This is a genomic window from Streptomyces sp. NPDC048436 (genome assembly GCF_043200355.1).
Lineage (GTDB): Bacteria > Actinomycetota > Actinomycetes > Streptomycetales > Streptomycetaceae > Streptomyces.
Map to the genome: position 1 here is coordinate 115174 of NZ_JBICXP010000011.1, position 56252 is coordinate 171425.

At 69.5% G+C, this 56252-nt stretch carries 52 protein-coding genes and 3 pseudogenes (2 of these 55 only partly in view); 25 read left to right on the forward strand and 30 right to left on the reverse strand.

Annotated features, from left to right (window positions below):
- From ACGFX9_RS30830 to ACGFX9_RS30870, 9 genes are all read right to left on the reverse strand, one after another.
- Nucleotides 1-1043, reverse strand: partial view of a nucleotide sugar dehydrogenase gene (locus ACGFX9_RS30830; protein ID WP_393479987.1) — the 5' portion only. The gene continues 274 nt to the left of window position 1, outside the view; the window shows 1043 of its 1317 coding nt (coding positions 1-1043); its start codon is at nucleotides 1041-1043; its stop codon lies beyond the left edge, outside the window.
- 89 nt (nucleotides 1044-1132) lie between these two features.
- A complete protein-coding gene (locus tag ACGFX9_RS30835) occupies nucleotides 1133-2611 on the reverse strand; it encodes a sugar transferase (RefSeq protein WP_393479991.1) in 1479 nt (492 codons plus the stop codon).
- 543 nt (nucleotides 2612-3154) lie between these two features.
- The gene (locus tag ACGFX9_RS30840) at nucleotides 3155-4381 is read right to left on the reverse strand and encodes a cytochrome P450 (protein ID WP_393479995.1); all 1227 of its coding nucleotides are present in this window, start codon (nucleotides 4379-4381) and stop codon (nucleotides 3155-3157) included.
- A gap of 165 nt (nucleotides 4382-4546) precedes the next feature.
- The gene (locus ACGFX9_RS30845) at nucleotides 4547-5734 is read right to left on the reverse strand and encodes a cytochrome P450 (protein WP_393480001.1); all 1188 of its coding nucleotides are present in this window, start codon (nucleotides 5732-5734) and stop codon (nucleotides 4547-4549) included.
- 351 nt (nucleotides 5735-6085) lie between these two features.
- Nucleotides 6086-7738: a methyltransferase domain-containing protein gene (locus tag ACGFX9_RS30850; protein ID WP_393480006.1), complete on the reverse strand. Its 1653-nt coding sequence runs from the start codon at nucleotides 7736-7738 to the stop codon at nucleotides 6086-6088.
- A gap of 147 nt (nucleotides 7739-7885) precedes the next feature.
- Nucleotides 7886-9283 (reverse strand): GH1 family beta-glucosidase, encoded by a 1398-nt coding sequence (locus ACGFX9_RS30855; protein ID WP_393480011.1) that lies wholly within the window; start codon nucleotides 9281-9283, stop codon nucleotides 7886-7888.
- An 8-nt stretch (nucleotides 9284-9291) separates the two neighbouring features.
- Nucleotides 9292-10122 carry a carbohydrate ABC transporter permease gene (locus ACGFX9_RS30860; protein ID WP_393480016.1) on the reverse strand — a complete coding sequence of 277 codons (831 nt, stop codon included), beginning with the start codon at nucleotides 10120-10122 and terminating at the stop codon, nucleotides 9292-9294.
- Nucleotides 10123-10127: 5 nt separating this feature from the next.
- Nucleotides 10128-11084: a carbohydrate ABC transporter permease gene (locus tag ACGFX9_RS30865; protein ID WP_393480019.1), complete on the reverse strand. Its 957-nt coding sequence runs from the start codon at nucleotides 11082-11084 to the stop codon at nucleotides 10128-10130.
- Between the two features lie 14 nt (nucleotides 11085-11098).
- A complete protein-coding gene (locus tag ACGFX9_RS30870; protein ID WP_393480437.1) occupies nucleotides 11099-12301 on the reverse strand; it encodes an ABC transporter substrate-binding protein in 1203 nt (400 codons plus the stop codon).
- 395 nt (nucleotides 12302-12696) lie between these two features.
- Between ACGFX9_RS30870 and yicI the strand changes: the two genes are divergently transcribed.
- A complete protein-coding gene (yicI, locus tag ACGFX9_RS30875; protein WP_393480024.1) occupies nucleotides 12697-14925 on the forward strand; it encodes an alpha-xylosidase in 2229 nt (742 codons plus the stop codon).
- A gap of 66 nt (nucleotides 14926-14991) precedes the next feature.
- Here yicI and ACGFX9_RS30880 read toward each other — a convergent pair.
- Both ACGFX9_RS30880 and ACGFX9_RS30885 read right to left on the reverse strand, forming a co-directional pair.
- Nucleotides 14992-16110, reverse strand: a pseudogene (locus ACGFX9_RS30880) (polysaccharide lyase family 1 protein); the annotation flags it as partial.
- An 89-nt stretch (nucleotides 16111-16199) separates the two neighbouring features.
- Complete coding sequence (locus ACGFX9_RS30885; protein WP_393480029.1) at nucleotides 16200-17741, reverse strand: MFS transporter; 1542 nt, start codon at nucleotides 17739-17741, stop codon at nucleotides 16200-16202.
- Nucleotides 17742-17879: 138 nt separating this feature from the next.
- Between ACGFX9_RS30885 and ACGFX9_RS30890 the strand changes: the two genes are divergently transcribed.
- Complete coding sequence (locus ACGFX9_RS30890; protein ID WP_393480032.1) at nucleotides 17880-18386, forward strand: anthrone oxygenase family protein; 507 nt, start codon at nucleotides 17880-17882, stop codon at nucleotides 18384-18386.
- 73 nt (nucleotides 18387-18459) lie between these two features.
- On the opposite strand, the gene ACGFX9_RS30895 is transcribed toward ACGFX9_RS30890, so the two are convergent.
- Genes ACGFX9_RS30895 through ACGFX9_RS30915 form a run of 5 tightly spaced genes read right to left on the reverse strand, consistent with a single transcriptional unit; the run spans nucleotide 18460 to nucleotide 22201 of the window.
- Entirely contained in the window at nucleotides 18460-18651 is a 192-nt protein-coding gene (locus ACGFX9_RS30895) for a DUF6059 family protein (protein WP_393480036.1), read from the reverse strand.
- 46 nt (nucleotides 18652-18697) lie between these two features.
- Nucleotides 18698-20293 carry a multicopper oxidase family protein gene (locus ACGFX9_RS30900; RefSeq protein ID WP_393480041.1) on the reverse strand — a complete coding sequence of 532 codons (1596 nt, stop codon included), beginning with the start codon at nucleotides 20291-20293 and terminating at the stop codon, nucleotides 18698-18700.
- Nucleotides 20290-20784: a hypothetical protein gene (locus ACGFX9_RS30905; RefSeq protein WP_393480046.1), complete on the reverse strand. Its 495-nt coding sequence runs from the start codon at nucleotides 20782-20784 to the stop codon at nucleotides 20290-20292. The genes ACGFX9_RS30900 and ACGFX9_RS30905 overlap by 4 nt, the downstream gene beginning before the upstream one ends.
- A gap of 56 nt (nucleotides 20785-20840) precedes the next feature.
- Nucleotides 20841-21677 carry a BTAD domain-containing putative transcriptional regulator gene (locus tag ACGFX9_RS30910; protein ID WP_393480050.1) on the reverse strand — a complete coding sequence of 279 codons (837 nt, stop codon included), beginning with the start codon at nucleotides 21675-21677 and terminating at the stop codon, nucleotides 20841-20843.
- The gene (locus ACGFX9_RS30915) at nucleotides 21674-22201 is read right to left on the reverse strand and encodes a flavin reductase family protein (protein ID WP_393480441.1); all 528 of its coding nucleotides are present in this window, start codon (nucleotides 22199-22201) and stop codon (nucleotides 21674-21676) included. The genes ACGFX9_RS30910 and ACGFX9_RS30915 overlap by 4 nt, the downstream gene beginning before the upstream one ends.
- A gap of 382 nt (nucleotides 22202-22583) precedes the next feature.
- On the opposite strand from ACGFX9_RS30915, the gene ACGFX9_RS30920 reads away from it, so the two are divergent.
- The 14 genes and pseudogenes from ACGFX9_RS30920 (at nucleotide 22584) to ACGFX9_RS30985 (ending at nucleotide 33149) form a co-directional block, all read left to right on the forward strand.
- The gene (locus ACGFX9_RS30920) at nucleotides 22584-22910 is read left to right on the forward strand and encodes a TcmI family type II polyketide cyclase (protein WP_393480054.1); all 327 of its coding nucleotides are present in this window, start codon (nucleotides 22584-22586) and stop codon (nucleotides 22908-22910) included.
- Between the two features lie 46 nt (nucleotides 22911-22956).
- A complete protein-coding gene (locus ACGFX9_RS30925) occupies nucleotides 22957-23346 on the forward strand; it encodes a cupin domain-containing protein (RefSeq protein WP_393480444.1) in 390 nt (129 codons plus the stop codon).
- On the forward strand, nucleotides 23343-24620 hold the full coding sequence (locus ACGFX9_RS30930; protein WP_393480059.1) for a beta-ketoacyl-[acyl-carrier-protein] synthase family protein: 1278 nt from the start codon (nucleotides 23343-23345) through the stop codon (nucleotides 24618-24620). Before ACGFX9_RS30925 ends, ACGFX9_RS30930 begins: the two co-directional genes overlap by 4 nt.
- A complete protein-coding gene (locus ACGFX9_RS30935) occupies nucleotides 24613-25857 on the forward strand; it encodes a ketosynthase chain-length factor (RefSeq protein WP_393480064.1) in 1245 nt (414 codons plus the stop codon). Before ACGFX9_RS30930 ends, ACGFX9_RS30935 begins: the two co-directional genes overlap by 8 nt.
- 45 nt (nucleotides 25858-25902) lie before the next feature.
- Nucleotides 25903-26079, forward strand: a pseudogene (locus ACGFX9_RS30940) (phosphopantetheine-binding protein); the annotation flags it as partial.
- A gap of 45 nt (nucleotides 26080-26124) precedes the next feature.
- Complete coding sequence (locus ACGFX9_RS30945) at nucleotides 26125-26622, forward strand: SRPBCC family protein (RefSeq protein ID WP_393480447.1); 498 nt, start codon at nucleotides 26125-26127, stop codon at nucleotides 26620-26622.
- Nucleotides 26619-27365: an SDR family oxidoreductase gene (locus ACGFX9_RS30950; RefSeq protein WP_393480068.1), complete on the forward strand. Its 747-nt coding sequence runs from the start codon at nucleotides 26619-26621 to the stop codon at nucleotides 27363-27365. Before ACGFX9_RS30945 ends, ACGFX9_RS30950 begins: the two co-directional genes overlap by 4 nt.
- Nucleotides 27366-27411: 46 nt before the next feature.
- Nucleotides 27412-27726 (forward strand): antibiotic biosynthesis monooxygenase family protein, encoded by a 315-nt coding sequence (locus tag ACGFX9_RS30955; RefSeq protein WP_393480073.1) that lies wholly within the window; start codon nucleotides 27412-27414, stop codon nucleotides 27724-27726.
- A 6-nt stretch (nucleotides 27727-27732) separates the two neighbouring features.
- Nucleotides 27733-28053, forward strand: a complete 321-nt coding sequence (locus ACGFX9_RS30960) for an antibiotic biosynthesis monooxygenase family protein (RefSeq protein WP_393480076.1) — start codon at nucleotides 27733-27735, stop codon at nucleotides 28051-28053.
- A 13-nt stretch (nucleotides 28054-28066) separates the two neighbouring features.
- Nucleotides 28067-29305 carry an FAD-dependent monooxygenase gene (locus ACGFX9_RS30965; protein WP_393480079.1) on the forward strand — a complete coding sequence of 413 codons (1239 nt, stop codon included), beginning with the start codon at nucleotides 28067-28069 and terminating at the stop codon, nucleotides 29303-29305.
- A 9-nt stretch (nucleotides 29306-29314) separates the two neighbouring features.
- On the forward strand, nucleotides 29315-29779 hold the full coding sequence (locus ACGFX9_RS30970) for a DUF1772 domain-containing protein (RefSeq protein WP_393480083.1): 465 nt from the start codon (nucleotides 29315-29317) through the stop codon (nucleotides 29777-29779).
- Nucleotides 29780-29842: 63 nt separating this feature from the next.
- Entirely contained in the window at nucleotides 29843-30604 is a 762-nt protein-coding gene (locus tag ACGFX9_RS30975; protein ID WP_393480086.1) for an SDR family NAD(P)-dependent oxidoreductase, read from the forward strand.
- A gap of 157 nt (nucleotides 30605-30761) precedes the next feature.
- The gene (locus ACGFX9_RS30980) at nucleotides 30762-31307 is read left to right on the forward strand and encodes a cupin domain-containing protein (protein ID WP_393480088.1); all 546 of its coding nucleotides are present in this window, start codon (nucleotides 30762-30764) and stop codon (nucleotides 31305-31307) included.
- A gap of 138 nt (nucleotides 31308-31445) precedes the next feature.
- On the forward strand, nucleotides 31446-33149 hold the full coding sequence (locus ACGFX9_RS30985) for an NAD(P)/FAD-dependent oxidoreductase (RefSeq protein WP_393480090.1): 1704 nt from the start codon (nucleotides 31446-31448) through the stop codon (nucleotides 33147-33149).
- 78 nt (nucleotides 33150-33227) lie between these two features.
- Here the strand turns inward: ACGFX9_RS30985 and ACGFX9_RS30990 are convergent, their stop codons facing one another.
- Entirely contained in the window at nucleotides 33228-33686 is a 459-nt protein-coding gene (locus ACGFX9_RS30990; RefSeq protein ID WP_393480093.1) for a nitroreductase family deazaflavin-dependent oxidoreductase, read from the reverse strand.
- Between the two features lie 16 nt (nucleotides 33687-33702).
- A complete protein-coding gene (locus ACGFX9_RS30995; protein ID WP_393480096.1) occupies nucleotides 33703-34488 on the reverse strand; it encodes an SDR family NAD(P)-dependent oxidoreductase in 786 nt (261 codons plus the stop codon).
- A gap of 205 nt (nucleotides 34489-34693) precedes the next feature.
- On the opposite strand from ACGFX9_RS30995, the gene ACGFX9_RS31000 reads away from it, so the two are divergent.
- The 3 genes from ACGFX9_RS31000 to ACGFX9_RS31010 all read left to right on the forward strand — a co-directional run bounded on the left by ACGFX9_RS31000 (nucleotide 34694) and on the right by ACGFX9_RS31010 (nucleotide 37796).
- Nucleotides 34694-35941 (forward strand): acyltransferase family protein, encoded by a 1248-nt coding sequence (locus ACGFX9_RS31000; protein ID WP_393480099.1) that lies wholly within the window; start codon nucleotides 34694-34696, stop codon nucleotides 35939-35941.
- Nucleotides 35941-36966 carry a methyltransferase gene (locus ACGFX9_RS31005; RefSeq protein WP_393480102.1) on the forward strand — a complete coding sequence of 342 codons (1026 nt, stop codon included), beginning with the start codon at nucleotides 35941-35943 and terminating at the stop codon, nucleotides 36964-36966. Before ACGFX9_RS31000 ends, ACGFX9_RS31005 begins: the two co-directional genes overlap by 1 nt.
- A 191-nt stretch (nucleotides 36967-37157) precedes the next feature.
- Nucleotides 37158-37796 carry a response regulator transcription factor gene (locus ACGFX9_RS31010; RefSeq protein ID WP_393480105.1) on the forward strand — a complete coding sequence of 213 codons (639 nt, stop codon included), beginning with the start codon at nucleotides 37158-37160 and terminating at the stop codon, nucleotides 37794-37796.
- Between the two features lie 49 nt (nucleotides 37797-37845).
- On the opposite strand, the gene ACGFX9_RS31015 is transcribed toward ACGFX9_RS31010, so the two are convergent.
- The 8 genes from ACGFX9_RS31015 to ACGFX9_RS31050 form a co-directional block, all read right to left on the reverse strand.
- Nucleotides 37846-38271 carry an ester cyclase gene (locus ACGFX9_RS31015; protein ID WP_393480108.1) on the reverse strand — a complete coding sequence of 142 codons (426 nt, stop codon included), beginning with the start codon at nucleotides 38269-38271 and terminating at the stop codon, nucleotides 37846-37848.
- Entirely contained in the window at nucleotides 38268-39941 is a 1674-nt protein-coding gene (locus tag ACGFX9_RS31020; protein ID WP_393480111.1) for an NAD(P)/FAD-dependent oxidoreductase, read from the reverse strand. Before ACGFX9_RS31020 ends, ACGFX9_RS31015 begins: the two co-directional genes overlap by 4 nt.
- Nucleotides 39942-40093: 152 nt before the next feature.
- A complete protein-coding gene (locus ACGFX9_RS31025) occupies nucleotides 40094-42343 on the reverse strand; it encodes an MMPL family transporter (protein WP_393480451.1) in 2250 nt (749 codons plus the stop codon).
- A 203-nt stretch (nucleotides 42344-42546) separates the two neighbouring features.
- On the reverse strand, nucleotides 42547-43224 hold the full coding sequence (locus tag ACGFX9_RS31030) for a hypothetical protein (protein WP_393480113.1): 678 nt from the start codon (nucleotides 43222-43224) through the stop codon (nucleotides 42547-42549).
- A complete protein-coding gene (locus tag ACGFX9_RS31035) occupies nucleotides 43224-43511 on the reverse strand; it encodes a PadR family transcriptional regulator (protein ID WP_393480116.1) in 288 nt (95 codons plus the stop codon). The genes ACGFX9_RS31030 and ACGFX9_RS31035 overlap by 1 nt, the downstream gene beginning before the upstream one ends.
- Before the next feature lie 342 nt (nucleotides 43512-43853).
- Nucleotides 43854-45290, reverse strand: coding sequence for a carboxyl transferase domain-containing protein (locus ACGFX9_RS31040; RefSeq protein ID WP_393480119.1), 1437 nt, complete (start codon nucleotides 45288-45290; stop codon nucleotides 43854-43856).
- Nucleotides 45283-46743 (reverse strand): acyl-CoA synthetase, encoded by a 1461-nt coding sequence (locus ACGFX9_RS31045; protein WP_393480123.1) that lies wholly within the window; start codon nucleotides 46741-46743, stop codon nucleotides 45283-45285. Before ACGFX9_RS31045 ends, ACGFX9_RS31040 begins: the two co-directional genes overlap by 8 nt.
- An 80-nt stretch (nucleotides 46744-46823) precedes the next feature.
- A complete protein-coding gene (locus ACGFX9_RS31050; RefSeq protein ID WP_393480455.1) occupies nucleotides 46824-48107 on the reverse strand; it encodes an SLC13 family permease in 1284 nt (427 codons plus the stop codon).
- A 268-nt stretch (nucleotides 48108-48375) separates the two neighbouring features.
- Here ACGFX9_RS31050 and ACGFX9_RS31055 point away from each other — a divergent pair, with 268 nt between their 5' ends.
- The gene (locus tag ACGFX9_RS31055; RefSeq protein ID WP_393480127.1) at nucleotides 48376-49110 is read left to right on the forward strand and encodes a FadR/GntR family transcriptional regulator; all 735 of its coding nucleotides are present in this window, start codon (nucleotides 48376-48378) and stop codon (nucleotides 49108-49110) included.
- Nucleotides 49111-49121: 11 nt separating this feature from the next.
- On the opposite strand, the gene ACGFX9_RS31060 is transcribed toward ACGFX9_RS31055, so the two are convergent.
- Entirely contained in the window at nucleotides 49122-50267 is a 1146-nt protein-coding gene (locus tag ACGFX9_RS31060) for an FAD-dependent oxidoreductase (protein WP_393480132.1), read from the reverse strand.
- A gap of 108 nt (nucleotides 50268-50375) precedes the next feature.
- On the opposite strand from ACGFX9_RS31060, the gene ACGFX9_RS31065 reads away from it, so the two are divergent.
- Together ACGFX9_RS31065 and ACGFX9_RS31070 are read left to right on the forward strand one after the other, a co-directional pair.
- Nucleotides 50376-51068: a TetR/AcrR family transcriptional regulator gene (locus ACGFX9_RS31065; RefSeq protein ID WP_393480135.1), complete on the forward strand. Its 693-nt coding sequence runs from the start codon at nucleotides 50376-50378 to the stop codon at nucleotides 51066-51068.
- Nucleotides 51069-51237: 169 nt separating this feature from the next.
- Nucleotides 51238-52527, forward strand: a complete 1290-nt coding sequence (locus ACGFX9_RS31070) for a YhgE/Pip domain-containing protein (RefSeq protein WP_393480137.1) — start codon at nucleotides 51238-51240, stop codon at nucleotides 52525-52527.
- Here ACGFX9_RS31070 and ACGFX9_RS31075 read toward each other — a convergent pair.
- From ACGFX9_RS31075 to ACGFX9_RS31085, 3 genes and pseudogenes are all read right to left on the reverse strand, one after another.
- The gene (locus ACGFX9_RS31075; protein WP_393480141.1) at nucleotides 52512-53585 is read right to left on the reverse strand and encodes a YncE family protein; all 1074 of its coding nucleotides are present in this window, start codon (nucleotides 53583-53585) and stop codon (nucleotides 52512-52514) included. The genes ACGFX9_RS31070 and ACGFX9_RS31075 overlap by 16 nt on opposite strands.
- Before the next feature lie 79 nt (nucleotides 53586-53664).
- Entirely contained in the window at nucleotides 53665-54201 is a 537-nt protein-coding gene (locus tag ACGFX9_RS31080) for an NUDIX hydrolase family protein (protein ID WP_393480146.1), read from the reverse strand.
- 193 nt (nucleotides 54202-54394) lie between these two features.
- Nucleotides 54395-54505, reverse strand: a pseudogene (locus ACGFX9_RS31085) (iron-siderophore ABC transporter substrate-binding protein); the annotation flags it as partial.
- A gap of 135 nt (nucleotides 54506-54640) precedes the next feature.
- On the opposite strand from ACGFX9_RS31085, the gene ACGFX9_RS31090 reads away from it, so the two are divergent.
- The 3 genes from ACGFX9_RS31090 to ACGFX9_RS31100 form a co-directional block, all read left to right on the forward strand.
- The gene (locus ACGFX9_RS31090; RefSeq protein ID WP_393480150.1) at nucleotides 54641-55186 is read left to right on the forward strand and encodes an FABP family protein; all 546 of its coding nucleotides are present in this window, start codon (nucleotides 54641-54643) and stop codon (nucleotides 55184-55186) included.
- A 133-nt stretch (nucleotides 55187-55319) separates the two neighbouring features.
- Nucleotides 55320-55835, forward strand: a complete 516-nt coding sequence (locus ACGFX9_RS31095; protein ID WP_393480154.1) for a lytic polysaccharide monooxygenase auxiliary activity family 9 protein — start codon at nucleotides 55320-55322, stop codon at nucleotides 55833-55835.
- Nucleotides 55836-55910: 75 nt separating this feature from the next.
- Nucleotides 55911-56252: the 5' portion of a dihydrodipicolinate reductase gene (locus tag ACGFX9_RS31100; protein ID WP_393480159.1), read on the forward strand. Its footprint extends 738 nt past the window's final position; 342 of the gene's 1080 nt are visible here — the first part of the coding sequence; the start codon lies at nucleotides 55911-55913; the stop codon falls past the right edge of the window.

Genomic DNA, 56252 nt, shown 5'->3' on the forward strand with positions numbered 1-56252 from the left:
TCGTATCCCTTGCCGAGGAGTCTCTCCGCCAGCTCGACGAGCGGGCTCTCGCGGAGGTCGTCGGTGCCGGGTTTGAAGGAAAGCCCGAACAGACCCACCCGGCGCTTGCCGGTGCGTTCGACCAGCCGCACCGCGCGCTGCAGATGGTCGGAGTTGGAGGGCAGTACGTGGGCGAGGATGGGCACGGAGACGTCGGCCCGCTGCGCCGCGTACACCAGGCTGCGCAAGTCCTTGGGCAGGCAGGAGCCACCGAAGGCGAAGCCGGGCCGCAGATAGGCGGAGCTGATGTTCAGCTTGCGGTCGGCCAGGAACACGTCCATCACCTGGTGCGAGTCCACCCCGAGCGCCTGGCACACCGCGCCCAGTTCGTTGGCGAAGCCGATCTTGAGACCGTGGAAGGCGTTGTCCGCGTACTTGATCGCCTCGGCCGTCGGGATCGGCACCCGGAACACCTCGCCGGGCAAGCCGCCGTACAGCGATGCCACCACGTCGCCGCTCGCCGGGTCGAGTTCGCCGATGACGGTCTTCGGCGGGTCGAAGAAGTCCCGCACGCTCGTGCCCTCGCGCAGGAACTCCGGGTTGACCGCGACCCCGAAGTCCACCCCGGCTATGCCGCCGACGTGCTTCTCCAGGATCGGTACCAGCAGGTTCAGACAGGTGCCCGGCAGCATGGTGCTGCGGAACACGACGGTGTGCCGCCCACCCCGCTCGGCGAGCGCGGCGCCGATCTGCTCGGCGACCCGCTCCAAGTACGTGGTGGACAGACTGCCGTTGGGCTCCGACGGCGTGCCCACGCAGACGAGCGACACGTCGCTGCCCATGATCGCCTCGTGGACGTCGTCGGTGGCGCGCAAGGCTCCGCTCCGCACGACCTCGGCGATGAGCTCGCCGATCCGCTCCTCGACCACCGGGGTCTTGCCGTCGTTGACCAGGTCGACCTTCGCCTGGTTCACGTCCACCCCGATGACCTCGTGACCCGAGCCGGCCAGACACGCGGCCGATACACAGCCCACGTAGCCGAGCCCTAAGACGCTTATCCTCATAACCCGTTCCTCCCCCCAGGCAAGCCCTGTCGGCCTGCCTTCCGTGCTGCTCCGTGCTCCGTGCGCCGACCGTCGACGACCCCCGCGCGTCAGTAGGCCCCCTGCCCGTGCAGCACCGCACGCAGCGTCTTCCACAAGATCACCGTGTCCAGGGCGAGCGACCAGTCCTCCACGTACCGCAGGTCGAGGCGGACCGCCTCGTCCCACGGCAGGTCGCTGCGCCCGCTGATCTGCCACAGGCCGGTGAGGCCGGGCTTGACCAGCAGCCGCCGCCGGATGTCCGGGCCGTACGCGGCGGATTCCTCCGGCAGCGGGGGCCGCGGGCCGACGAGCGACATCGAGCCGGTAAGTACGTTGAAAAGCTGGGGGAGTTCGTCGAGCGAGTACCGCCGAAGGACCGCTCCCACCCGGGTGACCCGCGGGTCCCGGCGCAGCTTGAACAGCAGGCCCGCGCCTTCGTTGAGCTCGGTCAGCTCGGCACGTGCCCTGTCGGCCCCGGCGACCATGGTGCGGAACTTGAAGATGGTGAACTCACGGCCGTCCTTGCCGACCCTGCGCTGGCGGTATACCGCCCCGCCCCGGCTGTCCACGAGGACGAGCAGCGCGACGAGCACCATCAGCGGCGCGAACAGAAGCAGCAAGGCCGCCGCGCCCATCCGGTCGACGACCCCTTTGACCGCCCGACGGCCCCCGGTGAAGGTCGGCATGCTGACCCGCAGCAGCGGGATCCCGAGCACCGCGTCGACGTGCAGCCGCGGGCCCGCCACCTCCATGAGGACGGGGGCCACGACCATCTCGGCGTCGCTGCCTTCGAGGTTCCAGGCCAGCCGTTGCAGCCGGTCCGGTGACCAGTGCGGGTCGGGTGTGACCGCGACGACACGGTAGCCGTCGCGGCGGACGTGGCCCGCGACGTCCGCCAGTTGACCGACGACCGGCACGCCGTCCAGTTGGTCACCGTCGAGCCCGAGACCGTCCGTCGTGCATACGGCGTCCACTCGCCAGCCGAGGTGCGGGGACTTGCGGGCTCGGGTGATCAGGTCGTGCACAGTGGCCAGGCTTCCGGCAGCGAGCACCGGTCGCAGGCACCGTCCTTCCCTGCGCTGTTTGTGCAGCCAGAGGCGGAGCAAGTACCGCGCGGTCATGGTGACGAGCGCGATCGCGGGGACTGCGACGAATATCCAGAGTTTGATGTTGCGCGAGGTGAGAGCGATTCCGCCGAGCGCCAGTACGACGACCGCCGCGAACAGTGAACGTCCGAGCCGGCGGAATTCCTCGGCACCCTGGCCGAGTACGGCCGGAGCCCATGACCGGTTCACCGCAAGGGCACCCACCACAAGGATTTCGGTGCCGAATGCGAGAATTCCCCATTTCTCGTGCCAGTTGGCTGCGTCCCGGGCGCCGAAGAAGACACCGATCGACGCCACCACAAAGGCGGTGGCCACGGTATCGCTGGTGATCACGGTACGTCGGTACCGCTGTTCCCAGTCGGTCGCGGGCTGGCTGGTTGGCCCGTTCGCCAGACGCCCGGGCGCTGACGGAAACGGGCTGACTAATCCCCCCTGCTGCACAAAACCCCCCAAGGTCGCCAGTGGTCCGGCGTGTTCGCCTCGCACTGTTTTTCCCCTCGGGGGACCCCCGCCCCCCGCGCCGCGCTGTTCCTCACCCGCGGAGGGTCCCCGCCCCCCGCGCACATCCCCGCTATTTGGCGCTACTTGAGAAAATCCCGCCCTGGCGACAGCGGACTCGCATGTCGCATGTCCTTGTCAGACTCTCGAAATGCGCGGGAATTCCTCAAAACCTCGGGTGCTCCCCGCACCCAAGGCCCCCTCTCGGACTCCAAGAATGATCACGTCCGTAGCGACGAACCTATAGATCATTATTTGTCGCCTCATGTCCAAACAGCTGAAGCACGGTCAATCTAGACCATCGAGACCGGTATGGAGAGGGGATGTGTGCAACTTGTGCTGAACCTTTGATGCCGGGGCCACATATCGGCGACCGCCCGCGGGTGCCTCGGCGACGAGGGTACGCCTGATGACCTGCGATGACGGTGGATCTGGGGGCTGCGGGCGCCGGTAACGCCGTGGCGTACCGGAACCGGATCGTGACCCTCAGCGCAGGGTGAGTTCGCCCTTGAAGCTCTGCGGTACGGGCGCGAAGCGGTACGCCATGGTGACCTGCTCGGCGGCGGGCACGACCAGGCGGTAGCGCGTGCACATCAGGTAGCACAGCGCCATCAGTTGGACCGTGCCGATATCGGCACCGACGCACTTCTTGGGAGCCCAGCCGAAGGGGACGTAGCAGCCCCGGCCGACGGGGCCGTGCGGGGCTCCGGGCAGGAAGCGGTCCGGGTCGAAGACGTCAGCGTCGCGCCAGAACCGGGGATCGCGATGGATCATGTGCGGGCTCAGCACATAGCCGCGCCCCTCCTCCAGCGTGGTGGAGCCGACGTCGAACGAGGTCCGGGCCTCCCGCATGAGCAGCAGCGGCGGACTCCACATGCGCAGTACTTCCTTGACGAACCGGTGCGTGAGCGGCGCCGCCTTCACCGGGGAGGCGTGGAAGTCGTCCGGATCGGCGTCCCCCAGTTCGACGGTCAGCCGTCGCGCCCACCGTGGCTGGCGGGCGAGTTCGTACAGCACGCTCGCGGCCGCCGCGCCGGGCGGTCCCGCGATCGCCGTGAGCACCGCGGTGACCACGTCGAGCGCGCGGTCCATGCCGAGCTCCGGCAGCAGGTCTACGAACGGATCGGCGAGGTCGCACTCCCGTACGCGGCGCCCGGCGGCACGTTCGCGCAGCACGCGCCGTACGACGAGTCCCGCCCGGAACTGCACGGCGGCGAAGTGGAGTTGATGCCGCGGGCCGGTCCCGGGCGGTCGGTCGATCAGCCGCATCAGCTTCTGGTCGAGGTCCTGGACGATCCACGCGCTCTCGCGTCCGGTGAGACCCGCGAGGGCGACGGGCAGCAGGGCCCGCACGGCGGCGTCCTGTGCGAGCAGGACCAGATCGATGTCGTCGCCGAGACGCGCGTCGATGGCCCGTTCCATCCGGGTGATCAGGTTGGCGTGGTGCTCGGCGGTGGCGAGCGTGTGGAGCTGGGTGCGCCACTCGGTGCGTACGCGGGCCCATGGAATTTGCGTGCTGCGGCGCCGCCGGAGCATGTCGACGAAGCGGTCGCTCATGAGGAGGCCCTGCCAATTCGCACCGCTGACCCTGCGTGCCGCGTCCGGATCGAAGACGGCGAGGAGGTCGTCGTTGATCCAGAAGACGCCGCCCTCGGCCGCGCTGCGGGTGCGCAGGTCGTGCAGGAAGTCAGTGGGATGGTGCGGAGTGGTCATGGTTTCGCCTCTCGCGCCGCGCGGGAAGCCGCCCGTCACAGGCGACTCCCCGCACCCGGATGGATCAGATGTGGTGGTAGAGGTACCAGAAGTGCGAGACCCCGCCGTAGCCGGACCGGATGTTGAGGGCCGACTTGGCAGAGCGGTAGAGCTTCCTCATGCTGTTCACCTCCCCCCAGGCGCGTCGATGTGGTCGCTCAGCCGCGCGGTGAACCGCGGCGGAGCCAGCGCGGGGCCCAGTTGGGGACCACTCCCCGCGGCTGTGACCGACAGGCGCCAGTCGTGGGTGATGACGCGGACCAGGTCCTCGAGGAGAGCCATCGTCACTGTCGCGCCGGCGCAACTGTGCGGCCCGTATCCGAAGGGCATGAACGCCGGATCCGGCGGGGGCGCCGCCCACCGGCACGGCACGAACTCGTCGGGACGGTCCCAGTGCAGCGGGTGGCGGTGCACCAAGTAGGAGCACACGTCCACGTCGTCGTGCGGGCCGACCGTGACGTTGCCCAGGTCGTGCGCATCACTCGGCTTACGGGTGAACAGCCAGGCCACCGGCCACAGCCGCATCGCCTCCCGGACGATCCACTCCGGTTGAGCCCTTTCGGTGCCGGGATGCGTGCCGACGAGATAGACCGCCCAGCCCAGCGCGAAGCCGAGCGATCCCACCGTGGCGAACAGGAACGACAGATAGACCTCCGCGAGATCGTCCGGCCGCGCCGACGGGCCGCCCCCGGTGACGACCACATCCAGCAGGTCGCGTGGATCGTCCGCGCGGGCCGCCCGGCGCGTCCGGATCTCCGCGGCAAGGACGCGCATGACCCTGCGGCGGAACAGGAGCCGCGACACCGCCGAATGGCGTCCGCGCGCGCCCGCGAGCACCGCACGGTCCACCACACCGTCGACCGCCTGCCGCAGCGGCGCCGCCGCGTCCGGCCGCAGCAGCACATCCGCCAGGTGCTCGCGGACCAGCAGGTTGCCCGCGTCCGGCCAGTCGCTGACCGGCACAAGACGGTCCCTGACCAGCCGGGGCAGTCCGGCCCGACCGGCGTCGAGCCGACGGCGCATCAGCGCGCGGGCGCCACGGCCGATGTCGACCTGCGCGGCTCGCGGGCCGAAGACACCGGAACGGGTGTGGAAGAAGTCCGAGGTCTCCACGAACATGCCCCGCCGGTTACCCATCACCTCGCGTGCGGCTTCCGGTCCCGCCACGCACAGGCGCCCGGACGCGGAGCGCCACACGTCCCGGGTTCCGTCGAACTCCGCACTCAGATACGCCAGCGGGTCACGGCGCCACCAGGCCGCACCGCGGCGCTCGGGGACCGGCTGATCCTCCATCGCGCCGGCCGACGGCTCCATGCCCTCCCCCTCCAGGGTGCAGGGGGGGAGGTGGGACGCGACAGGACCGCGTCCCACCGACGTATCCGCTACCCCGATGCAGGACGGCAAGCGTGCTCCGGCGAAGGCCGTCTGTCACTCCCCTTACCGCCCCCGCGGCGTCCCGGCCGCCGAATGCTCACGACGCGGGCCACGCCCCGGCACCGGCCCACGCCCCTTGAGCTGCACAGCTCGCGGAAACGCGATGAACGGCACATCGCCCCTGCCGTCCGCCCGCCCTCCCGCACGGGATGACTCGCCTTCGGCCCGGCTATGTAGAGCACCCGACCACGGAGTGACTACGCGGGGGCGCCCGCTGTCCCGCCGTCTCGCTCAGCCATCGGCGCCGAGCCTGAAGTGGAAGATGCCCCAAGTGAGGTGATTCTCGCGGCCACCGTCGATCCAGTGGCCGAGCCCCTTCTTCATCTGGACGAGATAGTCGTGGCTGATCCTTCTGGCGAGACCTTCGGTCTCCTGGCGCTCGGTCTCCTCAAGGACCCGCGTGTAATGGTTCACCAACTGCTCGCGGTGCTCTTCGAAGCCACCGTCGACGGCGGTGAATCCGAGCCGGTTCAGCTCGCGTGTGTAGAAGCCGGGCGAGCCCATGTCGTCCAGATGGATCCGGTCGAGAATCGGCTGCAGCACATCGGTGGAGCCGCCGTCCGCCGCCGCCATCGGGTCGGTGAAGATGAGGTGGCCGCCGGGCCGCAGCACCCGCGCGATCTCTTCGAGGACCCGGACCCGGTTCCCGCTGTGCAAGAAGGCGTCCTGGGACCAGATGACGTCGACCTGGCCGTCCAGGTACGGGATGTCCTCGAAGGACCCGTCCACGACCTCGATCCTGTCGGTGAGCCCGCGGGCCGAGTTCAGCTCCTTGTGGCGCTGGTTCTCCACCTCGCTGAGGTTGAGGGCGAGGACCCGGCAGCCGTACGTCTCGGCCAGATACCGCGCCGAGCCGCCGAACCCGGAACCGAGATCGAGCACCACGGAATCCCGGCTCAGCTCCAGCTTCGAAGCCATCCGCTCGACGGTCCGCCGACTGGCGCCCGCGATGGGCTCCACGGGGCTTTCGTAGAGGCCGATATGAATGTCCTCGCCGCCCCACACCGCGGCATAGAAGGTGTCGGCGTCAGGTGAGTTGTAGTAGCTGCGGGCGGTGCTGACCGCGCCTTTGTACTGCCCCTCGCCCTCCATCCGGTACTCCTTCTCCGCCACGTGCACGAAGAAGTCCGGCTGCTCACCCCGGTAGGTGTGCTGGAAGTCGCCATAGGTCTCGATGCGCTGGAAACCCACGTCGGACATCAGCCGCCGGGTGTAGTCCTTTCGCAGCGGGAACATGTTGAGGTGGTAGATGGAGCTGTCCGGGAAGCTGTACCGCATTCGGCACAGGCCCTCGTCGACATACTCCGGCTCTACGATGACGTCCTCACCGCAGTAGTAGTACCTGTGCTTACTGGTGTACCCGTCGTCCAGGATCGCGTCGTAATTGCGCTGGTCCAGTATGAGAATTCCGTCGTGCTTGAGCATCGCGTAGAACTCCGCGAGCGCCTTGCGCCGGTCACGCTCCGAGAAGAGATGCGTGAAGGAGTTGCCGAGGCAGACGATGGCGTCGTACTCCCCGTGGACGTCTCTGTTGAGCCATCGCCAGTCCGCCTGTACGACGCGCAGGATGTTCCCGCCCTGCTTTGTGCCGTTCTCGAAGGCCCTCGCCAGCATCTCCGCGCTGCCGTCCGCGCTGACGGTCTCGAATCCGGCGGCCAGCAGCCGTACGGAGTGGAATCCCGTGCCCGTCGCGACATCGAGCACGCTCCTCACCCCCCACTTCCGCAGCAGGTCGATGAAGAAGTTGCCTTCGCTCTCCGCTCTCTTGTCCCAATCTATGAGGGAGTCCCATTTCTCGACAAAGCTGGGGACGTACTCCTCCGTATAGTGCCCGGTTTCGCGTACTTCGACAGGGTTGTCGCCGAACTCTTGGGCCGGTTGCACGATGATGGGAAACCCTTCAGCTATGAGGAATCTTGCCCTTGGAGTCGTGCGGTCTGAGCGGATCGCTATCCAAGAACGGGCGGTCTCATGCCTCCAACGTTCGTATACGGGGAAGGGGTTGGCCGTTTCCCGCGGCTCGGGGCGTGACTACCGCCGATGCGCGGCGATCAGCTTCCGGTACCAGTGGTAGCTGTCCTTGGGCGTGCGCCGCTGCGTGTCGTAGTCGACGCGGACGATGCCGAACCGCTTCGCGTAGCCCAGCGCCCACTCGAAGTTGTCCAGGAGCGACCAGACGTAATAGCCGCGTACGTCGACGCCCGCGTCCATGGCCGCGCGCAGTGCCGTGAGGTGGCCGTGCAGGTAGGCGACCCGGTCGGCGTCATGGACGGCACCGTCCTCGGCCACCACGTCGTCCTCGGCGGAGCCGTTCTCGGTGATGTGGACCGGCGGCAGCGCCTCCCCGTACGCGGCCTTCAGCGCGGTCAGCAGGTCCGTGAAGGACTCGGGGACGACCGGCCAGCCCATCGCCGTGCGCCGCACATCCGGGTAGCCGGTCTCCGCGTACCGGTTGTCGGTGGCGACGCGCAGCGCCGGGTCGGGCTCGCGGTACGGGGCGTCGGCGACGACGATCGGCCGGTAGTAGTTGACGCCGAGGAAGTCCAGCGGCTGCGCGATCAGTTCGAGGTCGCCCTCGCGCCGGAAGTCCTGGCGCGTGATCAGTTCGCCCCAGGTGTCCTCGTCCGATGCCGGGTAGCGGCCCGCGAGGATCGGCTCGGTCCACACCAGATTGTGCTGGGTGTCCGCGCGTACGACGGCGGCGCGGTCGGCGGCCGATTCGGTGGCGGGGAGGTTCCGGTCGAGGTTGAGGGTGATGCCCGCCTCCCGCACCCCCGCGGCGCGCAGCGCCTTCATCGCCAGGCCGTGGCCGACCAGCAGGTGATGTGCCGCGGCGAGGGCGCCGGTGCCTTCCTTCGCGCCGGGCGCGTGGCGGCCCACCGAGTAGCCGAGGAACGCGCTGCACCACGGCTCGTTGAGGGTGATCCAGCGCGGCACCCGGTCGGCGAGGTGCTCGGCGACGATCCCCGCGTACTCGCCGAAGCGTTCGGCTGTCTCGCGTACCCGCCAGCCGCCACGGTCTTCCAAGGCCTGCGGCAGGTCCCAGTGGTAGAGCGTGGCGGCCGGTTCGATGCCCGCCTCCAACAGCTCGTCCACCAGACGGGAGTAGAAGTCCAGGCCCTTCTGGTTCGCGGGCCCCTGGCCGGTGGGCTGGATGCGCGGCCAGGCGATCGAGAAGCGGTAGGAGTCGACACCGAGGTCACGCAGGAGCGCCACGTCCTCGGGATAGCGGTGGAAGTGGTCGCAGGCCACGTCACCGGTGTCACCGCCGTCCGTGCGGCCGGGGGTATGGCTGTAGGTGTCCCAGATGGAGGGGCCGCGGCCGCCCTCGGTGACGCCGCCCTCGATCTGGTACGAGGCGGTCGCCGCCCCGAAGACGAAGCCCTCGGGGAACTGGGGGAACTCGGGGAAAGGGTTCAAGTCGCTCATGGACAGCCTTACTTGACGGACCCGCCGGTGATGCCGGCGGCGATGTACTTCTGGGCGAGGACGAGCAGTACGGCGGCCGGGATCGCCGAGAGGACGGACGCGGCCATGACGGATCCCCAGTCACCGACGTGGGCGCCGATGTACTGGTAGATGCCGAGCGTGACGGGCTTGACGTCGTCGGTGGTGTTGAGCGTGAGCGCGAACATGAAGTCGCTCCACGCGTACAGGAAGGAGAAGAGCCCCGCCGTGATCAGCGAGTTGCGGCTCATCGGCAGCACGATCTGGACGAAGGTGCGCAGCTTGCTCGCGCCGTCGACCTCGGCCGCCTCGATGACCTCCTTCGGGATGGACACCATGAACGAGCGCATCAGGACGATGGCGAAGGGGATGCCCAGCGAGGCGTCCGCGAGCATCAGGCCGAAGTAGGAGTTGACCAGGCCGAGATCGACGTACGCGCTGTAGAGGGCGTTGGCGATGACGATGCCCGGCACCATCTGCGTGATCAGGGTGCCGAAGACGATGGTGCGGGTGCCGGGAAGCCGGAACTGGGCGAGTCCGTACGCCGCCGGCGCGGCGATCGCGAGACAGATGGCGACGGCGCCGAGCGCGACGGCGAGCGAGGTCAGCAGATGGCCGCCCTGTTCGCTGATCGCCGATGTGAAGCCGGACAGGTCCAACGAGCCCGGCACGGGCGCGACTTCGAGGAGCCCCGACTCGGGCTGCAGCGCCGTGTTGATCATCCAGTACAGCGGGAACAGCATCACGCACAGGAAGACCACGCCGACCGCGGTGGCACCCCAGCGGCGCTTCGACTTGTGCACGACAGATGTGGTCGCCATGCCGGTCACTTCCCCTCGGAGCGGTTGGCCCGCAGGTAGAACACCGCGAAGACGGCGGATATCAGGATCAGGACGTTGCCGACGACGGCGCCCGCGCCGAAGTCGAGCTGTACGAAGGAGTTCTGGTACGTCAGGGTGCCGAGTGTCTGCGTGGAGTCGGCGGGGCCGCCGTCGGTCAGGGCGAGGATCAGGTCGAGGATCTTCACCGTCGACATGAAGCCGAGTACGAGCACGACGGTGATGACGGGCTTGAGCAGCGGCAGCGTGATGGACCGGAAGGTGCGCCAGGCGGAAGCACCGTCCAGGGACGCCGCCTCGTACAGCTCCTTGGGGATCTCCTGCAGTCCGCCGTAGAGGATCACCATGTTGAACGGGATGCCGATCCAGATGTTCACCATGATCACGGAGAACAGGGCCATGCCCGGGCTGGTCAGCCACGGAGTGGAGCCGTCGAAGCCGAGCGTGTCGACGAACGAGTTGAGTACGCCCGTGTCCTGGTCGAGTATGCGGCGCCACACGATGCCGGAGACGACCATCGGGACGAGCCAGGGGAGCAGGATCAGCGAGCGCAGGAATCCGTTGAGCGGGAACCTCTTCGTGAAGAAGACGGCGAGCGCGAGGCCGATCCCGAACTGGCCGATCAGGGAGCCGATCGTGAAGACGATGGTGTGCCACAGCGCCTTGCCGAACAGGTCGTCCTTGAAGACCTTGCTCCAGTTGTCGGTGCCGTTGAACGGGGACTTGCCGTCGAAGAACGTGGACGGCGAGAAGTCCTGGAAGCTCATCACGACGTTGCGGACGAGCGGGTAGCCGAAGAACAGCAGCATGAAGACGACGGCGGGCGCGATGAAGCCCCACTGGGAGAGCCTGCGGCGGCGCCGGGCGCGCAGAGGGTCCGTCTTTTTCGTGGTGGTCCCGGGCAGTTGCCGGGCGGCGGTGGCGGAGGCCGTGGTGGTCGACATGTTCGTGAGTCCCCTCAGTTCCCGCTCGTGGCGCGGGCCTGCGCCTTTTTCAGCGCGGCCTCGCTGGACTGCCCGGTGAGCGCGGACTGGAAGGCGCTCTGCAGGGCCAGCGACACGGACGACCAGCGGGCCCCGACCTTCGCGGTGCGGGAGCGGGCGGTGGCCACCTGATCGGCCAGCGCGTCGAGTTCGGGCACTTCCTCGCGCCAGATCGTCGCGGCCTTCTCGTTGGCCGGGACCATCCAGCTGTTGCGCGCGTAGGAGATCTGCTCCTTCTCGGAGGACATACAGCCGATGATCTTCGCGGCGGTCTTCTCGCGTGCCGTGTCACCGGTCTTGGGGACGGTGAGGACGGCACCGCCCAGCGGGCCCACCGACTTGTCCCCCTGCTTCGGGACCGGGATCTGCGCGATGCCCCAGTGCAGGCTCTTCTTGGTGTTGAGGGTCTCCACCTGCCAGGGGCCGTTGATCATCATCGCGGCGTTGCCGGCCATGAACTGATCGTTGACGTCTGCCTGCGTCCAGTTGACGGTCGACTTGGACAGGGAGCCGTCCTTGATGAGGCTCTTCCAGTAGTCGAGGGCGGTGGCGACCTTCGGGGTGGCGAGGTCCGTCTCGTCGCCGCCGTTGGACCACATGAACGGGGTGAACTGGAAGACACCGTCCTCCGCGCCGCCCGCGCTCAGCGCCATGCCGTACTGCTTGCCCTGGGTGAGCTTCTTCGCGCTCTCCCGCATCTGATCCCACGTGGTGGGGACGGGGAGACCGGCCTTCTTCAGGATGTCCTTGTTGTAGAAGAGGGCGAGGGTGTTCACCGTGCGCGCGGCCCCGTAGTACGTCCCCTTGAACGAGCCGAACTCGATGATGCCCTCGGGGACGTCCTTGCTGGACAGGCCCAGACTGCGCAGGTCGACGAGTCCGCCCGCCTCGGCGAAGGTCGGCATCTCGGAGGCGTCGAACTGGATGACGTCAGGGAGCGACTTCGACGACGCCATGCGCAGCGACTTCGTCATGACCTGCGCGGCCGGGACACTCTGCTGCTCGATGGTGATGCCCAGTTTCTTGCTGCAGCGCGAGAGCGTGGCGGCGTCCCAGCCGTGGTACGAGTCGTCGGTCGAGGAGTTGAGGACCGTGTATACGTCGTCGTCGCGCTGCTGGCCGCAGCCGGCGAGTGCCGCGGTGGCGACGAGTGCGGAGACAACGGTGAGCGGGGCCATGGCCCGTCGCCCGGTTCGGCGGCGCCCGGCGCGCGTCGCCTCCGGTGAGGTTACTGCTGTCACGGTGGTTGCCCTTGCCTGAGAGGGGTGGCCGGCCGCGGCGGAACGCCCGTGTCCCGCCGGGGTGTTCGCGTAGCCCGTACGGCTCCGGCCGGCGCCGTTTGTTTTCTGCCATGACTAATACGCCATGGCTCGTCGAAGCGCTAGACCTGAGATACGAAACTCACCACCAGCAAGGCCGCAATTACCTGCTGTTAGCCGTGTCGTAGCCGTGTCGAAGCGCTTCGACGATTCTGCGTCCGCACCCCTTGATCTTTTGTTTTCCGTGCGATCAAATGGCGCCGACAGACCGCTTGCCCCGCAAGGTCGACCCCCTCTGCTCACCTGGGAAGAACATGAAGTTCACCGACGGTTTCTGGCTGATGCGCGACGGGGTCAGGGCCTCGTACGCCACCGAGGTCCGCGACGTCCGCGCGGGCGCCGACCGCTTCACCGCGTACGCCGCGGTCCAGCGCGTCGAGCGCCGCGGCGACACCCTCAACTCCGCGCTGCTGACCACCGATTGCTTCTCCCCGGCCGAGGGCGTCATCGGCGTCCGCGTCACCCACCTGGCCGGCAAGCGCCACCCGGGCCCCGACTTCGCACTGGCCGGCGCGGACACCCCGGCCGGGCAGGTTCGCCGCGACGGCAACGTTGTCGAGCTGGCCAGCGGCGCCCTGTCGGTGCGCCTGGACACCTCCGCGCCATGGACGTTGTCCTTCCACGACGCGGACGGACGCGAGGTGACATCAGCGGGCCGCAAGGGCACGGCCTTCTTCACCACCGCCGACGGCGCGCACCACATGGCAGGCCGGCTGAGCCTCGGCGTCGGCGAGCAGGTCTACGGTCTCGGCGAGCGCTTCACACCGTTCGTCAAGAACGGCCAGGTCGTCGACATGTGGCAGGCCGACGGCGGCACCAGCAGCGAACAGGCCTACAAGAACGTCCCGTTCAGCCTCCACCTCTCTCCGGCGGGCGCGTACGGCGTGTTCGTCAACCACCCCGGCAAGGTCGGCTACGAGATCGGCTCCGAATCGGTCGGCCAGATGCAGTTCAGCGTCGAGGACCAGACCCTGGAGTACTACGTCATCGCGGGCCCGACCCCCAAGGACGTACTGCGCCGCTACACGGCGCTCACCGGCCGCCCCGCGCTGCCGCCCGCCTGGTCGTTCGGCCTGTGGCTGACGACGTCGTTCACCACGCAGTACGACGAGGAGACGGTGACGTCGTTCGTCGACGGCATGGCCGAGCGTGAACTGCCGCTGAGCGTCTTCCACTTCGACTGCTTCTGGATGCGCGAGTACCAGTGGTCGGACTTCACCTGGGACCCGGACGTCTTCCCGGACCCGGCGGGCATGCTGGCCCGGCTCAAGGAGCGCGGCCTTCGCATCTCCGTCTGGATCAACCCGTACATCGCCCAGAAATCCGCCCTGTTCGACGAGGCCGCTGACCTCGGCTATCTCGTCACGAAGCGTGACGGCGACATCTGGCAGTGGGACCTGTGGCAGGCCGGCATGGGCCTGGTCGACTTCACGAACCCCGACGCCTGCGCCTGGTTCCAGACGAAGCTGAAGGTACTGCTCGACCAGGGCGTCGACTGCTTCAAGACGGACTTCGGCGAGCGCGTCCCCACGGACGTGGTCTGGTACGACGGCTCCGACCCGGAGCGGATGCACAACTACTACACGCACCTCTACAACCAGGTCGTCTTCGAACTGCTGCAGAAGGAGCGGGGCATCGGCGAGGCGGTCCTGTTCGCGCGCTCGGCGACGGCGGGCGGGCAGCAGTTCCCGGTGCACTGGGGCGGTGACTGCTGGTCGTCCTTCGGCGCGATGACGGAGTCCTTGCGCGGCGGCCTTTCCCTGTCGCTCTCGGGCTTCGGTTTCTGGTCGCACGACATCGGCGGCTTCGAGGGCACGCCCGATCCGGCGGTCTTCAAGCGCTGGCTCGCCTTCGGCCTGCTCTCCTCGCACAGCCGCCTGCACGGTTCGAGCTCGTACCGGGTGCCGTGGGAGTTCGGCGACGAAGCGGTCGACGTGACACGGAAGTTCACCCGGCTCAAGCACCGCCTCATGCCATATCTGTACGGGGCCGCGACCGAGGCCCACCGCGACGGCGTGCCGCTGATGCGGCCCATGCTCCTGGAGTTCCCCGAGGACCCGACGACGCGCGTCCTCGACCGCCAGTACATGCTCGGCCCGGACCTGCTCGTGGCCCCCGTCTTCTCCGCCGACGGAGACGTCGAGTTCTATCTCCCCGAGGGCACCTGGACCCATCTGCTCACCGGAGAGCGGGTGCAGGGCCCGGCCTGGCGCCGCGAGACCCATGGCTTCGACAGCCTGCCGCTGTACGTCCGGCCCGGTGCGGTGCTCCCGCTCGGCGCCGACGAACTGCGCCCCGACGGCGACTGGACCGACGGCCTCACGCTGCTCGTCACCCCCGACGCGCACGACGTGACCGTCACGGTCCCCGACCACGAGGGCGGAACGGCCGCCGCGTACCGGGTGGCGCGGGACGCGGACACCGGCGCGGTGAGCGTGACGGCACCGGACAATAGCGCGGCTCCCGTGATCTCGGAGCTGTGAGCTGTGAGCGAGGGCCCTTCTCCGTGCAGGGAAGGGCCCTCGCTCACGAACAGCGGTACTGCCCTAGCAACTGCCGTCCGACACCTTGAGGCCGGTGCCCGCGCCCGCCGTCCTGCCCACGATGGCCGGCACACAGGCGGCGCTGTCGAGGGTGTACGAGTAGGGGATGCTCACCGTGGTGTTGGACGTCGGATTCGGGCCCGCCGGCTTGTACTCGCTGCCGGCGGGGGACCAGGTCACCTTGTCGAAGGTGTTGCCGCTGACCTGCCAGTAGCCGGCCGCGCTGGTGTAGAAGGTGCCGAGGACGTCCTTGGAGTCCTTGAAGTAGTTGTTGTCCACCTTGGCCTTGGCTCCGGCGCGGGAGTTGATGCCGGACTCGTTCAGGCCCACGTAGTAGTTGTTGTAGATGTGGGCCGTGCCGCCGCGCAGCAGGGGCGTACGGGAGTCGATGTTCTCGTACTTGTTGTGGGCGTACGTGATGTAGCTGTTCGATACGTCGCTCTCGCTCGACCCCACGAGACCGCCGCGCCCGGAGTTGCGCAGGATGCTGTACGACAAGGTCACGTACTGCGTGTTGTCCTTCATGTCGAAGAGACCGTCGAAGCCCTCCGACTCCCCGCCCGACGCCTCCAGGGTCGTGTGGTCGACCCAGACGTTGCGGACGTCGCTCTCCATGCCGATGGCGTCGCCGCCGTTGGACGTGGGCGAGCCGGACTTCTTGACGTTCCTGACGGTCACGTTCTGGATGACGATGTTGCTGGAATCCCTTATGTGGATGCCCAGTTGATCGAATACGGCACCGCTGCCGACGCCGACGAGCGTCACGTTGCTGATCTGCTTGAGCTCGATGACGCCGGCCGCGGTGTTGCAGCTCTCGCCCGACACCTTCGCGGTGTTGGCGTGGTTGATCTTCCCCTCGACCTCAATGGTGATCGGGGTGTCGTCGGCTGCGCGGCTGCACAGGGCCGCGTGGATCGCGGTGCCCGTCGTGGCCCGCACCGTCTTCCCGCCCGCGCCGCCGGTGGTCCCGCCGTTCTGCGTCGCGTATCCGGTGGCGCCGCCGGCCGCGGCCGATGCCACCGGTTGCGCCGACGCCTGCGGCAGCGTCAGCACCGCACCGGTCGCGGCCGTGACGGCCAGCGCGGCCAGCGTGGCGTGCAGTCTCCGTGAACGTACTCGGCTCATGGTCGGCTCCCTGTTTCATCGTTGAATTCCGGGTGTCGCTGTCCCACAAGCCGTAGTCGCCACGGTGGCCCCCGAAGTTGCCGCCCCTGTCAGCCGGCGTCCACGGACGGCTCGGCCCCGTCCGGCTCCTGCTTGCCCGCGTTGATCGCCAGTGCCGCGATCGCCATGGCCACCAGGAAGACCAGCGCCGAGCCGATGAACGCCCTGGTGTATCCGTGGGTCATGGCCTCAGCCGCCCGCTCGACCAGCGCGAAGTCATGCCGGCGCAGCCCCGCGAAGTAGGCGTCGCTCGCGCGGGGGAGCCGGTCGTCGGCCACCGCGTTGGAGAGCGTGGCCAACGCGGCGAGACCCAGCGCCCCACCGAGCTGCTGCGCGGTGTTGAGCGTCGCCGACGCGCTGCCCGCCTCGTTGTCGGCGACTCCCCGTACGGCGCCGAGTGTCATCGGTACGAAGGTCGCGCCGAGCCCCAGCGCGGTGACGAACATGCCGGGCAGCAACCCGGTCACGTACGACGAATCCGGGGTCAGACGGCTGAGCCAGAACATCCCGAGCGCCGCGACCATCAGGCCGGGCGCGGCCATCACCCGTGGAGCCACCTTCACCATCATCCGGGAGCCGATTCCGGCCATGATGCCGACCCCGGCGCTGAACGGCAGATACGCGAGACCGGCCCGGACGGCGCTGTATTGGAGCACCTGCTGCATGTACAGCGTCAGGAAGTAGAAGGTGGCGAACATCCCGATGCCGACGAGGAACATGGTGGCGTAGGACCCCGCACGGCTGCGGTCCCGCAGCACGCTCAGCGGCAGCATCGGGTGCTTCCCCCTGGCCTGGGAGATGACGAAGACCACGAGCAGCACCGCGGCGGCGGCGAAACAGGCGAGGCTGAGGCGATCGTCCCAGCCGTCCTCGCCGCCGCGTGTGATCGCGTACACGAGTGAGAGCAGCCCCGCGGTCCCGGTGACGGCTCCGGGGATGTCGAGCCTGCCGTTGGTGCGCTCGGCCTCGCCGAGCACGACGGTGCCGGCGAGCACGCCTATCCCGATGGGAATGTTGACCAGCAGCACCCAGCGCCAGTTGAGGTACTCGGTGAGCAGGCCGCCGAGGATGAGGCCGACCGTCGAGCCGACCCCGGCCATGGCGGCGTACACCCCCATGGCCCGATTGCGGGCCTTGCCCTCGGCGAAGGTCGTGGCGATCAACGAGAGGGCGGTGGGCGCCGCGACGGCGGCGGACATGCCCTGCATGACGCGTGCCGCGATGAGCAATCCCGAGTTCGGGGCGATGCCGCCGAGCAGTGAGGCGAGCGAGAAGACGACGATGCCGGCCCGGAAGACGCGGCGGCGGCCGAACAGATCTCCGGCGCGACCGCCGAGCAGCATGAATCCGCCGAAGGCCAGGGCATAGGCGTTGACCACCCAGGCCAGATTCGCGGCGGACATCTTGAGCGAGGCCTGGACGCTCGGCAGGGCGATGTTCACGATCGTGGCGTCGAGCACCACCATCAACTCGGCGGCGGCGATGACCAGCAGGGCGAGACCCGGGTGGCGGGTCCCCGGGTGGGGCTTCCCCGAAGAGCGCTTGGGTAGGGAGTCGGCGGGGGCCGATCCGGCCCTGGCTTCGGATGACATGGGGCCTCCAGAGGGCAATTCCAGAAGACTCTGCGTGCGTTGACTTCTTTTACCAGGGCCGTCTAGGCTTTTTGCCGGTACACAACACTTGGGTTCTCAACTTAAATCCGGAATGTGAGTTCAACGGAGGCAGGATTTATGCGCGTTCAACTGGTAAAGGGGATCGCTCTGGTCTCCACCGGCCTCCTCGCCGGCGCGTTCGGCTATGGCGCGGTCAACCTCGCACCGACTTTCGATGCCGTGCCGATCGAAATGCGGCTTTCATTCCACGCCGAACTGATGAAGATGAACTCGCCCGTCATGCAGACGGCCATGGCTGTGTCCACTCTCAGCTCGCTCGTCCTGACTTTCCTGACGCGCGGTACGGCGCGGCTGCTCGCAGGCGGGGCCACCGCGCTGACGGCGGCCTCGTTCCTGATCACCCGGTTCGGGAACGTGCCGATCAACGCCGACATCAAGAAGTGGGCCGTCACCTCCGCACCCCCCAACCACGGGGAGATCCTGGACCGTTGGGAGTTGTTCAACCAGCTGCGGACGGGCACAGCCGTGATCGCCCTCGTGCTCCTCTCCATCATGGCCGTGGGCCGCTTCGGAGACCGTCCGGCCCGCTCCGAGGAACGGCAGCCGCAGCTCTCCGACGCCTGACGCGCTCACCGAACCCGCCATCGCCGCCATCATTTTCTCGAGATCCCATTCCCGTTCTTGCCGACGGACCGCATCAGCGGCGGCGGTTCAGCTGGCGGGCCATAATGCGTTCCGTCTTGCTCAAAGGGCGGTCCGGGCAGAGTCGTTCGGGGTGGCCCGGTGCGGGGTCCTTCAGGGTGGGAGGCACCGGGCCCATCATCGACTCGCCGAAGGCGATCATTCCGTCCCAGAGAAAATGCAGCATGCGAGCGGCCAGAGAGAACATAAGGGCATCGTTGCCGACGGCGGAAAAGCCGCTGTAAAGCCCGGGTTCACTCGGTGACGAAGTCCGCCATCATCGCCATGTCCTCGTGCTCCAGGTTGTGGCAGTGCAGCATGAACGTCCCCGCGTAGTCGGTGAACCGCACCGCCACCTCGACCGCGTCGGACGGCGGCAGATCGACCGTGTCCTTCCAGCCCGCGTCGTACGCACCGGGCTCGCCGTTGTTTCGCGAGATCACCTGGAAGTGGTTCAGATGCAGATGGACCGGGTGGTGCAGATTGGTGGTGAACCGCCAGATCTCCAACTGCCCCAGTTTCGGGCGGGCCAGCGCGCGCCCAGGCAGGTAGGTCCGGTCGTTGATGGTCCAGCCGTCCTTGCCCTGTCGGAAGTCGAAGTCACGGGTCAGGACGGCCTTGTCCGGGTCGAGAGCCGGGACATGCGACAGCCGGTCCGGCACCCTCGCGTCGTCCCGGGCCGAGCCGCCCGAGATCTCGAACGCCATCACGTCGTGGGCGGTGCCGTCGGCGAGCGTGTTCACCAGGCGCACCGTGGTGCCGGCCTTCCAGCGGGCGAAGTCCACGACCACATCGGACCGTTCGCCGGGCCCAAGACGGATCGCGTCGTGCAGCAGCGGCCGCTCAAGGAGGCCGCCGTCGCTGCCCACCTGGACGAACGCGTCGCCGCCCGAGGGCTGCGGGGTGAACTCCAGCCGGTAGGGGCGGGCGTTGGACGCGTTCAGGAAGCGCAGCCTGTGCCGGGCCCGTGCGGTCCTGTGCACCGGCCAGGGCGCTCCGTTGACCAGGACGACATCGCCGAGCACGCCGTCCATATAGGCGTCGGAGACACCCGGCGTACTCAGCTTGGAGTCGGTCAGCGGGTAACGGAAGGAGCCGTCCTCGGCGAACGACCTGTCCGTGATCATCAGCGGAATGTCCCGCTCGCCCCGGGGCAGCGGCAGCTTTTCTTCTTCGTCGTCGTGTACGAGGTGGAACCCGGCGAGCCCCCGCCACACACCCAGGCCCGTCCAGCTCATCCGGTGGTCGTGGTACCAGAGAGTCGCCGCGCGCTGGTCCATCGGGTAGGTGTGTGTACGTTCGCCCTCGGCCGTCCCGCTCACGCCGAAGTGCCCGCCGTGGCCGGAGTGTCCGGGCATGCCCTTCATCATGGTGGCCATCGCCGCGTCGGCCGAGATGCCGCCGCCGGCGGGCAGGATGACATCGGTGGGGTAGCCGTCGCTCGCGGACGGTGTGTGGCCGCCGTGCAGATGCACCACGGTCGGCTGCGGCAGCCGGTTGCGGTGTCTGACCCGGGTGCGGCGCCCCGAGCGGGAGACCAGAGTGGGGCCGGGGAAGGTCCCGCCGTACGTCCAGGCACGCGTGCGCAGGCCCGGCAGGATTTCGAGATCGGCGACCTGCTGGGTGATCCGGTACACGTCCGTGGTGCCGTCGGTGCTCTCCGGTTCCAGCACCTTCGGTATCGGCAGCGCCACTTGGTAGGGACCGGGCAGCTTCGCTCCCGACCTCAGGAGCTTGCCGGGGGCGGCCCCGCTCGCTCCCCGGTCGAGGCTGCCGAGCAGGGGAACACCGACCGCGGCGAGGGAGGCGGCTCCCAGGGCGGTGCTGCCGAGAAACGCACGTCGCCTCATGCCACGGGCTCCGCGGAGCTCTCGGACGCGGTGGACGACCTGGACGGCTCGGCGGGATCCGGACTCGCGGATCCCGCACGAGACGTCACCGGCGCACCGGAGTCGATCCAGGCCCGCGACACCAGGACGGCGATGGCGCTCACCACGATCACGCCGAGGGCGATATGCGGCGCCACCGCGTGCGCGATGCCGAGGATCAGCTCGCCGGCGAGCGCGAGGACCAGCACCACGGAGACCGGCACCGGCCACATCGGGCCGCCCGCGCGGCGGAACCAGACCGCCGTACCCGCCGTGATCAGCGCGAGGCTGATCACCGCGCGGGCATTGACGTCGTGCATCTTCAGGGCGTCGTAGTCGCCGCCGATGTAGCCGGCGGCGAAGCCGACCTGTACCAGGGCCGTCAGCCCGAGCAGCGTGGCCGCCGCCCGGAAGAACGTCCGGGCTCTACGCGCGCCCCCGCGGGGTGGTGGTATGGGCAAGTTGGTCACCATGCCGAGTCTTCAGGCGCCGGCTCCCGCTGTCATCTCTGAGATTGCTGTCTGCCGCGTCAGGCCGACGCCCGGATCTCGTGCAGCGCCGCGCCGTCGGTGAGGACGGTCTGATGGGCCATGCGCAGTTCCAGGCCCGGTTCGATGCCGAGCTCCTCGATGAGCCGGCCACGGGTGCGGCGGTACGAGGCGAGCGCGTCGCCGCTCCGGCCGCTGCGGTACAGCGCCACCATGAGCCGGGCGCAGAAGCCCTCGTTGAGCGGGTCCTCCGCCACCAGCCTGCGCAGTTCACCGACGAGTTCGAGCTCGCGGCCGAGCTGCAGGTCCAGGTCGACGCGCCGCTTGAGCGCCGTCATCCACGCCTCGTCGTACAGCAGCGCGGTGCCCGCGAGTGCGGGGCTCTCGGGGAGGTCTTCGAGCGTGGGGCCGCGACGCAGTGCCAGCGCCTCGCGGTACTGCCGCGACGCCAGCTCGATGTGACCCGCCTCCGCGGACTCCCAGGCCAGCGCGCACATCCGGTCGAAGCACACGGTGTCGAGGATTCCGTCGTTGACCTGGAGCTGGTAGCCGGGGGCGCGGGTGCGCAGGGTGCACCAGCGGCCGTCGAGTCCGTGGCGGATCAGGAACTTGCGCAGCTGCGAGACGTAGACGCGCAGCGCGGCGAGCGCGGTGGCCGGCAGCTGGTCGCCCCAGAGCTCCCGGATCAGCGCGTCGTTGGACACGGTGACGTTCGGGCGGATCAGCAGGGCGGCGAGCAGCTGGCGCAGCTTGCGCTGGGGCAGCGGGACCTCCACCGAGTCCACGAAGATCTCCAGTGGTCCCAGGAGCCGCAGCGCCACCTTGCGCCCCGCCTCCTCCAGGCCCGGAGGCGTCTGCGTATCAAGCACCGCGGTCATGCGTGCGCCTCCAGCCGGGGGTGGGCGCTGCGGAAGAACGCCAGCGGCGGCTCTTCGCGGAGGAGGCCGAGGTCGACGACCTCACCGAGGACGACCTCGTGGTCGCCGCCCGAGAACATGGCGTGCAGCCTGCAGTCGAGGAAGGCCAGCGCGCCATCGATGACGGGTGAACCGGTGGAGCCGGGGCGGTGCGGCAGCTCACCGAAGCGGGCGGAGTCGCGGGCCGCGAAGTCCCGGCACACGCCTGCCTGATCGGACGCGAGGATGTTGACGGCGAAGGAACCACAGGCGCGGACGGCGGCCAGCGCCCTGGACTCCTTGTGCACGCAGAACAGCACGAGCGGCGGGTCCATCGACACCGAGGTGAAAGAATTCACGGTGAGCCCGACCGGGTCTTTGTCCATGCCCTGGCAGGTAATCACCGTAACGCCGGTGACAAACCGTCCACACACTTCACGGAATGTCCCTCCGTCCACGGACGTGATGCGCGGTTCCTTGGATTTGGAAACGATCAGGCTGTCCACTTGAACCCCCTCCGAATGAACGCATCCACCCGTCGTCACGGTGTACTTCACAGAACCGGAGAGAAGGGCGGTGCGAGTGTGGCGAGCGTATCGACGGAGGCTTGCCTTCGCCTACGGTCCGATGGCTGACGCACCCCGTACTTTCGGCTGAAGGAGCCGTACCGCCGCACGGCGAACGCGCTTCAGCCGCTGGTCCAGGGCGTGCGGTTGGGCCAGTACGTCGCTCCGCACTCCGGCGCAGACAGGGCAATCTGGGAGTACGGGCGGCCCCTGCCGGGCGTACTTCGGCTGTTTTTCCCTGCCCTCATCCGCGCTTTACCGGCCCGGGTGATTCTGATTCCGTCGCCTGCTGAGCGGCGCACTCGGAACGGGAGGAATGAGAATGCGCAACACCCTCATCGTGGCCCGCATGAAGCCGAACGCGGCTGCGGATGTGAGCCGTATCTTCGCGGATTCCGATGCCGGCGAACTTCCCCACCTCATCGGCGTACGGGAACGTCGGCTCTACCGCTTCCATGATCTCTACATGCATTACATCGAGTCCGACGACGAGGTGCGCAATTCCCTAGCAGAGGTGCGCGACCACGAGCTGTTCCAGGACATCAACCGGCAGTTGAGCGCGCACATCACCGCATACGACCCGCAGACCTGGCGGAGTCCAGACGACGCGATGGCGCAGGAGTTCTACACCTGGCAGGCGAACACGTGAACGCATGGGTGGCAATCGAGAGGAGACTGGCGTGGCCAGCGAGCGAATGACCCGGATCGCAGCAAAAGACGTCGCGTCCAACCGGCGCCGGGGCGGGGATCTGCGCACCCTGCTCAGCCCGGCCACGGCCGGCACGACCTCGGGCTTCATGGGCGTACTCACCCTGGAGCCGGGCGAGGTCGTCACCGAGCACTACCACCCCTACTCGGAGGAGTTCCTCTACCTCGTCAGCGGCTCGATCACGGCGCGCGTGGACGGGGAACCCGTCTCGCTCGACGCGGGCGACGCCCTGCATCTGCCGATCAACGTGCGGCACCGGCTGGAGAACCACGGCGAGAAGCCTGCCTTCATGGTCTTCCAGCTGGGCCCGCTCGCGCCGAGCCCCGAGCTCGGCCACGTGGACACCGAACCTCTTCCCGAACGGGAGTCCATATGAGCGCCCGGCGGGCGGTGGTCACCGGGATCGGGGTGGTCGCCCCCGGCGGCATCGGCGCCAAGGCCTTCTGGAAGCTGCTGACAGAGGGCCGCACGGCCACCCGCGCCATCACACACTTCGACGCGTCGGGCTACCGCTCCCGGATCGGCGCCGAGTGCGACTTCGACCCCGCGGCGGCCGGGCTCACGCCCGAAGAGATCCACCGTATGGACCGCTGCTCACAGTTCGCCGTGGTCGCGGCGCGCGAGGCGCTCGCCGACAGTGGCGCCGAGACCGACGACCTGGCACCGCACCGCATCGGCGTGTCCGTGGGCAGCGCCGTCGGCTCCACAACCACCCTGGAGCAGGAGTACGTACAGGTCAGCGGCGGCGGACAGCAGTGGGTGGTAGACGCGGGGAACCCCCACCCGCATCTGTACCGGGCACTCGTGCCCAGTGCTCTCGGCGCTGAGGTCGCCTGGACGGCCGGCGCCCAGGGGCCGGTCCGGGTGGTGTCGACCGGATGCACATCGGGGCTCGACTCCGTGGCGCAGGGCGCCCAGTTCATCGAGGACGGAACGGCCGACCTGGTCGTGGCCGGCGCCACCGACGCGCCCATATCGCCGATCACCGTCGCCTGCTTCGACGCCATCAAGGCCACATCGGCCAACAACGACGACCCGGAGCACGCCTCACGCCCCTTCGACCGGGACCGCGACGGCTTCGTGCTCGGCGAGGGCGCCGCCGTGCTGATCCTTGAGGAGGCCGAGTCCGCGCGCCGCCGCGGCGCCCGGATCTACTGCGAGGTCGCCGGGTACGCGCAGCGCGGCAACGCCTTCCACATGACAGGCCTGCGGCCCGACGGGGTGGAGCTCGCCGAGGCCGTACGGGTCGCCCTGGACCGTGCCCAACTGCCGCCCGACGCCGTCGACTATGTCAACGCCCACGGTTCGGGGACCCGGCAGAACGACCGGCACGAGACCGCCGCGTTCAAGACGTCCCTGGGCGACCACGCCCGTCGGGTGCCCGTGAGTTCGATCAAGTCGATGATCGGCCACTCGCTGGGAGCGATCGGCGCCCTGGAACTCGTGGCGTGCGCGCTCGCCATCGAGATGAACACGGTGCCTCCGACCGCCAATCTGCACCATCCCGATCCGGAACTCGACCTGGACTACGTGCCCTTGACGGCACGCGAGCAGGTCACCGACACCGTACTGAGCGTCGGCAGCGGCTTCGGCGGCTTCCAGACGGCGATGGTGCTGACGGCGCCACGGCCGGCGGTGCGCGATGCCTGAGACAGCGACGAGCACCCGCCGCACCGTGGTCACCGGGATCTCGGCGATCGCGCCGGGCGGCACCGGCGCCGACGCGTTCTGGCAGTCGGTCCTCGCGGGCCGCAACAGCCTCGGCCCGGTGACCAGGTTCGACGCGGACAGCTTCCCGGTCCGCGTGGTAGGCGAGGCAGCAGGCGAGGAACTGGACGGCATCGACCCCAAACTGGCGGTGCAGACAGACCGTTGGACCCAGCTCGCGCTGCTCGCGAGCGAGGAGGCGCTGCGGGACGCCGCGGTGCGACCCGAACAGTTCTCGCCGTACGACCTCGGGGTCATCACGGCCTCGTCGTCCGGGGGAAACACCTTCGGACAGCGGGAGATCGAGGCTCTGTGGTCGAAGGGGCCGCGCCACGTGGGCCCGTACCAGTCGATCGCCTGGTTCTACGCGGCCACGACCGGGCAGCTGTCGATCCGGCACGGCATGAAGGGACCCTGCGGGGTCACCGTCACCGAGCAGGCAGGTGGGCTCGACGCGATCGCGCAGGCCAGGCGCACCCTGCTGCAGGGGGACGCCAAAGCCGTCCTGACGGGCGGCACCGAAGCCCCGCTCAGTCCGTACGCGCTGGCCTGCCAGACCACTTCACGGCGGTTGAGCACCACCGGCGACCCGCACCGCGCCTATCTGCCGTTCGACGTGGCCGCAGGAGGCCACGTCCCCGGCGAGGGCGGCGCGCTGCTCGTCCTGGAGGACGAGGACAGCGCCCGTGAGCGCGGCGCCCGGCCGTACGGGGAGATCGCCGGGCACGCCTCGACGTTCGACCCGGCGCCGGGCGTACCGCTCACCGCGGGACCCACCGCCCTGCGCCGGGCCGTCGAACTCGCCCTTGCGGACGCCCGGGTGCGCCCCGACGAGGTCGACGTGGTCTTCGCCGACGCGGCGGGCACACCCGACCTCGACCGTGCCGAGGCGCGGTGCCTGGTCGAGGTGTTCGGCCCGCACGGGGTGCCGGTCACGGCGCCCAAGGCGCGGTACGGGCGGCTGTACGCCGGAGGCGCTCCGCTCGATGTGGTCACCGCGCTGCTGGCGCTGCGCGAGGGGGTGATCCCGCCCACCGGGCCCACCGCCACCGCGGACGCCGCGTACCGGATCGACCTCGTGAGCGAGCCGCGCGAGGGCCCGCTGCGTACCGCCCTGGTGATCGCCAGGGGGTACGGCGGCTTCAACTCCGCCCTCGTCGTCCGCGCACTCACCCCGTGAATCCACCTCGTACATCCGCCCCATGAACCGAAAGGACCGGCATCCATGACTGTGCCGCCCCTCACCTACGACGACTTCGTGACGATCATCCAGCGCTGCACCGGAGTCTCCGCCGACGTGCTGCAGGTGGACGACCCGACCGTGACCATCGATGACATGGGAGTGGACTCCCTCGGCCTGCTCAACGTCCTCACCGAAGTGGAGAACCGCTACGACATCCGGCTCGACGCCGAAGGCGTCACCTGCTTCCCCGAGATCCTCACGCTCATCAACGACCAGCTCAAACCGGCCGCCGCGCGCACCGAGAGCAGCGTCGTCATCGACGCGCCGTTCAACCTGGTGTGGGACATGACCAACGACGTGGCCAACTGGCCGAACCTGTTCGACGAGTACGCGTCCGCGGAGATCCTGCACCGCCAGGGCGCCACGGTGCGGTTCCGTCTCGCCCTGCACCCGGAGGAGAACGGCAAGGTCTGGAGCTGGGTCTCCGAACGGGTCATGGACCGGGAGAACAAGAGCGTGACCGCGCATCGCGTGGAGACCGGCCCATTCGCCTTCATGAACATCCGCTGGCAGTACACGCAGACCACGGACGGCGTGGAGATGCGCTGGGTGCAGGAGTTCCACATGAAGCCCCAGGCGCCCTTGGACGACGCGGGCATGGCCGAGCGCATCACCAGGAACTCGAAGATCCAGATGGCGCTCATCAAGGAGCGTGTCGAGGCCGCGGCCCGCAGCCGCAGGGGTGTGGAGGCAGTGCGATGAACCAGCTGGACTTCGGGCTCAAGGGCAAGCACGCCCTGGTCACCGGGGGCTCCCGGGGCATCGGGCGGGCCACGGTGCTCGCCCTGGCCGCGCAGGGTGCCTCCGTCACCACCTGCTACGTCAACGAGAGCGAGCACGTCGCCTCGCTCCGCCGCGAGCTCGACGAACAGGGCGTGCAGGGCCGCCTCGTGCGCTGCGACATCACCGACGCCGAACAGACCAGCCGGCTGTGCGCCGACGCGCACGAGACGTACGGAGCCATCGACGCCGTCGTGAACAACGCCGGTGTCATCAGCCACCTGCCGATCGAGGACCTCGCCCCCGACGAATGGCGCCGCATCGTCGACACCAATCTCAACGGGCCGTACCACGTGATTCGCGCGGCTCTGCCGTACGTCGCCGATGTCGCGTCGATCGTCAACATCAGCTCGGCCGTGGCCCACCACGGCATGCCGGGGGCCGCCCACTATGTGGCGTCCAAGGCGGGCGTGATGGGGCTGACCCGGGCGCTGGCCAAGGAGTTGGGCCCGCGCGGCGTGCGCGTCAACTGCGTCGCGTCGGGTCTGGTCGAGACCGATCAGATGAAGGCCGTCACGGCCGAGGGACGGGCCCGCTACGAGCAGATGATCTCGCTGCGCCGGCTCGGCCGGCCCGAGGAGATCGCGGACGTGGTGCTCTTCCTCGCCTCGCACGCCGCCCGCTACATCACCGGCGCCACGCTCGACGCCGACGGCGGCATCTGACCGGCAGAAGATCCCGCGTCCGACACCGGAGAGGAGTCCATGGACCGTGCTGCGCACCGTGCTCGAGATGACCGTCCGCGAGGGCTACGAGGGTGAGTTCCGCGCCACCTGGCAGGAGACGGCGCAGGCCGCCTCACTGATGCCGGGCAATGTCGCCCAGACGCTGCTGCGGGACACGCACGCACCGCGTACCCACCTGATCATGGCCGACTGGGCCGACAGCGCCTCCCTGGAGGCCTTCCAGAGGAGTCCGGAACGGCAGGAACTCAGCGCCCGTCTGGAGACCTTCCGTGAATCCGCCCACAAGCGTGTGCTCGAAACCGTCGCACACATACCCGCCCGCCAACCCAGTGAAAGGTGATCTGTCATGACCGTACGCGTCATGGTCTCCGCCCGTATCGACGACAAGGACCAGGAGGCCTTCGAAGAGGCCTACCGCTCCGTCGCCGCCGTCGTGCGCGGCACCCCCGGCCATATCCGGGACGAACTGCTGCGCGACGCCGAAGAGGCGGGGCGCTACATCCTGCTCGCCGAGTGGGAGAGCGAGGAGGCCTTCCGTACGTGGGAGGACGCTCCGTCACACCGTGAGATGGCGGCGCCCATGTTCCCGTACTGGAGCGGCGGCGGCATCGAGCGGCGGATCTACGATCTGCGCACCCGGCTCGACAGCGTGCCGACGAGCGCCTGAGCGGACGGCGACCATGGCGACCATCCGCAAGGCCCTGGTGGTCGGTGCCGGCATCGGCGGGCTCACCACGGCGGCCGGACTGCTGCGGCAAGGCATCGAAACGCAGGTGTTCGAGGCGCGGCCCTCTCCCGGACGGCTGCTGACGGGGGGCGGGTTCATGCTCTGGCACAACGCGTTCCTCGCGCTGCGCCGGATCGGGCTCGACGAGAGCGTCGCCGCGGACTCCGTGCGCATGCGCGTCCACGAGTTCCGCTCCGACAGCGGCAGGCGCCTGGCCCACTGGGACCTGGACGGGCCGACGGAGAAGTGCGGCGCACCGGCCTGCGCCCTGCGCCGCTCCTCTCTCCACAAGGTGCTCACCGAAGCTGTCGGCGACCACCGGATCCGGCTCGGCTCCCGGCTGACCGGCTACACGCAGGACGCCGACGGCGTCACCGCTCGCTTCGACGACGGCTCCACGGCCCGCGGAGATGTGCTGATCGGCGCCGACGGGCTGCGCTCCACGGTCCGCGGCGAGATGCGGCGGGGGTTCGAGACACCGCCCCGGTACGCCGGTTACACGGCGTGGCAGGCCATCGCCCGGCTGCCGGGCGAGGACGTGGTGCCCACCGGCACCTTCTTCAACCTGTGGGGCACCGGTGGCCTGCGGTTCCTGTACTGCAGGCTCAACGAGAACGAGGTCTATTGGGACGCCATCACCAGCGACCGCGCGGCCGCCGGCCTCGACACGGTGCGCGACACCCGGCGCGAGGCGCTTGCCGGGGCCTACCGGAAGTGGCCCGAACCCATCGGCCGGATCATCGACGCCACCGAGGAGGAGGCGATCCTGCCGGTGAGCATTCACGACCGGGTGCCGGCCGGCGGCTGGAGCCAGGGACGCGTCGTACTCGTCGGCGACGCCGCCCATCCGATGACGCTCAATCTCAGCCAGGGCGCGGGCCAGGCCATCGAGAGCGGTGTGCTGCTCGCCGAGATGCTGGGCCGCACGGAGCCCGGCGCTGTGCCCGACACGCTGCGCGCGTTCGAGTCCGAGCGGCGGAGCCGCGCGGCGGACATGACCACTACGTCGTGGGGCATCGGCCGCCTTGGTTTCGCGCACAGCAAGGCGCTGTGCCGGCTGCGCGATCTCATGATGTACGCGTTCTTCGACTCCGTTGCCCGCGGCCAGAGTTACTCGCTGATGCTGGACGAACGGCTGGCTCGCGGGCCCGCCCTGCCGCGGGCCGGGTCCGTCGGGCCCGGGGCGGGGTGAGGACACGCCATGCCGACCGCGTCGCTCGCCGTCGTGTTCGTCCTGTGCACCGGGGTCCTGGCCGGGGTGCTCGTCGGTGTCGAACGGGCCATCGTGCCCATGCTCTCGCACCTGCCCCGGCAGACCTGGTCCGAGGTGCACCGGCTCCTCGACCCGGGCTTCGACCCGCTGATGCCCAGGGTCAACAAGGTGGCGCTGGCAGCCGGTCTCGGGCTCGCCTTCCTGGCTCCGGGCAGCGCGGCCAAGGTGGCCTTCGCGGTCGCCCTGGCCGGAGTCGTCGGGGTCGCCCTGGTGTCCGAGTCGCGCAACGTCCGCATGAACCGGCGTATCGACGCGTGGGCCGCGGCCGGGGAGATCCCGGACGACTGGCAGGCACTGCGGGAGCGCTGGGCACGCGCCAACCGGCTGCGCACGGCCTTTGCTGTCCTCGCGTTCTGTGCCGGACTCGGCGGCTGCTGGCTGGCGTGGGCGTGAGGGCACGCGATGACAGCCCGGCAAGCGACACCTGTCAACCACCCGACAAGCAGGGAGAGTCGAATGGAGTTCGAGGGAAAGGTCGCTCTGGTGACCGGCGCCAGCAGCGGCATCGGCGCCGCCACGGCCAGGCTGCTCGCCGCCCGGGGCGCCCGGGTGGCGGTCAATTACCACAAGGGTGCGCAGCGGGCCCAGGACGTCGTGGACTCCATCCGGCAGGCGGGCGGCCACGCCGTGGCGCTGCAGGCCGATGTCACCGACCCAGGGCAGGCCGGCTCGCTGGCCGACGCCACCGCGGCCGAACTGGGCCCGGTGGACGTGCTGGTGCTCAACGCCGCGGGTCTGGGCGCCCACGAGGCACCGATCGCTCCCATGGCCGAGTTGACCTGGGAGGCCCTGGAACGGGTGGTCACCCAGCAGCTCAAGGCGCTGTTCCTGACCACTCAGGTCGTCGTGCCCCGGATGATCGCCCAGGGCGGTGGTTCGGTGGTGGCCGTGGGAGCCGCGCTCGCCCGCAGACCAGCGGCGCGCTTCCTGCCGCTGGCAGTCGCCAAGGCCGGGGTCGAGGCGGCGGTGCGGACGCTGGCCCTCGAAGTCGGCCCGCAGGGGGTGCGGGTCAACGCCGTCGAGCCCAACCTCATCCTGACCGAACTGGCCCGCCACATCCCCGAGGAACAGCGCAGGGCCGCGGCGGAACGCGCCGCGGTGCGCCGCAACGGCACTCCCGAGGACGTCGCCGAGGTCATCGCGTTCGTCGCCTCTGAGCGGGCCTCGTATCTCACCGGCAGTTGTCTGCTCGCCGACGGCGGCACGGCCTTCGCATGATCCGCCGGGGGAGCCCAACCCCCGTGGGCCAGTGGGTTTTCCCGTCCTTTAGCGGCCTCTTTATCGGCCGCTGATTACCTGTCCATCGGCCGCGGGTCAGCCCCGGCGGCGCAAGGCGAAAACACCCGGTAATTCCGAGCGAAAGGCTAGGGAGAACGTGTCAGAGACCAAGCGGAAAGTAGTGAGCCGGGACAGCGTCGAGCCCGTCTGCTGGTTTGGTGAAGAGGGCCGGTTCTTGCTGCGCAAGGAGGACACCGGAGGCCTCTACAGCTTCTACCAGATCACCACACAGCCCGGCAGCGGCCCGCCGATGCACGTCCACGAGACGGCCGACGAGGCGTTCTTCGTCAATCAGGGGCGCTACGAATTCGAGATCGGTGGAGTCACCGAGGTCATCGAGGCCGGCACCGTCATTTACGGTCCGCGCGGCGTGCCGCACAAGTTCCTCAACGTCGGTGACGGACCGGGCCAGTTGCTCGTCATCGCCACGCCGGGCGGTGTGGAGAACTTCTTCATCGGGCTTTCGGAGCTGGTGTCGAAGGGGCGCCCCGACTGGGACAAGATGCAGGAACTCGCCAACCGCAACCACATGCGCGGCTTCATGCCGCAGCCGGGCGCCCACGGCGACCTGGGCGGCCCGCCGCCCGGAGTCCGCCCCGGCGCCGGCGGCCCGCCGGCCGCCGTGCGGGGAGCCAGGGGCTGACGCCTCCCCACACGGTCACTCCCGTACGCGAGGACACGGCCGGGGCACCGCATCACTCCGCGGTCCCCGGCCGCCGTCTTCGGTCCGGACCGTGACCGTGCTCCAGCCCCAACCGCCCCTATGTCCAGGGAGGACACCATGCCCCGAAAGCTGTCCGACTACCGTCCCCGGCCGCGGCTCGCGACACCCCGCCAACACGACGTGATCATCCTGGGGTCCGGCCTCGCCGGCTCGACCCTGGGCGCCATTCTGGCCAGGCAGGGCGTCTCGGTCCTGCTGCTCGACGGCGGGGTCCACCCCCGGTTCGCCGTCGGTGAGTCGACGACGCTCTACACCCTGAAGCTGTTCCGGCTGCTGGCCCGCCGCTATGGCGTACCGGAACTGGAGCCGCTGACGTCCTACGAGGGCTACCGGGACGCCATCGCCCCGACCAGCGGCACGAAGCGGCACTTCGGCTTCATCCGGCACGAGGAGGGGAAGGAGCCCGACCCCGCCGAGTTCAACCAGTTCAGCCCGCCGTCGCGGGTGCTGCAGACGAGCCATCTCTTCCGGCAGGACTCCGACGCGTATCTCCTGCACACGGCCATACGGTACGGCTGCGACGTCCGCCAGGCGTTCCCCGTCGAGGACGTCGAACTGGAGGAGAACCACGTTGCGGTCATCGGCAGAAACGGCGAGCGCCACGAGGGCCGCTATCTGGTGGACGCCAGCGGGTTCCGCTCGCCGCTGGCCCAGCACCTGGCCCTGCGGAAGCCGCCGGAGGAGATCAAGCACCACTCGCGCTCCATGTTCACGCACATGATCGGGGTCAGGCCGACCGACGCCTGTCTGCGCGTGGGGCCCGAGGACGCACCGCCCATCCCCTGGGTGGAGGGCACCATGCACCACCTCTTCGACCGCGGCTGGTTCTGGTCGATTCCGTTCAACAACGCGCCGGACTCCAAGAACCCGCTCGTCAGCGTCGGGCTCACGCTGGACGAGCGGATGTATCCCAAGCCGGACGACATGAGCCCCGAGGAGGAGTTCCGCCAGTTCGCGGCCCGGTTCCCCGCGGTGGAGCGGTTGTTCACCGACGCCCGTACCGTGCGGCCCTGGGTGTCGGCGGGGCGCATCCAGTACGCCTCCAGCCAGACCGTGGGCCATCGCTGGTGCCTGATGTCCCACGCCGCGGGATTCATCGACCCGCTGTTCTCGCGGGGTCTGACCAACACCGGCGAACTGATCAACTCGCTGGCCTGGCGCCTGCTGGACGCGCTCTCCGAAGACGACTTCGACGAGGAACGCTTCCGCTACGTCGAGGAGCTCCAGCAAGGCCTGATCCGCTACAACGACGAGCTCGTCAACTGCTCGTTCATCTCCTTCTCCGACCACGCCCTGTGGAACGCCGTCTACCGCGTATGGTGCGCGGCCGAGGTGCCGATCAACCTCCGCTTCGACCGGTTCACCGAACGTTTCATGGAGTCCGGCGACGAGGGCGTGCTGCGGGTGATGGAGCAGGCCGCGTACCCCGGGCTCCCGGTGCCCGGATCGCACGGCTACAAGGCGCTGTTCGACGAGATGGTGCGGGTCTGCGAGGCGGTGGACCGCGGCGAGCGGACTTCCGCCGACGCGGGGAAGGACCTCATGACCACCGTGCGGAACGCGCCCGTGGTCCTCGACCACCTCGGGCTGCGGGACCCCTCGTGCCGGTTCGTCTACCCGAAGCCGGAGGACCTGCGGCGGATGGCGCACTGGCTGCGGCACGAGGGCCCGGACGAGCTGCGCTATCTGACGACGGGGGTCGACGTGAAGGGCGAGACGCTGCCGACGGCACCGCGCGAGGAAATGGCCGTGCCCCACTGACGGCCGGCTGCCGAGGCCGAAACCCACGACGGGCGGCTCCCCCGGATTCCGGGGGAGCCGCCCGTCGTCTTCCTGGCCTCAACCAGCCGACCGCGCACGGGGCGTGGCGCGGAACACCGGGCACCGCGGGGCGGCCTCCGCGAAGCTCTCCGCACGAGGCGACGTGACCAGGCCGTTGCGGACGAAGGCGCCCACCCCTCTGGGGTTCTGGCCGGGGAACTCCCGCAGGACGGCGCCGCGTTCCTCCTCGGGCAGCTCCACCAGGTCCACCTGCTGGGCGCGGCGACCGCGGGTGAGTATGCCGTGCCCAGCCGCCCGTGCGTTCTTGACCCAGTCGGAGTCCGGGTAGGCCTGGAGGATGTAGCGCGTGCCGTGCACGATCACCGGCGCCACCGGAGTGGTCCGGGGGAGGCCGCTCTTGCGCCCCGGGACCGTGAGCAGGTGCATCGGCCCGAAGGGCAGGCCGATCCGGTGGAAGAGGATGACAACGCGGTTGCGTGCCTTGTGCCTTGGGGAAATGCTGCGCTGAGTGGACATGGACGGGATCCTTTCCTCAGGCCTTGTGCACGCGCCGCATGATGATCCTGACGAGGGACCGTGGCATCGCGCGCATGAGCGGGAGCCGGATACGGTACGCCAGGCCCGGCACCGTCGAGGGCCGCCCCGCCGCCACCGCTTCGAGCCCGGCGCGCGCGACGTCGTCCGGAGTCAGCCACTTGATGTCGGGCAGCGTATCCTGCGGCACCCCGGCGGCGGCATGGAATCCGGAGCGGGTCAGGCCGGTGTGCACGGTGGTGACGTGGACTCCGTAGCGGGCGACCTCCATGGAGATGCTCTCGCTCAACGAGGACAGGAACGCCTTGGACGCCGCGTAGGTGGCGGAGCGCGGCTTGGGCAACACCGCCACCAGCGAAGAGACGTTGACTATGCCGCCGGCGCCCCGCTCGATCATTCCGGGCAGGCAGGCGTGGGACAGCCTCAGAGGGACGACGGCGTTGAGCGTCACGGTGTGCACCTCGCGCTCCGCGGACAGACGGGCGAACTCCCCGGATCCGCTCGACCCGGCGTTGTTCACGAGCAGTTCGACGGGCCGCTCCGGATCGGCGAGGCGCTCCTCTGCCTCGGTGAGATGACGCTCTTCGGTGAGATCGAGCGCCATCACCTCGACTCGGACGTGGTGCTGGGACTCGAGCTCATCGGCCAGCTGTTTGAGCAGGTCGGCACGGCGCGCGACGAGGACGAGGTCCACACCGCCCTGGGCGAGTCTGCGAGCGAACCCTTCACCGATTCCACTCGACGCCCCGGTCACCATTGCCGTGCGGTACGGAAATTGCTGCATGACATTCCTCGAATCTGTGCGGCAATCCAAATACGCGTCCGCAGCAGGTTAGCGCCGACTCCCGCGACGGGCCAGCAAATTGAAAGGGAATGACCGCTGTACGGGCCGATTTATTACGGCTTAACGGGGGGTTCATCAGATGCTGATGGAATGCCGGAACAGTTCGCCCCATCTCCGTCGTCATTGAATGGCTGGTATTGCTGCCATGGCTTACTCCGCGCACAAACCAGAATCCCCGTCCGCCGCACTCCGACCACCCCAGGCACTCGGCGCACCGGTGCCCCCGGAGTCGCGGCTCGAATCGCTCACCGGGCTGCGCTGGATCGCGGCCCTCGCGGTCTTCCTCAACCACGTCGCCACGCTGCTCCCCATCCCGCACACGGACGCAGTCCTCACCCTGGGGTCCTCCGGCGTCACGTTCTTCTTCGTGCTCTCCGGCTTCGTACTGACCTGGACGTACAAGAGGGGGGACCGGGCCGGCGCCTTCTACGGGCGCAGGTTCGCCCGCATCTGGCCCCTGTTGCTCGTCGCCGCCGTGGTGCCGCTCTTCCTGCAGCTCCCCGACACCCCGGACAGCGGGCGGAACGACCTGGTCATGATGGCGGTCTCCGCCGTTCTGCTCTATCAGGCATGGGTGCCGGGCAACATACTCGGCGCCGCGAACCCCGTCACCTGGTCCTTGGCGTGCGAGGCCTTCTTCTACGCGATCTTCCCGTTCGTGGCGAAGTACTCGCTGCGCCGCTCGCTGCGCTGGCTCGCCTGGGCCGCGGTCACCCTGGTGCTGGTCGGCTGGGGCATCAAGGTGTGGCTGTGGGAGGCCTATCCGCCCACGGCGCGCCCCGTGTTCTACGGCATGGACGGGCTCATTTTCGGGGCGTACTCACCGATCGCCCACGTGTGGGAGTTCCTTCTGGGCATGGTCGCCGCGGCCGCGGTACGCAAGGGATGGCGCTCACCCCTGACGGTCTGGCCGGCCACCGCGCTGCTCACGGCGGGTCTTTTCGTCCTGTGGCTGCTGCGCGACGAGACCTGGCGCGCGTTCGTCGTGTACGACGCGCTCAGCCAGGTCACGGCGCCGCTGTACGCGCTCGTGGTGGTGGCGGTCGCCGGGCGGGACCTGGCCGGCGACCGCTCCTGGCTGCGGGCCAAACCGATGGTGGCGCTCGGCAATTGGTCGTACGCCTTCTATCTCATTCATTTCACCGTGCTGTTCGAGATATCCGCCGCGGTATTCGACCGGAAGAGCATCATCGAGTTCTACATGATGCCGGTCGAGGCGAGCTGGGAGAATGCCGGGTGGGTGCTGCTCGCACTCGCCATCACCACGGCGCTCTGCTGGCTGCTCCATGTGCTCTTCGAGCGGCCCGTGGAACTGTGGCTGCGGGCCCGCATCGGCCGGCGGCGGCCTGTGCGGGAGGAGCCGCAGGTGGAAATCGACTCGCGGGTGCCCTGATGGCCACGGAAGAGTCCCGCACTCTGGACGACCCCTTCGACGTACTGTTCGTCGGCTGGTCCTTCTTCCGCAGCAAGCTCCTGACGGCGGCGCAGGACCTCGGTGTCTTCACCGCGCTGGGCGACGAAGCGCTCGGCGCGGAGGAGCTGCGCGAGCGGCTTGGGCTGCACCCCCGGGCCGCCGGCGATTTCCTCGACGCGCTGTCCGCGCTCGGGCTGCTGCGGCGCACGGGGGACCGCTACCGCAACAGCCCGGCCGTGGCCCGGCACTTGATGCCGGGCCGGGAGGGATACGTCGGCGGATTCCTGCGGATGACCACCGAACTGCTGGGCAGCGACCAGGACTCACTGGCCGGCCTACTGCGCAGCGGGAGCGCCCGCGGTCAGGGCAAGGGCGGCGAGGTGCCGTTCACCCAGATCTTCCACGACCCCGAGCGCCTGCGGCAGTATCTGTCGGCCACGGACAGCTTCAGCGGGGCAGTGGCGGACGAACTGGCGCAGGCCTTCGACTGGGGCAGGTACGCGACGTTCAGCGACGTGGGCGGGGCGCGCGGGAATCTCGCCGCGCGCCTCGCCGCCGCCCACCCCGGGCTCACCGGGACCGTGCTCGACCGACCGCTGATGGAACCGCATTTCGACACGCTGGTGACCGAGCGCGGGGTCGCGGATCAACTGCGCTTCGTGAGCGGGGACTTCTTCACCGACGACCTCCCTCGCGCGGATGTCGTGATCCTCGGCGGCGTCCTGCACGACCGGCCGATGGAGCGGCGCATGGCGCTGCTCCGCAAGGCGTACGACGCCGTCCACGACGGGGGAGCGCTCATCGTGTACGACACCATGCTCGACGACGAGCGGACCGGAGCGGACAACCTGGTACTCAGCCTGATCATGATGCTCCAGTCCGCCCAGGCGACCGGCTTCTCGCCTGCCGAGTGCCGCTCCTGGATGCGGGAAGTGGGCTGTTGCGTCGAGCAGACGATCGACCTGCCCGCGCTGACCACCGCCGTCGTCGGCCGCAAGCCCTGACCCAGGGGCACGGAAATCCGCTCTCGGGGCATCGCCCCGGGAGCGGACTCTCATGTCGGCCTCAGGCGGGTGCGCGGACAGCCCCGCAATACGGCAATTTTGGAGAGGCGGCAGCCTGTCTCCGACCACCCTCTCCCGCTCTATTCTTGTCCACAGGTCTGCACTGTTCATGACATCCCCGGGGGAAATACATGTCAGGCACAGCACGCACCAAGGTTCTGCTCGTCGATGCGCACCCCATCTCTCTGACGGGGCTGCGCACCATTCTCGACGGCTGCCCCGATCTTCACGTCGTCGGCGTCGCCCAGGACGGCGGGGCCGCAGCGGCCAGGTACCGGGAGCTGCGGCCCGACGTCGTCATCGTCAACACCCACAGCAGCGCGGCGGAGGCCGTCGACAGCGTCGGTTCGCTCGCCCGGTCCCATCCGCCGCTGCCGGCGCCCAACGTGCTTGTCCTGCTGAACAACGTGGACGCGGCGGCGGCCGAAATCCTGCAGGCCGGGGTCAAGGGCCTGCTCTCCAGCAGCAGCAGCTCCCAGGAGCTGGCCGCCGCGGTCCGCCTCATGGCCACCGGCCGGTCCTTGCTCATCCCCACGGCCCGGGCGGGCTCCGGCGACTCCCTGCTGGAGCAGCTCACGGACCGGGAGATAGAGGTGTTCAGGCTGCTGACCCGGGGCTTCAGCAATGCGGAGATATCCACCGAACTGACGCTCAGCCAGAGCACGGTGAAATTCCACATCCAGAAACTGATGGAGAAGCTGGGGCTCCGCAACCGCGTACACGCGGTTATCTTCGCCTACGAGAAGAACATTATTCACGCCAGCTCCTAGCGCGCTGCCGCACGGCAGCGAAGTGCTGCGCGGCTGCGACGCCGCCGCCCTATGCACGGAGTTGCGACACCACTTTCCACAGGTCGAATACGTTCCGGTCCTCGACGACCATGCCGTCCTCGACGCGCCACAGCTGCGCACCTTCGGAGTTGATCGTCCGCCCGGTGGGAGCCACGCCCGCGAACTCCCCGATGTGCGTCGCCCGCGTGGTGTACCAGGTGGCCACCCACGGTCCTTCGGCGATCTGGAGCCCTACCTCCACGGTGAGGCCGGCGAACGCGGCGTTCCGGCGCAGCACGCTCTTCCTGGGCCCGTCCGGGCCGACGCGTTCTCCGCCCAGCAGGAAGTCCGGGGCGAAGATCTGGTCGGCCACGTCCACATTGCCGCGGCTCCAGCCCTCCTCGAACCAGTACCTGGCCAGGGCCTTGTTCGCTTCGGTGACGTCGAGTCCCTCGCGCGAGGGCACGGCGTTCACCGGTTTCCCGCCGTTCCCGCTGTGCTGGGCAGCACGATGCCCGCCTTGCGCAGCGCGTCCAGGCTTTCCCTGCCGATGGTGCTCAGTTCGGGCGCCGGTGACGAGGCCGCCCATTCGAGGAACGCCGCCATCTCGCGGTGACCGGGATAGATGAAGCGGCTGTTCACGTCTTTCCAGCCGAACCCCGGAGACACCGCGTCGGATTCCCGGACGAGTTCGAGTACCCGGTCCGCCGCCGTGTCGCCGTCGATGACATTCGCTTCGTACAGCGCGCAGGCTTCCGCCGTTTTGTCGAGCAGCGCCTTGAAGTCGTCGCTGTCGGGCCACCACAGGCCGGTGTGCGGAGCCTTCTCCAGGTTGTCGAAGACACTAGGGTCGCCGTGGGTCTTGAAGGCGCGCAGCGCGTGGTTGATGCGCAGGGTGGCCGGGGTGTTGCCGCTGCCCCAGACGCGGAAGACCGCGTCCCAGAGCCGGAAGTGGGAGAAGGCGATGAAGGAGCAGTTGACCAGGATGTCGTTGTAGTCGAGCAGGCCCTGCTCCAGCTCCTCGACGTAGCGGAAGCGCTCCTCGTCGAAGTCGTCGTCCGCCAGGGCCGAGAGCAGACGCGGGACCAGCGTGTGGATGATCTCGAAGGTGTTGGACATGCCGCGCGAGTACAGCGGGTCGAGGAACCCCGCGGCGTGCGACATCAGGCACCAGCGCCGGCCCACGGTCTGTCGGGACGAGTACTGCAGCCGCCCGGTGGACACCCACTCGCGGACCTTGGTCGCCCCCTCGAACTGCCGCTCCACGGCGGGGAACCGGTGCACGAGACGGGTGAACTCCTCCTCCGCGTCGATGTCGTCCGGCTTGGGGTAGAGACGCGGATCGAGCGTGACGCCCACGCTGCACAGCGGGTTGCGGGAGAGCTCGTGGTTGTCGAACGGGATGATCCAGAACCAGCCGCGCTCGAAGAGGTGGTGCATGGTGCCGTCGTGCCACGGCACGGGCGGCCGGCTCTCCTCGGGGGCGTGCACCACGTCGTCGAAGGGGCGCACCCCGATCATGTGCGTGAACAGCGAGCGGGAGTGGTGCTTGAACCTGGCGGGCTGTTCGCGCAGCTCCAGATGGTCGGCGAGCGGCGAGCGAAATCCGCTGGCGTCCACCAAGTAGCGGGCCCTGACCTGCCGTTCATCGGTCCCGGTGAGGGTGACCCCCGCGTCGTCGAAGTCGATGTCCGCCACGCGCCACTGCTGGCGTGTCTCACAGCCGAGCCCGGCCGCGACCCGGAAGAGATAGGCGTCGCTGTCCTGCCGGAACAGATGACTCGCCGACGTCAGCGTCTCGGGGATGACGAACTGGTGCGCCTCCGTGGGGTCGGGCTCGTGGCCGGGGCGGTGCAGCATGAATCCGAAGTGCCGTTTGCGGCCGAAGGTGTTGCTCACCGTTTCGTTGATGGTGCTCGCGTCGGCCAGGGCGTTGAACTCGGGTATTCCGTATCGCTCGGCGAGCACCTGCAGCCAGGCCACGAGCTGGGGGATCATCGATTCCCCCACGGCGAACCGCGGGTGGGTGCCCGCGTCGGCGAGCAGCACCTTGACGCCGTTGCGCGCCAGGACAGCACCGAGGGTGGATCCGGCGATGCCCGATCCCAGGATCACCACGTCGTAGCTCGGACTCTGTGTGGACACGGTCTGTTCCCTTCGCAGTCGTCGAGTGCCCGGACTCCGGAGTGAACTCCGCGTCCGCCCCTGCACCTTGTCCGATGGCGATGAAGGCAAGAGAAAGTACGCATAAGCAACCCCTTGGGCCACCGCGCGGTGGCGCGGTGGCCCAAGGCGGGTCAGACGCGGCCCTGTTGCCGTGCCTCGTCGGATGTTCCGGCCGCGGACGACGGCCGCTCCGAGCCGGGGGGCTCTTCGGGCCCTGCGCCCGTCCCGTCGGATGCCGTGGTGCTGGACCTTGGGCCGGCCGCCGGCACGGGGGTGGCGAGCAGCCGGCCCAAGGAGCGTGGGAACCACCAGTTGGACCGCCCCAGGAGGGTGACAAGGGCCGGGGTGAGGAAGCCGCGGACCACGGTGGCGTCGATGATGATGCCGGCCGCCAGCGCGGTGGCGAACACCTTGACATCGGTGATGGGGATGCTGGCCAGCGCGACGAAGGCCAGGAAGAGGATGAGCGCCGCGGAGGTGACGAGCCGTCCGGTGCGGCTGATGCCGGTCACCACGGACCCGACCACGGTGTCCCGTTCTCCCTTGGCCGCCAGGTCGAGGTGTGTCTCCCTGATGCGGTGGAGGATGAACACCTCGTAGTCCATGGAGAGTCCGAACAGGAACGCGAAGACCGCCATGGGGACCCAGATGGTGATCGCCCCCACCGCCGGGGTGTCGAACAGCAGCTCGCTGCCGTACCCCTTCTGCCAGACGAGGACGATCACGCCGTACGCCGCGCACGTGGAGAACGCGTTCAGGACCAGCGCCTTCAGCGGCAGGACCACCGAACGCAGCGTCCGTGCGAGGACGATGAAGGTGAGCACGGCGACCAGGAGCAGGATGAGACCGAGTCCTCCGTAGACCGCGTCGATGAAGTCGGCGTCCTGCGGGGGGCCGCCCCCGGCGAGCGTGCCGTCCGTCTCCACCGCGGTGTCCACGACGCCGGAGACCGTGTCCTTGCCGTCGCCGCTCGACGGGTCGTCGGTGGTCCACACATCGACGATGCGGCTGCCGTCGCGTGCCCAGTCGTCGGGCGCGACCGTTCCCGCGACACCGTCCACGCCGCCGAGCTTCTCCTTCATCGCGTCGGCGCCCTTGGCGTCGACGAGCACCTCGACGGGGCGCGCGATGCCCTCACCGAATCCCGCGTCCACGATCCGTTCGAAGGTGGCGGCGGGCCGGCCGCCCTGTGCCAGTGTCCTGGTGGCGGGTGCCCCGAGCTGGATGGCGAGCACCGGTGCCGCGAGGGCGATGAGCAGCGCGCCGCTGATCGCCGCGCAGAGCGCGGGGCGGCGGGTGGTGAGCGCGGCGATCTTGCCCCACATCTTGCTGTCGGGGCGGTGTACGCGGCGCGGCCGGTCGAGCTTGTCGCCCCACGAGTACAGCAGGACGGGCAGCAGCGTCAGCGCGACGGCGACGCTGACCAGCGGGATGAGCAGCCCCGCGTATCCGACGCTGCGCAGGAAGGGCACCGGCAGGACGACGAGCGCGGCGAGCGAGATCGCCACGGTGGCGCCGCTGAGCGCGACGGCCCGTCCCGCGCTGGCCACGGAACGTACGACCGCCTGCCTGCGTGCCTCGGGTTCGGGGCCGTCGCCGCCCGGCTTGTTGCGTTCCTCGCGCCATCGCGTGACGACAAGCAGTGCGTAGTCGATGGCGATGCCCAGGCCGATCAACGCCACCAGGTACTGGACGATGAACGACACGTCGGTGATCCCGGTGACCCCGCGCACCAGCAGGAACGTGGTCGGGATGGCGACCGCGGCCATCAGCAGCGGGACGATCGCCAGGCCACTGGCGAAGACCAGGGCGAGCACCACCAGGGCGCCCACGGCGCCGATGAGCGTCTCGTAGATCGGGCTGCGCGCGGCTCCGCTGTTCCGGCCCGAGAGCACGGGCTGACCGGTCAGTTCGACCTGGGCGCCGCCGACCTCGGTCTGCTCGACCGTCTTCTTGATGGCGGGAAGTGACTGGTCGTAGGGCGAGCTCGTCGGGTTGGCGGGCGGGTAGACGAGCGCCACCGTGGTGCGCTTGTCCTTCGACACCAGCGCGTCGTCGCCGGTGGTCGTGTACGAGACGCTGCGACCGCCCTTGGGGGTGACCTTCTCGACCAGGCCGCCCCACTGCTCGGTCACGGCCGCGCTGTCGACGCTCGTGCCCTGCGGCAGGGTGACGACCAGGAGCAGCGGCGCGTTCTTGCCGCCCGTCTGCGCGAAGCGCTGAGCGAGGAGGTCGTTGGCTTTCTGGGCCTGCTTGTCCGGGAGCCGCGACTCATAGGTGAGCTGGTCGATCGTACTGCCCGACATGGCTCCCCCCGCGAGGAAGAGAACCAGCCAGACAAGGACCACGGGCCACCGGTGAGCGAGCACCCACCGTGTCATGCGCTCCACGGGACCGACCTCCTGTAGGGACACTATTGTGTAGCCGCACTACTTATGAGTGCCCAAGGTAGCCGCCCGCCAACCCGCGCGCAAGACACAGCAGTTGAGCGCGCCGCAAACAGAGAGCTCCCGTGGCGGGTGACAGCCGACGAGGCTGTTGCCCACCACGGGAGCTCTGAGGTGGTCTACGCGAAGCGGTCCTCCTACGGGCAGCCGGCCCGCCTCATCACGAAGAGGAAGCCCTTCAGGGAGAACGCGAAGTACGCGCCCGCCAGAAGCGTCAGCGTCGCCGGGACGGAGACCATGGGCCAGTCAAGGGACTCGGGGTGGCTCAGACCGCGGTTGAGCAGCAGCACGATCAGCGCGGCCAGCGCGCAGAGCAGCCCGATGAGGGCCGAGAGCGTCCCCGTCGTGATGCCGCCGTCGCGCCGCTCGGCCGCCGCCTGGAACCCGCTGCCCTTACGCAGTCCTGACACGGCTCCGGCCACGCAGAACACACAGCCGAACATCACCACCGACAGGCCCACCAGCAAGGTGGGCGGATGCTTGACCGGCCATGGCCCCGCGGGCCCGCCGAGCAGTGCGTACGCCCAGGTCGCCGCGAGCAGTGGCAGTACGCACACGGCCCGGATCGACAGCCGGTTGGCGCTCAGCCGCAGTGTCGCGTCGTTGTAGGCGCGGGCGACCTCGCTGGGCGGACCCCATTCCTCGACGGCGCGGTGGGCGGCCTCCTCCAGGTCCGGACAGTCCTCAAGATTGTCTTCCGCGGCACACCGCAGGCCGTCCATGACCTCGTCGATGATCGCGGTGCGCCTGGAGTACGGACCCACGAGGTGCTCGGCCAAGTGGTCGGTGTAGCTCTGCAGTACCGGTGCCTCCATTACGCCTCCCCTCCCAGGACGACGGAGATGACCGAGGAAACCTCCTGCCAGGCCGTGCGCTTGTCCGCCAGTTCCCGGTGTCCTGCCGCGGTCAGGTGGTAGTTGCGACGGCGGCGGCCGTTGTGCCGTGACCACTCGCTGCCGACCAGGCCCGCGGCCTCCAGGCGGTGCAGCGCCGGATAGACCGTGCCGGTCGGCAGGTTGATCGCGTCCCCGCTGCGCCGCTTCAACTCCTCGATGACCGCGTAGCCGTGCAGCTGACCGGGCTCCAGCACAGACAGCAGCATCCCTTCCAGATTGCCTCTCAGGGTTTCTGCCTTCATGTCTAACCACACTACACATCGGGAGCGGAGCCGGACATGGCGTCTTCGGCACCTCGCCGCCCCCGACACGGGCCGCCCGGCACCGTGCGCGGGCCGGCGCCTGTCGCCCTGCGCGGGCCGGCGCCTGTCGCCCCTCACCTGCGGGAACCCTTCCTGGATGACGCGTTCCTCGGCCACGTCCTGTTCGGTGGGCACATCGTCTCCTCTGGTCGGCGAAGCACGGCGCGAGGGATGCCTGAAGGGGCAGGTCGTGGGCCTTTCCCGAGGGTAGGAACGTGGTCCACCGTGATGCACCTTCCAGGTTGCTCAGCCGCGGGGCGGTGCCGGTGCGCTGGAGGAGCCACCCGTCACCATCCCGCGTACCACCCCGAGTTCCACCAGATCCTGTGGCCGCAGCCGCAGTTGCTCAGCCGTCGACCTCGTCTCCTCCTGCCCGCGTTTGAGGATCGCCGTGGCCATCTCCGGTGCGATGACCGAGAAGTAGCTGTCCGGGGTCGCCCAGAGGTTGTCCGGGGCCGCGAGGGCGAGGGCGCCGCCGGAGCCGCCCTCGCCGATGACCAGTGAGGTGACCGGTACCGGCGCGGCGGCCACGGCGCCGAACAGGTCGGCGATCGCCGCGCCCGCGCCCGCACGTTCCGCCTCCGCCCCGTTCGCGGCGCCCGGGGTGTCGATGAGCGTGAGCACGGGGATGCCGAGCCGGCCCGCGAGCCGGAGCAGGCGGGCAGCGGTGCGGTACCCCGCGGGCGTCGTCGCGGTGCCGCACTGCGCCGCGTACGCGATGGCGCGCCCCTCGCGCAGGCCGAAACCGCAGAGCATTCCCGGGTCGCTGCCCCCGCACCGGTCGCCTCGAAGCGGTGCGCGAGCCGTGAAGTAGGCGTCCAAGTAGGCCGCGGCGCGCGGGCGTTCGGGGGAGCGGGCGCGGCTCACGGCTTCCCAGCCTGTGGCGGGCAGATCGGTGCGGCCGAGCGCGGCGGGGGGCTCGGCGGGCGTGAGGGTGCCCGCGTCGGGGGCGGGGGAGGGGGCGGGGGCGGTCAGGAGCCTGAGGCGCAGTGACAGCGCTTCTCGCAGCTCCTCGGGGCGTACGACCTCGTCGATCGCCCCCGCCTCCAGCTGAGCCTCAGCGGTGTACGCCGTCGCATCCGTGTCCGCCGGGCGCACCCGTGACCCCGCGAAGCCGATCTGGCTGCCGGGCAGCGCCAGGATCAGATCGGCGCCCGCGCCCAGCGTGGCCCAGCCGCCGCCCGTGGTCGGATCGCGGAGCACCGCGATCCGGGCGAGGCCCGCCGCCCCGGTGAGCTCGGACTGCCGTGCCACGCGCTGCAGTTGGGTCAGCGCGAGCATGCCCTCCTGCATACGGCTGCCGCCCGTCGCGATCAGCGAGACGACCGGCAGCCGGTGGTCACGGGCGTGGCGGTGCGCGGCCTCAAGTCGGTCACCGGTGCGCTCACCGAGCGAGCCGCCCAGGAAGCCGAACTCGAAGGAGACGAGCACCGCCCGGGTGCCGCCGATGTCGGCGGTGCCGCAGACCACCGACTCCTGCTCGCCGGTGCGCTCGGTGGCCCGGGCCCGGGAGTCGCCGTATCCCTGCCAGGCGAGGGGGCCGTCCGAGCTGGACTCCTCCTCTACGTAAGGGAGTTCACGGAAGCTGCCGCCATCGGCCACAGCGGTGATCGCCGCTCGCGCGGTCGAGCGGGCGGGCTCGGGCTCGGGCGTGGGTGCGGAGGCGGGCGACGGCTCAGGCACCGAGCGACCGCTTCATGATCTTCCCCATGTCGTTGCGGGGGAGCTCCGTCAGATAGCGAACGACTCGCGGGCGCTTGTGCGGGGCGAGCTGGGCGGCCACATGCCCCGCCAAGTCCGCTTCCGCCGGAGGCTGTTCGGGGTCGGTCGGCACGATCCAGGCGACGATCCGCTCGCCCAGGTCGTCGTCCGGCTCACCCGTCACGGCAGCCTCCCGTACTCCCGGGTGTTCGAGCAGCGCGTTCTCGATCTCGCCCGCGCCGATCTTGTAGCCGCCGCTCTTGATGAGGTCGGTGGCCTTGCGCCCGACGATGCGTACATAGCCATCAGGGTCGAGCACGGCCATGTCGCCGGTGCGGAACCAGCCATCGGCGGTGAAGGCGGCGGCTGTGGCGTCCGGCCGGTTCAGATACTCGGTGAAGAGGTTGGGGCCGCGCACCTGGATCTCGCCGACCTCCTGCGGATCCAAGGTCGCGTCGCCCGACTCGTCCACGAGCCGCAGCTCCACGCCGCGCAGCGGCACCCCGACCGTTCCGGCGCGCGGTTCACCGTCGGCGCGCACGCTTGTGTTCATCAGGGTCTCCGTCATGCCGTACCGCTCGACCACCCGGCGTCCGGTCGCCGCCGCGATCCGCTCGTGGTCGTGCACGGGAAGGGCGGCCGACCCGGAGACCAGGAGCCGCGCGCCGGACAGGGCCTTGGCGAGGGCCGGGTCGGCGGGCAGCGCCTCCGCGATGCGGTGGTACATGGTGGGCACGCCGAACAGCATCGTGGCCCCGTCGTCCAGTTCGCGCCGCACCCCGTCCACGGAGAACCGGCCCAGGTGCCGAACCGAACCGCCCCGGCGCAGCGGGCCGAGAGTGCCGAGGATCAGCCCGTGCACGTGGAACAGCGGAAGCCCGTGCACCAGTACGTCGTCGGACGTCCACTGCCAGGCGTCCTCCAAGGCGTCCAGGGTCGTGGCCAACGCCCGGCGGGGCAGCACGGCGCCCTTGGGCGGGCCTGTCGTGCCCGAGGTGTACACGACCAGGGCGGGGGACTCGGGGTCGGGCTCGGCGGGCACCCCCGCCCGCACCGTCCCCGCCGTGGCTCCGGTGAGCGTGATGTTCTCGCGGTCCAACGCCCTCAACGGCGCGGGCAGTTCGTCACCCGGCGCCGCGAGCACCACTGTCGGGGCGCTGTCCGCCACGATGTGCCCCAGCTCGCGCTCCCCGGTCTTCGGGTTCAGCGGCACGACGGGCACACCGGCGAGGAGCGCGGCCACCACACCGACGGCGGTCTCCAGGGTCGGTGTCGCCCACAGGGCGACCCGGTGCGCCGAGCCGATCGAGGCGGCGAGGGAACCGGCCGTGGCGTTCAACTCCGCGTACGACAGCGAGCGCGCGCCGAAGCGCAGGGCGGGGCGGTCCGTGGCCGCGGCGATGGCCGGGAAGAGGGGCGGATGGGGAGAGCTCACGCTGCGTATCTCCTTGGTCGTCGTCTTGGTCGTCGTCGAACTGTCGGCCGGTCAGTCAGTACGGGTACGGGTAAGCGTCCCTATCCGAATCCTGGCACCACCAGGACCAGCCACACCGCGGCCGGCACCACGGCCACCATGATCCCTCCGTACACCATCAGCTGCCGGAAGAAGCGCTCCCGGTCCACGTCCGGCGCCGCGGCCAGGACCAGCGCGCCGTTGGTCGAGAAGGGGCTGACGTCCACGACGGTGGCGGAGACAGCGAGCGCCGCGATCATGCCGGCCGCGCCGATCTCGCCCTGGGCCAGGAACGGCATCGCGAGCGGGATCAGCGCACCCATGATCCCGACGGAGGAGGCGAACGCGGAGATGAGCGCCCCGATGTAGCAGAGCAGCACGGCCGCGAGGAGCGGGACGCCGATGTCGGACACGCCCTCACCTGCCCAGTCGATGGTGCCCATCTCCTCGAGTACGCCGACGTAGGTCAGCACCCCGCAGATCAGCAGCACGGTCGGCCAGGCGATCTCGCCGACGGCCTTGCGGCTTGAATCCGGCCAGAAGGCGCTCAGGAGCACGGCCAGGGTGATGGCGCTCAGACCGGCGTCGAGGTCGAAGACGAGTACGGCGACGACGAGGGCCGCGAGGGCGCCGAGAGTGGCGATCTTCGCCGGGTCGAGCCGCGAACCCGTGCCGACCGCAGCCGACTTGGCCCCCTCCTCGCTCTCTGCCTCTTCGCTCTCTGCCTCGTCAAGGCCGCGACCCCCCAGTTTCAGCCCGCCGAAGAGGACGAACACGATCCCGGCGATGATGAGATTGACGACGAGCGAGGCGAGGAAGAGCCCGACCTCGTTGCCCGGCAGTTTCTCGCGTTCCACGATGCCGTTGACGATCGAGCCGTAGATGCTGATGGGCGAGAAGCCGCCACCCTGGGCTCCGTGCACCACCATGGCGCCCATCAGGAGCGGGCTGATTCCGTACTGGGCGGCGAAGCTCAGGGCGATCGGCGCGACGATCGCCACGGCGGCCGGACTGACCGCGCCGATCGCGGTGAGCGCCCCGGTGATCACGAACATCACCCACGGGATCAGCGCGATGCGCCCGCGCACCAGGCGTATGGACGCGTGGACCAGCCAGTCCGTGGTGCCGTTGGCGCGGGCGATGGCGAACAGATAGGTCACGCCGACAAGCACGACGAAGAGATCGCCGGGGAAACCGGCGAAGATGCCGTCCGCGTCGAGGTCGGCGACCAGCTCGCCGACCACGAACGCGGCGGCGAAGGCGAGCGCGCCCATGTTGATGGAGCGGGTGGTGGCGATCACGAAGACCACCACGAGTACGAGGATGGAGATCAGTTCGGCGGACATCATGGGCTCCCGTCCCTGGGGCCGTCCTTGAGAGGCCGCGGTTCAGCCGTGAGCCCCCAGTGGCCAAGTGGCTGAGCCAATTCGGCGGTTGGCGGAACTCAGCGTCGGGGCATCGGTTTCGGCCGTCAAGGGATCGGACGGAAATTGGCTCATCCACTTGTCCACTCGTCCACGGGCCCGGCGGCGCTGTTAGGCTGCCGATCCACCGGTACGGGCGCCGAGGTCACGGGGCCGGGACTCGGTGCGGGGACCGGGATGGGGGTGGGGAATGTCGGACGCGCTGCGCCCCATGGGCAGGACGCGGCTGTACGAGCAGGTGCTCGACCGGCTGCGTGCGTACGTCACCGAAGGCGGCCTGCGTTCCGGCGACCGACTGCCGCCCGAGCGTGAACTGGCCCAGCGCCTCGGCGTGTCCCGCGCTTCCGTCAAGCAGGCCATCGTCGTACTCGAAGTGCAGGGTCTGGTCGAGGTGCGCCACGGTGGCGGCATGTATCTGGTCAAGGACAGCCTCGACGCCGAGCCCGTGGAGCGGCTCGTCGAGCGCAAGCGGCGGCTGCCCGACGTCCTGGAGGCGCGCGAGGCCCTGGAGACCAAGCTCGCCGAACTGGCCGCGGAGCGGCGCACGGACGAGGATCTGCGGGCGATGCGGTTCGCGCTCGACACGATGGCGGGGGAGATCGAGGCGGGCCGGCACGGCGTCGAGGGCGACCGGCTCTTCCACGCCGCCGTGACCGCCGCGGCGCACAGCGCGCTGCTCGGCGAGTTCATGCGCTCCATCGCCGAGCAGATCACCGAGAGCCGCAACGAGTCGCTGCGCCAGGTGCGCCGTCCCGCCAGGTCCCTCAAGCAGCACCACGAGATTCTCGACGCGATCGAGAGCGGCCGGGGCCGGGCGGCGGCGGCAGCGATGCGCAGACATGTGCGGACGGTCGCGAAGGTGCGGCTCCTCGACTGGAACCCGGACGACGAGGAGAGCGCGCCGGACGCCTCCGAAGCCGAGTGAAACCCAGGTGACTAGCGGGCCTGCTCGCCCCCGGTGAACATCTTGATCAGGCCGTGAGGTGCGTCCTCGCCGAACATGAGCGCGTGCAGGCGGACGGCGTCGACGGCTTCAGCGCCGCTGCGGGGGAACATGGCCTGCTCGTACTCGGTGAGCGCGGCCTCGATGTCGTCGGGGTGCGCGACGATGGCCTTGCCGAGTTCGGCGCCGTCGTACATCGCCAGGTTGGCGCCTTCACCGGACGGGACCATGAGGTGGGCCGCGTCACCGATCAGGGTCACCCCAGGCGCCCTGTCCCAACTGTGCCCGGTCGGCAGCGTGTTGAGGGGGCGCAGGACCGGTGCGGTATCGCCGTCGGTGATCAGCGCGGTCAACTCCGGCGCCCAGCCCTCGAATTCCCGCGCGATCCGCGCGGCGGCCGCAGCGGGGTCGGCGAAGTCGATGTCCGCGAACCAGTCCTGCGACCTGGACAGCGCCACGTAGGTGTGGAGGGTCCCGCCGCTCTCCCGGTGCGCCTGGATGCCCTTCCCCGGCGCGAGCGCGAACATCGCCCCGTCGCCGACCGCCTTCGCGCTCGCGGCGTGCCGGGTGTCGGCGTCGAACAGATAGGTCTCGACGAAGGACGTACCGACGTACTCGGGTATGGCGTCGGAGAGCAGTGGCCGGACCCGCGACCACGCGCCGTCCGCGCCGACGAGCAGGCTCGTGGCGACGGTGGTGCCGTCGGCGAAGGTCACCTCGTGACGGCTCCCGCCGATGGCGCGGACGCCGCTGACCTTGTGGCCCCACCGGACGGTGCCCGCCGGGAGTGATTCGAGCAGGATCCGTCGCAGCTCGCCGCGGAGCACCTCGGGGCGTCCGCCCGTGCCGTCGTCGGGCTCTTCGAGCAGGACGGAGCCGTCCGGGGCGAGGGCCCTTGTCGCCTCGTGGCCCTCCAGGACGAGGCCGCGGAACGCGTCGAACAGGCCTGCCGCCCGCAGCGCCGGCTGGCCGTTGTGTTCGTGGATGTCGAGCATCCCGCCCTGGGCGCGGGCCGAGGCGGAGGACTCCGCCTCGTAGACCGTGACGGGTACGCCGTGGACGTGCAGGACGCGGGCGAGCGTGAGGCCGCCGAGCCCGGCGCCGATGATCGTTACGGGAGTGGTGAGGTGAGTACGCATGGTGGCTCCTCGGGGGTTCGAGGGCAGCCGTTGTCATCTGGCGACCCGCTATGGAATGTCGTTCCAGTCCATGTTGGAACAGCGTTCCAGCTATGTCAAAATGGCAGCATGACAACGCGTACGCGCCGGTCCCAGCGGCGCACAGAGGCGCTCTCCCGTGAGCGGATCGTCGAGGCCGCAGTCGAGCTGCTCGACGCGGCCGGCGAAGGCGGGCTCACCTTCCGGGCGCTGACCGAGCGCCTGGCCACCGGGCCCGGGGCGATCTACTGGCACGTGGCGAACAAGGGCGAGCTGCTCGGCGCCGCGACCGATGCCGTCGTCGCCGCCGCGGTGGCCTTGGAGCCCGCCGTGTCCCCGGACTCGCCGCAGGACGGAATCCGCACCGTCGCGCTGGGCCTGTTCGAGGCGATCGAGGAACACCCCTGGCTCGCCACGCAGCTCGCCCTGCAGCTCTCCCGCCACCCATCGGGGTCGGTGACGCCAAGGATCTTCGAGAGCATCGGCCGGCAGGTCCGCGCGCTGGACGTGCCCCGGAGCAGCTGGTTCACGGCGGCCTCGGCGCTCGCGCACTACATCCTCGGTGCCGCGGGGCAGAACGCCGCGAACGCCGCGAGCGGCCGGGATCCGGTGCCCGGAGTGGACCGCGCCGAATTCCTCGACGCCGCGGCGAAGGCATGGCAAGAACTCGACCCCGACGACTATCCGTTCACGCGGGCCATCGCGGACCAGGTGCGCGAGCACGACGACCGCGAGCAGTTCCTCGCCGGGCTCGACCTCCTCCTCACCGGCATCACCGCCTAGCGCGGCGAATCTTCGACCCCATTCGCCTGGTCCTGCGCCCCAGGACGTGTTGTTCGCTCCCGACGCCGCACCCGGCACCGAAGGTGAGAGCTGCATGCCGGGCCGGCAGCCGCACGCCATGGATCTCCGTGCGGCCGGCGGCCCGAAGCCGCCGAACCTACGGAGAACCATGGACGACGACATCTCTCCCCGTCCCGCCGCCACCGAGGCACGCGCCTCCGCGCTCCTGCGCCGCCCCAAGCTGTGGCTGGTGCCGACCGTACTGACGGGGCTGCTCGCCCTGCTGCTGTCCCTGCTCTACATGGGCGGCATCATCAGCCCCAACCGCGACCTGCGCGACCTGCCCATCGCCGTCATCAGCATGGACGAGGGAAAGCCCCTGCCCGGCCAGCAGCAGAACCTGGGCACGCGGATCGCCCAGACCCTCCTCAAGGACACGACGAGCCACACGGCCGACTGGCGGGGACTCACCCGCGCCGAGGCCCAGGACGAGCTGGACTCCGGCAAGATCTACGGCGCCCTGCTCATCCCCTCCGGCTTCAGCGACTCCGTGGCCGCACTTACCACCGCCGGCGCCACGGAGCGCCCGACGATGACGGTGCTGACCAACCCCGGCATGGGCAGCCTCGGTTCGTCCCTGGCGAGCAAAATCGCCACGGCGGCGGCGCAGCAGTCGTCCCGGAGCATCGGCAAGCAGCTGACCGCGGCGGGCGGAGACGGGGGCTCCGGTGCCACCGCGCGGCTGTTCCTGGCCGACCCGGTCGGCATCACCACCCAGGTCGGCCACCCCATCGGCGAGAACAGCGGCCTGGGACTGAGCGCGTTCTACTACACCCTGCTGCTCGTGCTCACCGGATTCCTCGGCGCCAACCTCATCAGCATGGGCGTCGACACCGCCCTCGGCTACGCCGACAGTGAGATCGGCCCCTGGCACACCCGCCGCCCCACCGTGCCGATCAGCCGCACCCAGACGCTGCTCCTGAAGATGGCGATGACCGCGGGCATCACCGTCCTCACCACCACTTTGGTCATGCTGGCCACCGTCGCGATCCTCGGCATGGACGCCTCACACCTGCCGTTGCTGTGGATCTTCTCCTACTGCGCCAGCCTGGCGGTCGGTCTCGGCGTCCAGGCCATCAACGCCGCCTTCGGCGGGATCGGGCAGCTGGTGTCCATGTTCGTGTTCATCGTCCTGGGCCTGCCCTCCTCGGGAGCCACCATCCCGCTGGAGGCGGTCCCCGGCTTCTACCGCTTCCTCGGCATCTTCGAACCCATGCGCCAACTCAGCGGCGGCGTCCGCTCCATCCTCTTCTTCGACGCCCGCGCCGACGCCGGTCTCGCCCGAGCCTGGATCATGATCGCGGTCGGTGTGGTCCTCGCGGCGGCCTTCGGGTTCGCGATGACCCGCTACTACGACCGCAAGGGCCTGCACCGGATGACGCCTCAGCCATCGGCCTGAACACGGAAGCGGGTCAGCAGGTCTTCGCCCGCAGGACCCGATGCCGACTTGTCGACCACGTACGCGGTGCCGTCGGCCACATGCACGTGGTTGGGAAGGGCGGCGGTGGCCACGGTCTTCACGACGGATCCCTTGCGCGGATCGACGACTGTGACGGTGGCGGAGAGCCGGTTGACGGCCACCACGCGGCCCGAACGGTAGTCCACGGCCACGGACTTGGTGCCACTGCCGGACGCCACGGACCGGGTGACGGCGCCCTTGCGGAGGTCGACGACCGAGACGGTGCCCGCGGTCTGGTCGCCGGTGTAGGCGGTGCGGCCGTTCTTGGACAGCGCCACCGAGAGCGGGCCGTCGCCGGCCGGGATGAGCCGCGGCTTCCCGGCGCCGGGCGAGGCCTCGATGATCCGGTCGCCGGTGTGGTCGGCCGCGTACACGGAGCCGGTCCGCTCGTTCACCGCGAGGCCCGTCGGGCCGGAGCCCGGCACGGTGACGCGCTCCTTCTCCTTGAAGGTGCCCGAGTCGAAGGCGACGAGGGTGCCGTCACCGAAGGCGCTCGCCCACACCGTGTCGCGCCGCTCGTCGACGACGACCTCGCGGGAGTGGTTCACGCCGGGCAGGGTGGCGAGGTGCTCACCGGTGCGCTGGCTGTAGACGGAGACGGAGTTGTCACGGGTGTTCGTCGTCCAGACGGTGTTGTGCTCGTCGTCGACGGCGACGCCGTAGACCGACTGGACGGCGCCGGTGGCCGCGTTGGTGACCGGTGCGTACGTCTTCTCCACCCGCAAGGTGTCCGGGTCGACCTTCAGCAGCCTTGACGCGGTGACCGCGGCGGGCGGCCGGCCCTCGGAAGAGGCCACCCAGAGCGCGTCGTTCCGCTCGGAGTACGCGGACTGGTACAGGCCCGGCGCGATCGGCGCGGAGACGGCGGCCGAGCCGGTGCCCGCGGTGGCCGCACTCACGGCGGCGGCGCCCGCGGTGCCGGTCGAGGCCAGGGCGCCGCCCGCGGCGAGTGACATGGCTAGCGCGGTGATACGGACACGGTGGGTGGGTGAGGTCATGCTGCGTCGATCTCCTTGGCAGAGGTGCCTCCGGAGGGAGGCACTCGCCGATCAACTTAGCTGAGCCTTACCTAATCCGTCAGGTCAGGCAACCCGCGTACGCGAGGGCCTGCTTGAGCAGAACCCCATGGCCGCCCGGCATCTCGTTCTGGACCCCCGCCGACAAGGCTTCCTGCGGGCTGAACCAGACCAGGTCGAGAGCGTCCTGCCGCGGGCGGCAGTCGCCGGCCACCGGGACGATGTAGGCGAGGGACACCGCGTGCTGGCGGGGGTCGTGGAAGGGCGTGACCCCTTGCGTCGGGAAGTACTCGGCGACGGTGAAAGGCTGGAGCGAGGTGGGAACCCGGGGGAGCGCCACCGGGCCGAGGTCCTTCTCCAGGTTGCGCAGGAGGGCGTCGCGGACCCGCTCGTGGTGCAGGACCCGGCCGGAGACGAGGGTGCGGTTGACCACCCCGTCCCTGCCGATGCGCAACAGCAGCCCGATACTGGTGACTTCGCCGCTGTCGCTGACGCGCACCGGCACGGCTTCGACGTACAGGATCGGCATACGCGCTCGGGTCTGCTCGAGCTCGTCGGAGTTCAGCCAGCCGGGCGTGGTTTCGGTCGTGTCAGACATCGGCTGATCATACGTTCAGTGGCTCTTGCCATGCGGCTCAGGGCCGCGCGTCGGCCTCGCGGAGGCGGCACGGCGGAAGCCGGACGGCACTCGGGACTTTGGCTGGGGCACCTTCGTCATCGCGTCGCCGCGTCACCTTCGACGGCCGCGGCAGTCGCGGCGCCAGGCGCCGCCGTTGACCTTGTCAAGGCCGGTCGGCGGGGGTGAAGCCGAGGCCGGTGAGGAACCGCGAGCGGGGGTTCTGGCTGCCGAAGGCGCACATTCCCTCGTACGGGGTCGCCATCACGGCACCGCACCCGGCGAACCCTGCCACGGGCCCCCGAAGTCGTTGCCGATGTTCCTCACCTCCTCCACCGCCGGGGGGCGGCGGCGGGCGCCCTAGGCTTCCCCTCGGTGCCGACACCGGCACCGGCCCCGATCACCCCATGGAGCGCACACCGTGTTCGACCCCGCACCGCAGCAGCACCCGTACCCCGACGGCCACCGACCGGACGAGGCGCCTGCGCCGCACGCACTGCTCACGCCCGTGCTCGGTCTCCTGGGTACCTGGTACGGCCGGGGTCAGGGCGAGTACCCGACCATCGAGGGCGACTTCACGTATGCGCAGGAGGTCACCTTCAGTCACGACGGCCGCCCCTTCCTCCGCTACGAGGCCCGGGCCTGGCTGCTGGACGCCGATGGCGCACCGCTGCGGCCGTCGGCGCGGGAGAGCGGCTGGTGGCGGCTTCAGCCCGACGGCCGGGTGGAGGCGCTGATCACCCAGCCCACCGGCATCGCGGAGATCGCGGTCGGCCACGCGGGCGACGGCACGGTGGACCTCTCCACCCACGAAGTGGCCCTCACCCCCACCGCCAAGGAGGTCAACGCCACGCGCCGCCGCTACACCCTGACCGACGAGGACACGCTCACTTTCGTCCACGACCTCGCGGCGGTCGGGCAGCCGCTGCAACACCACCTCTCAGCGGAGCTGCGCCGCCGCCAGTAAGGCACATGGCCCGAAACGAGCCTTGACCGCGCCCCGCCAAAGTCTATGGTCTGGACTAATCGGCCCCCGCGAACAACGGGTCCCAGCACTTCACGCACACCCCCACACCCCCCCCGCCGTGAAGGAGTCCCCCATGCACAGGAAGCGGAAGTTGGCGGCCATGATCGGTGCGGGCCTCGCGCCGGTTCTCGCCCTCACGCTGCCCACCGCGTCGGCCAGTGCGCACGGATACGTCAACGCACCGGCCAGCCGGCAGGCGCAGTGCGCCGCGCGGACCATCGCGTGCGGCGACATCAAGTACGAACCCCAGAGCGTCGAAGGCCCCAAGGGCCTGCGCAGTTGCAGCGGCGGCAACGCGCGGTTCGCCGAGCTGAACGACGACAGCAAGGGCTGGAAGGTCAGCGACGTCAGCCGGACACAGACCTTCACCTGGACGTTCACCGCACGGCATCGCACCTTGAACTACGAGTACTTCGTCGACGGCACGAAGGTCGCGACGGTCGACGGCGGCAACCAGCAGCCGCCCGCCACCGTCTCGCACCAGATCAACCTCGGCAGCGCCACCGGCAGGCACAAGGTGCTCGCGGTCTGGAACATAGGCGACACGTCGAACGCCTTCTACGCGTGCATCGACGTCAACATCCGCTAGAGCGGGCGCCCTTGATGGAAATCTCTGCGGTCATGGCCCTATGAACTGATACGTCCTGTGGTTACCCTCCGCCGCATGATTTCCACGGTTGTCTGGGGCACCGGAAATGTCGGCCGCGCGGCCATACGTGCCGTAGAGGCTCATCCGGCCCTGAAACTCACGGCCGTGCTCGTCCACGCACCCGACAAGGTCGGCCGCGACGCGGCCGACCTCGCCGGGCTCGACCAGGTGTGGGGCGTCGCGGCGACCGACGACGTCGACGCGGTCCTGGCGGCGAGGCCCCAGGCCGTGGTCTACGCGGCATCCGGCGACATCCGCCCCGACGAGGCCCTCGACGACGTCGGCAGGGCGATCAGGGCCGGAGCCGTCGTCGTCACCCCCGCCCTGTACGCGCTCTACGACCAGCGCAACGCCCCA

Bases quoted from the DNA above. Each gene is read 5' to 3' on its own strand.
- ACGFX9_RS30885 (WP_393480029.1), bottom strand. From the start codon at position 17,741: ATGTCATCCGAAGCCAGGGCCGGATCGGCCCCCGCCGACTCCCTACCC.
- ACGFX9_RS31095 (WP_393480154.1), top strand. From the start codon at position 55,320: ATGCACAGGAAGCGGAAGTTGGCGGCCATGATCGGTGCGGGCCTCGCG.
- ACGFX9_RS31010 (WP_393480105.1), top strand. From the start codon at position 37,158: ATGTCAGGCACAGCACGCACCAAGGTTCTGCTCGTCGATGCGCACCCC.
- ACGFX9_RS30870 (WP_393480437.1), bottom strand. From the start codon at position 12,301: ATGGCCCCGCTCACCGTTGTCTCCGCACTCGTCGCCACCGCGGCACTC.
- ACGFX9_RS30975 (WP_393480086.1), top strand. From the start codon at position 29,843: ATGGAGTTCGAGGGAAAGGTCGCTCTGGTGACCGGCGCCAGCAGCGGC.
- ACGFX9_RS30840 (WP_393479995.1), bottom strand. From the start codon at position 4,381: ATGACCACTCCGCACCATCCCACTGACTTCCTGCACGACCTGCGCACC.
- ACGFX9_RS30920 (WP_393480054.1), top strand. From the start codon at position 22,584: ATGCGCAACACCCTCATCGTGGCCCGCATGAAGCCGAACGCGGCTGCG.
- ACGFX9_RS30905 (WP_393480046.1), bottom strand. From the start codon at position 20,784: ATGGTGACCAACTTGCCCATACCACCACCCCGCGGGGGCGCGCGTAGA.
- ACGFX9_RS30985 (WP_393480090.1), top strand. From the start codon at position 31,446: ATGCCCCGAAAGCTGTCCGACTACCGTCCCCGGCCGCGGCTCGCGACA.
- ACGFX9_RS31005 (WP_393480102.1), top strand. From the start codon at position 35,941: ATGGCCACGGAAGAGTCCCGCACTCTGGACGACCCCTTCGACGTACTG.
- ACGFX9_RS31065 (WP_393480135.1), top strand. From the start codon at position 50,376: ATGACAACGCGTACGCGCCGGTCCCAGCGGCGCACAGAGGCGCTCTCC.
- ACGFX9_RS31070 (WP_393480137.1), top strand. From the start codon at position 51,238: ATGGACGACGACATCTCTCCCCGTCCCGCCGCCACCGAGGCACGCGCC.
- ACGFX9_RS30895 (WP_393480036.1), bottom strand. From the start codon at position 18,651: ATGTTCTCTCTGGCCGCTCGCATGCTGCATTTTCTCTGGGACGGAATG.
- ACGFX9_RS31035 (WP_393480116.1), bottom strand. From the start codon at position 43,511: ATGCTGCTGTCTGTGCTGGAGCCCGGTCAGCTGCACGGCTACGCGGTC.
- ACGFX9_RS30935 (WP_393480064.1), top strand. From the start codon at position 24,613: ATGCCTGAGACAGCGACGAGCACCCGCCGCACCGTGGTCACCGGGATC.
- ACGFX9_RS30960 (WP_393480076.1), top strand. From the start codon at position 27,733: ATGACCGTACGCGTCATGGTCTCCGCCCGTATCGACGACAAGGACCAG.
- ACGFX9_RS31080 (WP_393480146.1), bottom strand. From the start codon at position 54,201: ATGTCTGACACGACCGAAACCACGCCCGGCTGGCTGAACTCCGACGAG.
- ACGFX9_RS30900 (WP_393480041.1), bottom strand. From the start codon at position 20,293: ATGAGGCGACGTGCGTTTCTCGGCAGCACCGCCCTGGGAGCCGCCTCC.
- ACGFX9_RS31055 (WP_393480127.1), top strand. From the start codon at position 48,376: ATGTCGGACGCGCTGCGCCCCATGGGCAGGACGCGGCTGTACGAGCAG.
- ACGFX9_RS30965 (WP_393480079.1), top strand. From the start codon at position 28,067: ATGGCGACCATCCGCAAGGCCCTGGTGGTCGGTGCCGGCATCGGCGGG.
- ACGFX9_RS30910 (WP_393480050.1), bottom strand. From the start codon at position 21,677: ATGACCGCGGTGCTTGATACGCAGACGCCTCCGGGCCTGGAGGAGGCG.
- ACGFX9_RS31050 (WP_393480455.1), bottom strand. From the start codon at position 48,107: ATGTCCGCCGAACTGATCTCCATCCTCGTACTCGTGGTGGTCTTCGTG.
- ACGFX9_RS30990 (WP_393480093.1), bottom strand. From the start codon at position 33,686: ATGTCCACTCAGCGCAGCATTTCCCCAAGGCACAAGGCACGCAACCGC.
- yicI (WP_393480024.1), top strand. From the start codon at position 12,697: ATGAAGTTCACCGACGGTTTCTGGCTGATGCGCGACGGGGTCAGGGCC.
- ACGFX9_RS31060 (WP_393480132.1), bottom strand. From the start codon at position 50,267: ATGCGTACTCACCTCACCACTCCCGTAACGATCATCGGCGCCGGGCTC.
- ACGFX9_RS30855 (WP_393480011.1), bottom strand. From the start codon at position 9,283: ATGAGCGACTTGAACCCTTTCCCCGAGTTCCCCCAGTTCCCCGAGGGC.
- ACGFX9_RS31000 (WP_393480099.1), top strand. From the start codon at position 34,694: ATGGCTTACTCCGCGCACAAACCAGAATCCCCGTCCGCCGCACTCCGA.
- ACGFX9_RS31075 (WP_393480141.1), bottom strand. From the start codon at position 53,585: ATGACCTCACCCACCCACCGTGTCCGTATCACCGCGCTAGCCATGTCA.
- ACGFX9_RS30845 (WP_393480001.1), bottom strand. From the start codon at position 5,734: ATGGAGCCGTCGGCCGGCGCGATGGAGGATCAGCCGGTCCCCGAGCGC.
- ACGFX9_RS30995 (WP_393480096.1), bottom strand. From the start codon at position 34,488: ATGCAGCAATTTCCGTACCGCACGGCAATGGTGACCGGGGCGTCGAGT.
- ACGFX9_RS30865 (WP_393480019.1), bottom strand. From the start codon at position 11,084: ATGTCGACCACCACGGCCTCCGCCACCGCCGCCCGGCAACTGCCCGGG.
- ACGFX9_RS31025 (WP_393480451.1), bottom strand. From the start codon at position 42,343: ATGACACGGTGGGTGCTCGCTCACCGGTGGCCCGTGGTCCTTGTCTGG.
- ACGFX9_RS30970 (WP_393480083.1), top strand. From the start codon at position 29,315: ATGCCGACCGCGTCGCTCGCCGTCGTGTTCGTCCTGTGCACCGGGGTC.
- ACGFX9_RS30930 (WP_393480059.1), top strand. From the start codon at position 23,343: ATGAGCGCCCGGCGGGCGGTGGTCACCGGGATCGGGGTGGTCGCCCCC.
- ACGFX9_RS30860 (WP_393480016.1), bottom strand. From the start codon at position 10,122: ATGGCGACCACATCTGTCGTGCACAAGTCGAAGCGCCGCTGGGGTGCC.
- ACGFX9_RS31030 (WP_393480113.1), bottom strand. From the start codon at position 43,224: ATGGAGGCACCGGTACTGCAGAGCTACACCGACCACTTGGCCGAGCAC.
- ACGFX9_RS30950 (WP_393480068.1), top strand. From the start codon at position 26,619: ATGAACCAGCTGGACTTCGGGCTCAAGGGCAAGCACGCCCTGGTCACC.
- ACGFX9_RS30925 (WP_393480444.1), top strand. From the start codon at position 22,957: ATGACCCGGATCGCAGCAAAAGACGTCGCGTCCAACCGGCGCCGGGGC.
- ACGFX9_RS30890 (WP_393480032.1), top strand. From the start codon at position 17,880: ATGCGCGTTCAACTGGTAAAGGGGATCGCTCTGGTCTCCACCGGCCTC.